Here is a 57,671-nt window from a genome sequence, read left to right on the forward strand (position 1 = left end):
TCACTCGCTTCTATCTGCAAGACCATAAGGTAACATGATACTACTTTTCTCTATTTTTTAATTGTTTATATATAATTGCTATGATTGCCATCGATAAACCACAAAAATGTAATCACAACTAAGAAAAACAGAACGCGATCTGTTGGAAGGGATATCAAAAGTACAGCAATTAATTTTATATCCCCAGCACCAACTAAGCGGCAATAAAAAAGAAACAGACCACAGATTAGAAATATAGCTGATGCACCACAATTGACTGCTCTCTATCAAAAACAAACTTTAACATAGTCAAAACGAATATTATTATGGCGATCTTATTTTAGATAGTTTTAGGATCTTAAATCCGTATAACATGAAAATAACAAAACATATCTAAATAGCTAACATAATAATATTATTCACTAATTCTTAACTAATCACTATTTTCCTTGCCCCGGAATATAATCTGGACCATAAACCCTTTTCATTGCATTAACAACAAAATCAAGCTCTTTTCCCGGCCAATTTACATTTTCGTTGCTTTGTTGTGAAAATTTATGCCCAGCTCCATATCCAACACCAAAGGCTTGCCCCTCATCATTCCAATATATTATATCTTCTTTAGCACCATCAATTTTAGTCAAATTTCCATGATAGGTTCTTCTCGTTGGAATATTTCCATATATTTGTTTAAAAGCAGATCCTTCTGTTGCCCCCCATGTCCATAAGCCTTTATCTTTATCAATAGCAACACACCCTACATATCGACAATAAAGCGTATCTATGTTTCCTTTGATGTGGGTAGGTGTTGTCACATTTCTTCCAGGCATCATACCAATCCCTATATAACTTCCAGCCCCCATACCATAAACATCACCTGACGAGGTTAAAAACGCGGTGTAACGATCACCCCCAGCAATATACACTATATCCTTACCACTAACACCTGAGGGGAGATTTGTAATTTGTATTGGTCTGGTTCGATATACATGATCAGTTGGATTTTCAAAACCAAATGCATTTCTTTCGTCATCACCCCATCCAAAAACTTCACCAGCATCATTAATGGCATATCCACTTTCGTAAGCTGCGCCAAGTAATACCACTGGCCTATTGTTAAAATATTCTCGAGGGACCTTATAAAGATCATTAATCGAGTTTATTTCTCCGTTCGCCATTTGACCATATATACCATGCCCCCAAGTATAAACATCACCGCTTTTGGTTAAAGCATAAGATGTATATTCTCCTGTACCTATCATAACAACATTTTCATTTTCTAAAACTAATACAGGCACACTTGGATAAGATGTTGCATTACCATTACCAGATGCCTCATGATATCCATTTTGTCCCCAGCCCCAGACATTACCTTTTTCATCCAATGCAATAATATGATATATTCCTGCAGCTAATTGTGTAATAGTGATCCCGTTATTAGCAAAAAACTCTATTCTAGCAGGTGGATGATATTCGCCATCATGCGATATTCCATTACCCTGCTGCGCTGAATTTCTAAACCCCCAAACCCAAACATCACCGTTTTCTATTGTTATACCCGTATCAACTAAGTGAGTTTTTGAAGTAATACTTATTGCTGACTTTGATTTGGATGTTAAAATCACAGCATCTGTATCTGCTTTCACTAATAATGAAAAAAACATACAGGATATGAATAACACTACTTTTTTTAATTTCATTAAGTGTACCTCCCCTTCCTAGTTGTTTATTTTTTATACTTTCTTTTATTAATAAATTCACTCGCTTCTATCTGCAAGACCATAAGGTAACGTGATACTACTTTTCTCTATTTTTTAATTGGTTATATATAATTGCTATGATTGCCATCGGTAAACCACAAAAATGTAATCACAACCAAGAAAAACAGAACGCGATCTGTTGGAAGGGATATCAAAAGTACAGCAATTAATTTTATATACCCAACCCAAATAATCGCCAATAAAAGAGAAACAGCCCACAGATTAGAAATATAGCTGATGCACCATAATTTGGCTGCTCTCTATCGTAAATAAAATTTAATATAGTCAAAACGAATATTATTATGGCGATCTTATTTTAGATAGTTTTAGGATCTTAAATCCGTATAACATGAAAATAACAAAACATATCTAAATAGCTAACATAATAATATTATTCACTAATTCTTAACTAATCATTACTGTCCTTGCCCTGGAATATGTTTATTACCATAAACCCCTTTCATTGCATCAACAACAAATTTAAGCTCTTTCCCTGGCCAATTTACATTTTCATTGGTTCGTTGTGAAAATTTATGCCCAGATCCGTATCCAACACCATAGGCTTTCCCCTTATCATTCCAATATATTATATGCTCTTTACCTATATCAATTTTAGTCAAATTACCATAGTAATTTCTTTTCGTTGGAGTACGTCCATATAGTTGTCTAAAAGCAGATCCTTCTGTTGCCCCCCATGTCCATAATCCATTCTTTTTATCAATAGCAACACACCCTACATATCGACAAGAAAGCATCTTTATATTTCGTATGATAAGCATAGGTGTTGTCACCTTTATTTGAGGCCCCATATTAAGCCCTAAATAATTTCCTGCCCCCATACCATAAACATCACCTGACGAGGTTAAAAACGCGGTGAAACGATCGCCCCCAGTGATATGCACTATTTTCTTGCCATTAACGTCAGGGGGTAGATTTGTAATTTTTTTTGGTGTGGTTCGATATACATGAGCAGCTGGATTGTAAAAACCAAATGCATTATCTTCATCATCACCCCATCCAAAAACTTCACCAGCATTATTAATGGCATATCCACTTTCGTAACCACCGCCAATAGATACCACCGGTCTATTATTAAAATATTGTCGAGGGATCTTATAAACATCATTAACCACCTTCCTTTTTCCGTTCCCCATTTGACCATATACACCATGCCCCCAAGTATAAACATCGCCGCTTTTGGTTAAAGCATAAGATGAATATAGTCCTGCACTAATCATAACAACATTTTTTTTCTTTAAAGTTAAAAAAGGCCAGCATTGATAGCCCGCCGCATTACCATTACCAGATGCCTCATGATATCCATTTTGTCCCCAGCCCCAGACATTACCTTTTTCATCTAATGCAATAATGTGATATAACCCTGCAGCTAATTGTGTAACATTTAGATCTCTATCAGCAAAAAACTCCACCCTAGCAGGTCTGCTAAATCCGCTACTAGCATGGCATATTCCATTACCTTGCAGCCCTGTATTTCTAAACCCCCAAACCCAAACATCACCGTTTTCTAACGTTAAACCCGTATCAACTAAGTTGCTAGTTAAGGAAATACCTATTGCTGACTTTGATTTTAAATTTGCTGACTTTGTTGTTGGTAAATTTACCGAATCTGTACCTGCTTTCACTAATAATGGGAAAAATAAACAGGATATGAATAATGTGGCTTTTTTTAATTTCATTAAGTGTACCCCCCTAGTTGTTTATTCCTTATACTTTCTTTTATTAATAAATTCACCCGCTTCTATCTGAGTGATTCCTATCAAAGCATCATATAATGTTTGATAATCTTGAACCTTAGGTAAATTACCTTTCATTTTCGCGATAAACCACTTTCCATACGCTGTTCTATATTCAGCTGTCGTTACTCTTGGACAAATTTTACATATCCGTTAGCTATTACAATACAACGCTAAAATAGTGTGATAGACGTTAAAAAATAGCTACCACTAATTGCAAGACCATAAGGTAACGTGATACCACTTTCGATCTTTTTTAAGTATTTATATATAATTGCTATGATTGCCATCGGTAAACCACAAAATGTAATAACAATCAAGAAAGACAGAACGCGATCTGTTGGGAGGGATATCAAAAGTACAACAATTAATTTTATATCCCCAGCACCAACTAATCGGCAATAAAAAAGAAACAGACCACAGATTAGAAATATAGCTGATGCGCCATAATTTAGCTGTCCTTTACCAAAAATAAAATTTAACATAATCAAAACGAATATTATTATGACGATTTTATTTGAGATAGTTCGAGATCTTAAATCCGTATAACATGAAAATAACAAACATATCCAAATAGCCAACATAATAATATCATTCACTAATTCTTGACTAATCATTATTGTCCTTGCCCCGGAATATAATCTAGACCATAAACCCTTTTCATTGCATTAATAACAAAATCAAGCTCTTTTCCCGGCCAATTTACATTTTCGTTGCTTTGTTGTGAAAATTTATGCCCAGCTCCATATCCAACACCATAGGCTTTTCCCTCATCATTCCAATATATTATATGTTCTTTACCACCATCAATTTTAGTCAAAATTCCATTATGAGTTCTTCTCGTTGGAGTATTTCCATATATTTGTTTAAAAGCAGATCCTTCTGTTGCCCCCCATGTCCATAAGCCTTTATCTTTATCAACAGCAACACATCCTACATATCGACAATAAAGCATATCTATGTTTCCTATGATGCGCCTAGGTGTTGTCACATTTCTTCCAGGCATCATACCAATCCCTATATAACTTCCAGCCCCCATACCATAAACATCACCTGACGAGGTTAAAAACGCGGTGTAACGATCACCCCCAGCAATATACACTATATCCTTACCACTAACACCTGAGGGGAGATTTGTAATTTGTATTGGTCTGGTTCGATATACATGATCAGTTGGATTTTCAAAACCAAATGCATTACTTTCGTCATCACCCCATCCAAAAACTTCACCAGCATCATTAATGGCATATCCACTTTCGTAAGCTGCGCCAAGTAATACCACTGGCCTATTGTTAAAATATTCTCGAGGGATCTTATAAATATCATTAGCTGTGTTTCTTCCTCCGTTCGCCGTTTGACCATATATACCATGCCCCCAAGTATAAACATCACCGCTTTTGGTTAAAGCATAAGATATATACTCTCCCGTACCTATCATAACAACATTTTCATTTTCTAAAACTAATACAGGCACACTTGGATAAGATGTTGCATTACCATTACCAGATGCCTCATGATATCCATTTTGTCCCCAGCCCCAGACATTACCTTTTTCATCTAATGCAATAATATGATATATTCCTGCAGCTAATTGTGTAATATCGATCCCTTTATTAGCAAAAAACGCTACTCTAGCAGGTGTTTTATATTCGCCATCATGCGATACTCCATTACCCTGCTGCCCTGAATTTCTAAACCCCCAAACCCAAACATCACCGTTTTCTATTGTTATACCCGTATCAACTAAGTGAGTTTTTGAAGCAATACTTATTGCTGACTTTGATGTTAAAATAATAGCATCTGTATCTGCTTTCACTAATAATGAAAAAAATGAGCAAGATATGAATAATACTACTTTTTTTAATTTCATTTATTATAACTCCTAATAGCTATTATTCAGACTCACTTTTATTAATAAATTTGCCTGTTTCTGTCTGGATAATTCTTGTCAAAGCATCATATAATGTTTGATAATCTTGAGCCTCATGTAAATATTGTTTGTTACCTTTCATACAATTGGTAAACCATTTTCCATATACTGTTTTATATTCATCATCTGTTTTCAAATTAGCTGCTTTTGGAGAAAGTTTTACATAGTGGATAGCCGCATTACTAGCTACCTCATCAATATAACCTTTTTCTTTATTGTCAGATGACGTTAATCCACTAGTTATTGCTTGACAAACACCGTTTTCCAAAAATTGATCTCTAAGGAGATCTGCTCCAGTATCATCTTTGCCATCTGTAATAATAATCATTATTTTATTACGAGCCGCATTACTTTTTGCTATTACTGGAACAGTCCTTAACAAAGCTGTAATAGTATCTGTTCCACCGCCCGGTCGCCAATTTGCTTTTTTAATATAATCTAAAATTTTAGAATTATGCTCTCTATCATCACTAAACGGAATTAAACGAGGCGATAATTTAAAGCTTTTTAGATTCTTTGCAGCTTCAGCAAATCTTTCAAAACTGCTTTGCATATTTATTATTTCTTCGCTCATAATTCCATTATTATATAATGGAGATTGGCACATTCCTTGAAATGGTGAAAAATCAGCGACAGTTGGCGAAATAGGTCGATTAAATGTTATAATATTAGTTTTCATTTCACTAAATAATGTATTAATAGTTCCTTTGACATCGACTGTTTCGGTATTAGCAAATGAATAATGCACATTGGGATGAGCGTCAGAAAACATATGATCATACTGTTCAACTATTTTGGCGTATTGACTTTTAATAATACTTTTATTCTTCTTATTTAATGGATAATCATCAGGATCTTTTAGATCACAAGCATATTTTGCTGTTCCATTATTAAGACTTTCAGTACTATTTTGAAGACGACATAGCCCTTTATCGACCAAGGCTTCATTAGTATGTAGCCCTAAAGCAGGACCAAGTATTTGTGAATAATAAAGATAATAAAAATAATCTAAATTGTAATAAACCGTGTTTTCAAAATTCCCAAGATAGTCATACTTTAAATAATCTTTAATAATCCCATTTTTTTCTAATTTACTCCATTTTTGATATGCAATATTTTTATTTGCCCAAAAATTATAATCAACAACATTGTAAGGGGATTTCAATTTGTACATTATCGAGCAAGAATAACTCTCTCCACCAGCTAGATTTTTAGTTTTGTTCTGGACAGGAACACCAATATCATAGGGAACTAATGCAAACTTATATTCTGGATATTGTTTAAACTTATTGATAATATTAGCAATTGCTGTTTTCATATAATGAAGACGTTCCTTGTCGGCATTTCCATTTTGCTGAGAGTAACGATTACAGTTATAGTCGTTATATAGGCATGTTGCTGAACCCGAAAAATCACTAATAAAAGCTATATCAACTGTTTCAATACGATCAAACTTTTTTGTATTTCCATAGCTTTCTGTTTTATTACTTACAAGGATAGATTGATTTGACTCATCGGGTTTTCCGTCTTCTTTCCCACTTATTAGAGAATCAAATTTTTGCTTATAGACAATACTATAGACTCTTTTATTTTTTTCATATTCTACGTCAATAGTGGCATCGATACCTTCTATAAAATCGTCACTAATTTTATGATTTATAAAATAATTAATATAGTTCAATGCCATTTTACGATTTTGTTCAATTGCAGATTGATCAACATTTTTATTGTTTAAAGCTACAATAGCTAACGAAGCTTCGTTAGTTGCTTCAGAGACTCGAGCTCGATTACGCATTGTTTGGGTATGATCTATTGAAACTACCATACAAAGAAACATAGCAGGTAACATAATCGCAAGACTTAAAACAATACTTCCTGAAGTACACTTAAAAAAAGATTTTTTATTGTTCTGGTTAGCTTTAATATTGCACATATAATCCTCGCAAAAGTGTGTTGATTAGAGATGATAAATTGGACAACTTGTTCTATTAGAACTCAAAATATCACCACAACGCGACAGCACAACAATATTACTACATAAATTTGGTAAGGTGTCCGTAGCCTTTCTGCTTGAGTTAATCCATTTTAAATAAAGGCTTTCTTCGTTAACAATACACATGCTAACGCGATATAAGGGAATCCAACGCCCCGCTAACCCCGAGGTAGGATCGGTAATTCGTGGAACATACGGAACAAGCTTGGAATAATTACTAAGTGAACTATTTGAATGATCGGTTATACTAGGTAATGAAGTAAAATAGTTTTCAATTTCATTATTACACGTACCAGAGGTGCAAGATTTAGCGCTTAATGTCGCAAATTTTGCGTCTTTTATACTTGCTGGATGATTAGTATCTTGGAAAATAAATAAACCATCTATTTTTAGAGCAACATCACGCCCATTTAATAATGAGCTTGCTAGTCGGCGGAGTTCTTCCACTTGGGTATTATCAAACAGCTCATGAGATTGAGAGCAAGAATTAGAATTACTGCATAATGAAGATATACTACTTTGAATACTCGAGCCATCTATAACTGGGTAGATGGATGATCTTTCACGAAAAATAGAGGCTACAGTATAGTTTGCTCGTTCTAATTTATTTTGTAGCATGACACTACAGTAAACATCGTAGATAATAAATACTAAGACTGAAAATAAACAGAAACACGCTGCAAACTCAATTGACATAATACCGTCTTTATTGCGAAAAAAATTACCATAATATTTCATTTGCTATTTCATTCCTTTAATTATCAATTATTTTAATAAAATTCACGGTAAACAACAGTCTTTTTTTCCAAAGAGGTATCTAATATACGGCTAAACAAATTGGAGAATATGGCACGATAATCATATTTCAATTTAAACAATAGTATTCGAGTATCGTCGCTAGGAGAACCTTGACAATTATTCTTAATTGTCTCGTCGATTGTTTTACAATATGCCACGGCTATTTCAAATTTTTTTGGATCAGCTATATAAGGCCATAAAGGCACTTCAGTTCTGATCAACTGCTGTAATTTCTGATTATAATCATTCTTTTGCGAAATAGCCGTTTGTCTAGTTATTTCTGTAGTCACTAAATCCAAAGCAGAACCAATAAACATAATCCGGCTAAATTCAATTATAAACAAAAATAAAATAATTATATAAGGAAAAACAATTGCAAATTCTATCGGAACATTCGCATTTTTTTGACGAAAAAATAATTTCCAACATTTCAACATAATTTTTACTCTACATTCTATTAAGGGTTAATCTTCTTTTTCTTTAATATTGAAAAAGATGTTTTCTGTTGTTTATTTTTTTTTATTTCCTTACTACCAATAATAGCTGTAGCTATTTCTTTTATTTCATTACTATGATGCGCATTTTTAAATTTATCCATTTTAGGGATAAATTTACGCGTAAAATCAATACTTCTACCTAAAAAATCTTCAATATCCTCATCTCGTAAAGCATTTTTTTTATCATAAGGAAGATTTTCATTTAGACAGACCAAAAAACGCTTATTTAGTAAATTCGGATTTTGTGTAGTAGTACGCGAAATTTCATCCAGCAATTTCTTAGCAACTTTGACTGAGAATGGATCCCGATTTATTACGATAAAAACAATACTAGAAAACGTAATAATTTCTTCAAAATGCCTAATGGAGGAGGATAATCCCATATTTTGATCAATAACAGTGATATTGAATTGTCCTGAATTCAAATCATCATATTTCCAAGCCCGTTCACTGGATTCAATTTTTACTTGTAAAGACAGTCCAACATCAACTAATGAATCATCTTGGGGTATTGGCATTTCAAATAAAAAATCTGCATTAGGACTTGTAGTTGCGCCTTGAATATAAAAAAGAGGATAATTAGTTAGTGAACTGATATTTTTTAGTGTATGGATAGCCAATGATGAAGTACCAATTCCCCCTTTACAACCTAAAAATGTAATAATGCTACCTGTTCTTTGGCTTGATCCAGTGGTAATACTTCTTGAGTGTAATATGGTTGGAATCTTCTCTAATTGGCTATTTTCTAATAAAAAATGAATTCCTCTTTTTAATAAATATTCAGAAAACTGAATTGAATCATGCATACCAATGAGTATTGTCGTTGCCTTAATTGGAATATAACGATTAATAGTTTCAGATAATAACTCAGCATCATCTTCTTCTTTGATATCTATAATAATAGCATCATATTGGTTCCAATGCGGCTCTTCTTTTAATTCAGATAAATCTAATGAGATGGTTTCTATACTTAATACATTGTAAAGGAAAAGTATAGAACGTATATTTTCGATCAATTCACTTCTTTTACTTAAAATAGCAATGTGAAAACCAGTGATACGCCCAGCCACAAATTCTTGTGAAGTCCCTTTTGATATATCTATATCTTTTTTATTACCAAATAATTGCATAAGAATCCCATTAACCTTTTATTCAATAAAACCCATGTCATTAATAAATTTTTCACTTTCATTAGAAATTGGTACTGTTTTACGTCGTTGCTTATCCACATTATTCTTAATGTTAAAGAAGCTATTAATTACATCTGTTCGTTCTAACATCGGTAATTCTACACCATTAAAACTACTATTAGGTGTAACTAAATTAACTGTTGCAAATACAACCATTTCACTCTTTTCACGAGCTGATGTTGCGCTACGTGCTAATGCTCCTAAAATTGGAATTTCACTAACAAAAGGAATACGAGATAATGTTTCTGAATCTTGTTCATTAATTAGGCCTGCAATAACAAAGCTGTCTCCATCAGATAAATCAATGGTAGAACTCGTTTTCCGAGTTTGTAAGGTGGGAATATTATAGTCATTGAAAGCATATGATCCTGCAACCGAACTCACTTCATTATTAATAAATAATCTAATACGTTTATCATTATTCACTTTGGTACTAATGTTTAATTTGATACCATACTCTTTATAAGTAACATCTGATTCACCATCTTTGTTTTTAGTCACAATGGGAATCTCACCACCAACTAAAAATGATGCACTTTCACCAGATAAAACAGATAAATTAGGTTGTGCTAAAATTTTGGCCAAATTATCATTTTTTATTGCTCGAATCATTGTTGTAATATTATGAATATTAAACCCTTTTTTCAAACCTAACAGCGTAAATTCACCAACATTATTCATCGTACTACCACCACTTTCAGACATACTATCCAAAGTTAAACTTTGCCATTCAATACCCAATGAATCAGTGAATTTTTTGCTAACTTCAACAAAGGTCAATTTTACATTAACTTGATACTCCTCAATCACTCTAATATTATCTATTATATTGTTATATACATAATAATCTTGAAATGCAAGATCTGCATCTGATGATGATGATGTATGGCTTCGTCGTTCAGCATTTTGACCTACAAGTGAACCTACAACCGTCATAATTTTACTTTTTGTTGTAGTATCTGGAGTAGTGCCGTTTAGTACATAAACAAATTTACCATTTGGATCCCCATTATCATAACGATCAATTGTCACGCTACTATTCGGAAAATTTTGCGCTAATCTGTGTGTAATTTGAGATAAAAGCGGATCAACATTAATTGTATCATTAAGAATAATATTATTTGCATCATCATATACTAGTAAGCTAGCTCTACCATTTGATTTACCATATATAATTAATGATTTACCACCTACAACTTCATAATTTGCTACGCTGTCTTGGCTAATGAAAACAGTACCAACATTCTCAGGTAAAACAATTGATTTGCTTTGCCCGATCTGCAAATTATGGACATTAGCAAAAACTAACGGGGAAAAGCTAATTGATAATAAGCAAACTAGCTTTCTGATTGCGTTCATAATTGGTTTAACTTTTATTAGCATTCTTAGTTACCTTTTAACAAATTAATCTGTCTATTCTTTGAAAATATAGCCTTATCAGTTAATGGCCAGTCCTTTTCTTTATCATCCAACAAATGTAATCCATCTTCAACATTGTTTTTAAAAGTGCTTGGGTAAATCATAATTGTTGAATTTGTCATTAATGTTCTTAACAATTTAATTTCTTGATTTGAAAGCTCTAGTTGAATTTGATTTACACTTCTTTTCTGAAAGCTTGAACCATCTTCATCATCTTGATCAATATAAAGAATTTTTTTACCGACAATAATCGGTTTTATACTATTCTTAACAAAATCATCACTAGGTGAAACTAACTTATTAGAATTTGATCCACCATCGCTATAAAATATATAAAGATCAACAAGATCACCAACCTTTAGATTTCTTACCAAATAAGAATCAATTTGTTCTAATTTGAACGGAAACATGTAATTGCCTTCTTTTACAGCTAGCAGTCTATAGTCATCTGAATTGGGTGAAGCGACAAAACTATTTTCTATAAATGTATCTTTCGCTATATGATTTTTAGCAACATAAGAATCAATTGCTATCGCATCACTTATATATTTGGATTTTTCATTAGCTAAGGTATCAACCTCTATTGATTTAAAATAGTAATCATCCTTAGTCAATATTTTCGTTTTACTAATATCATGTTTTGCAACAGCTATTGTTATGCTCTCTCTTTTGGGTTCTTCTCTTACTTGTACTTGCATATAATCCCCTGGTTCAGCAACAGGCACCGGCGTAGGTTCGGGTGTCGATTTTGTAAACAATAATGCTAGTCCCACAACTAACATTAATATATATAAAATAATTATTTTTTTCTCTTTCATGCAAACTCCATATGATTTATATTTATTATTACATTTATTTATTTTCTAAATAAAAATCAAATGCAAAACAGTGATCTTTACCGTTAGAACTAGGACCGGCATCAAAATCCTTCACTGTTGAGTCCTGCTTTGTTTTTATTTGTAGAACTAATGATTTTTCTGCAGTTAAAGTTCCTGTTACCTTGGCAAAATCACGATCACTACGGGAAATTAGATTAATAATATGATTAATTCCCTTTTCAGGAAGCGTTACATCATAAAACGATAATTTAAATTCTTTTGGCGAGATTTTTTCAATCAAATATTGATTTTTATTCAATGGATTAAATGTTTCTAAAGTAATCCGACTAAATTTTTTGTGTTCGCCTGATCGAATAGCTACAATAGCCAATTGGGTTCTCGCCCGACTAACTTGACTATTTTGTTTAGAAGAAGTTAAATTAGTAACTGCTTCAGAATTAGTTGCAGTAGCTTGTTGAGAAGTAATATTTGACCTATTTCCTGTTTCTAATTTACTTACATTTGCTAATTTAGCACCAATTTCTGACTTAGAATTAATTTTTGAATTGGTTCCTTTTTTAGGATTAATAATGTAATTAGTTTTGGATACTTTCTGAGATGCTATTTTTTCAATTGTATATTGCTTTTGGTTATTACTTTGTGTTGGTTTAACATCATTAAATTTAATTGCATCAATTGGTTCGATCTGTTTTAATTCTTGAATTAAGATTTCTGGATCATTAGATAACCGATGCCCTAAGCAAAATTTCTTAGCTAATTGCATTTTATTCAATTTTACCAGTGAATACAGCAAATTGTGAAGAATGGTTTGATCCCGAAATCCCTTTGTATATAAAATATTTAGATGCTTATAAGCTTCATTATAATCTTTATTCAAAATAGATAACATTGCTAGATTATTTGTTACTTTATTCTCATCGTAAAAGTTTTCTCTAGCTAAGTTGAATGAATATCGCGCAGCGTCATATTGTTTCTTTTTCAACAAAACAATACCTTTTACATTATATGCTTCACCATTTTTACGATTAATTGCGATGGCTTTGTCTAAATATTCTAATGCAGTATCATTATTTCCCATTTTAGACTCAACATGACCATACAAAACAAAAATATTATCGTTTTTACTCTTACTTAAAACAGGCGTTAATGTTCTTTTCGCCGCCTCATAATCATTAGACAAGTAATAGACTTGAGCAAGTTTATATCTTGTATCTTCAGTATTAGAATGTTGTAAACGTTGTTTATAAAGCTCAATTAAACCACCGTAATTTTTGGTTGTTTCATGGATATAAATTTTTTGTTGCTCATTTAAATCATTTCTTACGGTACTGTTTTGACATCCAGTAGCAACAAACAACATCGAACATACCACAATAAATTTTGGATTTATTAACTTTCTTGGTTTACAGCAGATTGAAAAATCGTTCATTATTTCTAGATCCCTAATTATTCTAATTATTACTACTTAAAACTGATACAATATTCATGAAAACAGGCCCTGCAACAATAGCAAGAACAGGCGCTAAGAAAAATATCATCATCGGTACTGTCATTTTAGCTGCAATAGCAGCAATTTTTTCTTCTATGGTTAACTTTTGTATATCCCTAATTTCAGCTGATAAATCTAATAAAGCATCATAAATTGAGTTACCATAATTAATACTCCTTCTTAAGGTAATACAAAACATTCTGACTTCTTTACATGGTACTTCTTTCAAAATTAAATCAATAGCTAGTTCAATACCATTAACATCCATCATTAAACAAGCCCTATCTAATATAGCTGCCACATCCCTATTAATCGGTTTTACTCTTGTACTTAGATACCTAAAACCATTTTCAATGGTCATACCTGATTTAACCATAATTGCCATCATATCAATGATCAGCGGTAAGTCTTGCGAAATCTTTTTAATTCTTTTTGCAGTTTGTCTTTTTAACAGCTTATCAGGCACAAAAATAACCACCACAATAAAAATAAATAAAGTTATCAATAACATACCTGAATCAATTTCAACAAATGAAAAAATTTGATTTACAAGATAAAAAAATGAGAATCCAATAATAACAGCATAGATTTTCCAACTATTTTTTTCTTGAAAGCGACGTAAAAAACCTAAGCTTAAACTATTTTTCGCAACAATCTTTTCAAAAGCCACATCCCTTTTGTTAATATCTCTTTTAGATATTTTCGTCTCTTGGCCTTCACTATTTATTAACAAACTAAGTTTTTCTTTTCTTTGATATAGCAAATAGGAACATATCAACTCTCTACTACTGATACCAATTAAAATAATTGGGATTATTATATTTAGTAAACTTGTCATAATTTAAATGATCTTACTAATCATTCCTTTTATAATTAAAAAACCGATAACCACACTACCGACAACATAATACAAAAGATAGTGACCGGGTGTTGTATTAACCAAATACTGAAAGTGTGTCTCTGAAAGGAATTTAAGTGCCAACATAAAAACAAAAGGCATGCAAGCTAATATTATCATTGTCATCCTTAATTCTGCAGTTTTACCATCTCTAGTTTTGCTTAAGATTCTATTGCTTGTTAACATTTTTGCTAATCGACTCATGATTTCTTTCAATTCCCCACCACTATCTAGATTAACCATTACTGTTAAAATAAAAAAGTAGTACTCTGGAAAAGGAAGCTGTAAATAAGATTTCATTAAAACATCTTCAACATTTTCACCAATTTCTATCCTGTTATCCATTTCCTTCATTGCTTTACCGACTACTCCATCAATAGAGTCACCACACAACCTAAAGCTTGTAATTATCGCACCGCCAGATGACACGACACCTGTAATGGTATTTAATGCTTCAGGGAATGTATCGTAAAACTCTTTTTTCAACTTTCTTTTTTTTATAACAATGGTTATAACAATTGTGGCAATAACACTAACTAGTGCTGCAGTATAGTTATCATAATGAGTATAATTTGCATTTAATATGATACCTATAAACATACCTGCAAAAATGTAAACAAATAACCGTGCTTTAGATTGCCCTACTACTAATACATTATAATTAGCTTTAATCATCAGGTTAGTATCAAATATCATTTGATCCCAAAACGCTCGAGCCCAGGACGATTGTCGCTTTCGTGATAGTTGGTTTTCAACCAAACTAGTCAATGAAGCGTTTTTAACTTCAGTTTCATAAAAAATTTGCAACCGCCCTTTACGACGGCGCAAATTCCAAATATTTACAATAGCTACAATGATAAGTACAATTGAAAGAATTAAAATCATGTTTTTAAACCTGCTGCGTTTATCATTAATTTTTCTAATATGTCCGACATTTCATAATATTGGGCACTATCATAAAGTGCAGATCTTCTAATTAATCCATTACAAACAAATTCACCTCGAATCATACCTTTTTCACTTCTTTCTTCATGAATTTTAAATTGAAACACATCATGAGTAATAATATTTCCAGATTCTAATCCCATTATTTCAGTAATAGTCATCACTTTACGTTGTCCATCTGGCAGACGAGAAACTTGAATAATAAAATTAACGGAAGAAGCTATATAATGCCTAATTGCAACAATAGGTAATTCTGGTTGAGCCATAATGATCATGCTTTCTAATCGGGACAAGGCATCTTTAGCTGTATTGGCATGTAACGTCGACATTGAACCACTGTGACCAGTATTCATGGCTTGAAGCATTTCAAAAGCTTCTTCACCACGGCATTCCCCTAAAATAATCCGGTCTGGACGCATGCGTAAAGCGTTAACTAATAGGTTTTGCATAGTTACTCTTCCACGTCCATCCTCTCCACCTGATTTGGTCTCCATTCTAACAACATGATCTTGTTGCAGTTTTAATTCTGCAGCATCTTCAAGTGTAATGGTACGTTCATTGTCACCTATAAATCCAGACAATGCATTTAACATCGTTGTTTTACCTGAACCTGTCCCACCAGAAACAATAATATTCATTCGACAACGTGCCGCAATAACTAAAAAATTAGCCATATCGTCATTTAGTGACTCATATTGTATTAAATCATGGAATGTACGACGACCATTACCAAATTTACGAATTGACATTGAGGTACCATCAATGGCAATAGGTGGAATAACAACATTAAGTCGGCTACCATCGGGCATTCTAGAATCAACTAAAGGATGAGCCTCATCAATATTTTTGCCTACTTTATTTACTAAACGCCTTGCGATATCAATTAGTTGGCGTTCACTAATAAAAAATTTATTCGTTTTGCTAAGAACACCACCCCGTTCAACATAAATACTATGAGGACCGTTTACTAAAATATCATTAACTGTTTCATCTTTCATCAAAGAATCAATTGGACCATAACCAACGATTTCATCACAAATCATACTTGCTAGCATACCAGATTCATCAGCCGTGATATAAGCACTGCCAGAATTAACAATATCTCTGATTATAGTTTGAATTTCGCGCAAAACTCGGTTCGGTTCATCCTTTAATTGCTCTATTAAATCAAGATCAATTACTTGAAAAACCAAATCGCGAATCTTATTCCATTCATTAGAAAATTGAAATTGCTCATTAGCCATGTTTTTTAACAACACCTTATCAAAACAAAAGCTACCGACTTTTCTTTTTATCAGTAACTTTTATTTTATAAAATAAGAATAATAAATTATCCTTGCATAACAATTTCAAGGAAGCACATAGCCATTAACTAAGCATAACTAAAATACCTCCTTGATATAATTATTAAGGAGCACTAGTACCACCAATACCACCAATAATGTCGGCCATTTTGGATTTTAATGTTTTAAATGTTTGACTTAACATATCAGCAACTGGACCATTTGAATTGAAAATAACCATAACAACTACGGCTACACCTGCAGCTACAATTGCATATTCAATTGCAGTTACACCACGTTCACTTTTAACAAATTTACCTAAAAAATTTCTTGTTTTTGCGCGAACTGTTGATAAATACATCATTATTTTCTCCTTTTTATATATTTCATAAATATTTTGTAAATATTTACTTGTTTTTTAATGTTTTACTTACCTTCTTTTCAGAAAGTTTTCATATATTACACTGTTTAATGTAAAAAGGCTAGCAATTAATCAAAAAAATTTCAAATAATTTACTTTTAATATGTTTACTGATCAAAAAACGATCTATTTTATTAAAAAATTAAGGATATAGTAAAAAAAAAGAAAATATTTAATTGTCGGTATTGATGATTTTACATGTAAGGTTTATGTGTGAATTTAATCAAATAATTCTCAATTTAGCTTGACACTGTTTTGATTAATGATGTGTTTTATATTATTGAATGTATTTATTCCAATAAAAGACGTGAATATCAAGGAACAAGCTAACACTTATTTGTAAAATATATATAATAACTATCGTATCAGTCAAAAATTCACATAATCATCCTGTCTACAATCTTTTTTTATTTTTATATCAATAAATGCTCTATACGATAACCAATTAATGGAATTGTTTTGGAGGTCGATAAGTTATTCAACTGTGCTTATAAATAATTTTTATCTAATTTTTTGGGGAAAGTATAAAACAAAACAGGCTATCCTTAACAAAACTTTTATACCAGTCAGTACCTGCATATCTTTTCAGAAGAGTTTAATAAGCAGTAGGATGAATATAGTAACTATCCAAGCCTATCACTCATACTTTAACAAATCTATAATCAATTTAAAAACATTTGAATGTCCTTTGCGGCTTGGATAGTAAAGGTAAAAAGAGTCATAAGTGATAGCAAACTCGGTTAACAACTCAACTAATGACCCCGATGTTAATTCCTTTTCAACATCGGCTTTAGCCGTCCAAGTGATGCCTAAACCATCTAAAACCGCTTGCTTACGCAAATGATTATTAATCATAAATTGTGAATGAGGGTGATATTTAATCATCTTTCCTGCTTGCATAAACTCCCATGGCAATTCAGTTCCGTGCTGTGAGGATATTCTCATACCAATTAAGCGATGTTCATCTAACTCTTTAATTTGTTTCGGTATCACTTTTCCGATTAAATATTCAGGGCTAGCGACTAAGGCCATTTTTAAGGGCGGTGATATTTTTACAGCAATCATCTCTTTGGCTAAATCACTTCCTAAACGACATCCCATATCAAAACCTTGTTTAACAATGTCAGCCCAACTATTATCGGCTTGAATTTCGACCTTAATCAGCGGATAACGGGGTAAAAAATCGCGTAATTTTGGATAAATAATATGTTCTACAGCGATACTTGGCGCGTTTATCCTGATCGTTCCTGAAGGTATATTAATAAAATTGTTTAGTGCGTTCACCTCTTGATTAATCGAGTCAAATAAAGGGGATAGCTTTCGGTATAGTTGTTCTCCTGCTTCAGTCAGTGATACATTACGAGTATTACGATTAAATAAACGCAAATTTAATCGGGTCTCTAGATTTCGCATACTATGACTTAACGCTGATGAGGAAATTCCCAATCGTTGCCCTGCTTTAACAAAACTGCTGGTTTGTGCTACGGTAATAAAGTAATTTAACTCATTAAGGTTGTACATAATTGCATTTTATTAGTGAATTTAATTCACTACACTATAAAACAACCACCCATTTATCTCAATAAAAGCTCTCGTTAAAATGACGTTATTCTTGAATTAATAAATTAATCAAAAATCCAAGATATGCTATGCGTGAAAGTTTAGGTATAGCCAAAGTTTAATTATTTGCGATATAACTAATTAAAAGGGAGATCTACAATGTCAAAAGAAGTTATTGTTTTAAGTGGATCTGGGGCAATAGGTATAGCAATAGTCAGGCGTATAGCGGTGGGTAAAGTACTGTTATTGGCCGATTTAAAAATTGAAAATGCTGAAAAACAAGCTCAAGAACTGCGTAATGCAGGATACAATACCCATACTATCGCTTGCGATGTATCAAACCCACAATCGGTCAATAAACTGGTAGAGGCGGCCACTGAATTAGGCAAAATAATGGGCTTAGTCAACACGGCTGGTGTATCGCCCTCCCAAGCTTCTGCACAGCGAATATTTGAAGTCGATTTATATGGTAACGCTCTGTTATTTGATGCATTTAGTGGGGTAATGGCAAAAGGTAGTTCTGCTTTGGTCATTGGTTCACAATCATCACATCGCTTAGACCCGCTTACATTGGAACAAACTAAAGCCCTAGCCTTAACACCCACAGAAGCATTACTCGATTTACCTTTTATTAAAGAAGTAAATGATAGTTTAAAAGCTTATCAACTAGCCAAAAGAGGAAATGCCTTAAGAGTGCAGGCTGAAGCTGTCAACTGGGGGCATCGTGGTGCAAGAATAAACTGTATTAGTGCAGGTATTATCCATACACCTTTAGCCAATGAAGAACTCAATGGCGATCGTAAAGATTTTTACCGCAAAATGCTTAAAGAATTACCCGTAGGTCGTGGTGGATCGCCAGATGAAATTGCCAACCTAGCCGAACTCATTATGTCCGAAAAAGGAGCTTATATTACTGGTAGTGATATGTTAATTGATGGTGGTGCCACAGCAAAATTTTGGTGGGATCTAACCGACTAATTTTTATTAAACGTCTAGTATAAGGAATAACACGATGTATGAATTTAGTTTTCAAAATCCAACTCGTATAGAATTTGGTATCGATAAAGAAAAAAACATGGGTCGCTATATGAAGGAGTTTGGTGCCAAAAGAGTATTAATTGTCTTTGGTAGCGATCGCATCAAACAATCTGGTTTATTTGATAATGTAACAGCAAGCCTGCGTGAATACGGCATTGAATTCACCGAATGTAGTAAAATTAAAAGTAATCCCGTTTTAAGCAAAGTTCAAGAAGGAATCACTATCGCTAAAAAATTTGGCACTGATAGCGTACTTAGTATTGGTGGTGGCTCCTGCTTAGATAGTGCAAAAGCGATTGCCGCTGGTAGTTTATACGATGGAGATGTATGGGACTTCTTTACTGGCTCCCCAGTAACCAAAGCACTTAATATATTTGATATAATGACCTTAGCTGCAACCGGTAGTGAAATGAACAATGGTGGTGTTGTCACAAACGAAGAAACTAAACAAAAATATCCAATTCATGGTTTTAGTTTATTTCCGAAAGTATCGGTAATTAATCCTCAACTTCAAACCACAATCAGTCGTGATTATCTAGTCTATTCTGCCGCTGACATTATTGCTCATTCTATTGAGGGCTACTTTACTGCAACTGTGCAACCCGAACTGATTAATTTACAAATCGAAGCCAATATAAAAACCGTAATGCGAACAACTGAACGGCTACTGCAAAATCCCAATGATTTAGATGCACGTGGTGAATTTGCTTGGGCGGCAACGCTAGCTTTAAATGGTTTAACGTATGTAGGCACCGCTGGATTTAGTTACCCAAATCATATGATTGAGCACGCCATGAGTGCTATTTGTGATGTTCCTCATGGTGCGGGGTTATCGGTAGTTATGCCCGCTTGGATGACATGGTATCACGATCGTAATCCAAAACAGTTCCAACGTTTTGCTAAAGAGATTTTTGGTTTATCAACGGCTGAACAAGGTATTGAAGCATTAAGAGCCTGGTTTAACAAAATAGGCACACCAACCACACTTGAGCAACTCAATATTAACCAACAGGATCTAAAACTGATCGTAGACAATGCGGCACAAAATGCGATTGATTGGCAAATGAGCGACATTTATAGCAAGCAGGTCATTGCTAATATTTTAAATTTGGCTAAATAATGAATGTTAGATGGATTTACCGTCCATCTAAAACAGGTCTTAATTTTTAAAATACGTCAGGTTGGCAATGCCATACAAAATGTGGCATTCCCCGCCAAGAACTATTATTACCACAAAAATATGGATCACCAACGCTAACTACAAAGCCAAGCAATCAATAGAAGAATCATTACGCAAATTAAAAACAGATTATATTGATTTATTATTAATTCACCAGCCATTTAATGACTACTATTATGCTTACCGATTAATGGAAGAAGCTTACGAAAAAGGCAAGGCTAAAGCCATCGGCGTTAGCAATTTTACCCAGATCGCCTTTTGAACTTTGCCCTTTCAGAACAAGAGATAAAGCTCATTACTACTTTAGATACTGGCATAGTTTTTTCTTCTCGCATCAAAATCCAAAAATGGAGGAGTTGTATTGTTTATCAACACTAAACAGAGTGAATCAAAATATACACCAAAATCAACCCTCACTATCCCCTCCCCACTAAAAACTGGGGCAGTTTGGAGGGTCGTTATGGCTGCGGGTTTTCTAACGGTACCTCAAATGGCAGTACTCACATTTGGCAGTATCTATATGCGTGATAACCTACATATTGATTTAGCATCAATTGCTATTATTCTTATTGGTGTTCAGATTGGCGGTGGGGTGCTCAGGATCTGGTCAGGTTACTATACAGACAAAGAAAAGAATCGTATTGCCTTATTAAAATATTACGCCATACTTGGTGGAATGGCATCTTTAATGCTTTGTTTAACGGTGAATAATACATATATGGGGATTATATTTATTGTGTTAACAGGTTTATTTGGCCATGCGTGGCACGGTATTGCTTATACCGAGGTAGCAGTGAAAGCGGGCATTGAACGTACGGGAACAGCCTTGGGTATGATTGGCACTACTGTATTTATCACTTCGTTTCTAACTCCTATTATTATTGCTGATATCGCCCATATCTACGGATGGCGAGCAGTATGGGGCACTGTAACCATTCTAACATTTGCTTCGCTATTGTGTTTTATTTCATTGGCAAAAAAGGAAATTAAACTTTAGTTTCTATTATTAGTTTAAATGTAGGAAAACGCAGAGTTGTTTACACTTCATGGTTAAAATAATCCTCTAAAAACTCATAAGGCGTTTTCCCTGAAATCGCTTTATGTGGTTTAACGGTATTATAAAAATTAATAAAGCGTTTAAGCTTTTGTTTTCCCTCTTTTGAATTGCTAAATATATGCTGATTATGCCACATCGCAATTCAAAGTTCGTATCACTCTTTCTGCTTTCCCATTCGTTTGCAGGCAGACGGGCTTGGTGAATTTTTGATTAATACGATGGCTATAGAACGATTTTACAAATAGGTGTTCACTGGTGCCTTGATATTCACGTCAATTACCGGAATAAATACATGTAGTGGAATAAGAACATTGGGCTAACACATCGTTTTGTAAAAACTGTGCCGAGCTAAATTGGGATTTATCAGGGTAAATACCACGTGAAAAATCATCAATGCCGACAAATAAATATTCTCTAGTTTGCTGTTTTGTTTAATTTTTAAGTAAAGGTAAACGTTTGGTATTAACGTGTAGCATTTCACCCGGATAGATTTTGTTATAGCGTTTAGCTTGCCGCCTTAATTTATTTTCAATAGAATTTTCGACTTTAACCAGACGTTTAATACCATAACTGATAGTTTTATAACATTCATTTTTACTGGTTAAAGACACAAAAGCTTCATTTGGGCTTTCTTTAGTACGTTATAAATGGTCGGACGACTGACCATAAAACGTTTTGCCAAGTATCAATGCAACAAAGCAAAAACAAACAAGCATTATTGAGCTGGCTATGTAACCCAATATTGTTGGGTATCGCCCATGGCTACGGGCGGCGTGCTGTATGGGGCACTGTAGCTTTTCTAACATTTGCTTCGCTATTGTGTTTTATTTCATTGGCAAAAAAGGGAAAAGCGGCGCTTTCAAATTGAAAACTAATTTAAAACAAAAAGGCAAAGTATTTGTTCAGTTAAATATGATGATTGCCGCTCACGCTTTAGCTATAAAAGCAAACTTAGTTACTAATGTTTACGCTTTAGCCTAATATCAGTATTACATTTAGTAGACTGAACAATAAATATTTAAGCATAATTTTAAGCTTAAAACATTTATATTATTCGCCATAAAATCGCTCCTGTAGAGCATTGATTTTATTTAATTTTTTGTTTTTTACGCACAACTAATCACTTTCGTTAGTTAACACCGTATGGGATATAAATTTACTTTTATACTAAATAGATATTTTATTGGAGCGGGAAACGAGGTTCGAACTCGCGACCCCGACCTTGGCAAGGTCGTGCTCTACCAACTGAGCTATTCCCGCTTATTGAGGTGCTTCGTAAGAAGTGGTGAGCATTATACAAAAATTTTTGTATCTCGCAACCTCTTTTTATTATTATTTTTTGTCTTTCCAACTAAGTGATTCAAAAACACCAAATAAAAATAACCGTAACACTTTAAATTTGTCTTGTTGTTTTTCTTGTTTGGTCATGGTTGAGTTTAACATCCAAGCTTGTAAGCCATGAGTAACAGTAAAGGCGATTAGGCCAATATTGGCAACAACATTTGCCGGTTTTGGATATGGGTAGATTAAGTTAAATAATAAAAATAACCACATTAATGAATATAAGGTTTTACCAATAAAGATGAACATTAATTATTTTTCTCGTATAAATAGATAGCTGTGAACTTGCCCTGCAGTCTTTTCACGATGTAGGCGCCAGTTAGTTGGAATATAAGTTGTTAGATCATGCTGTATTTCTATTTCAATATAAATATAAGCTGACGGCTTTAGCCAGTTATTATTCTCAAGCTCGCTAACCGTTTTTTCGACTAATGATTGATGAAATGGCGGATCGATAAATACAATATCAAACTGTTTTACAGCAGGTCTGTTTAGCCACTGTAAAGTGTCGGTATGATAAATATCGAGTGCGTCGCTAGCAATAATCTGTTTATTTTTGATAAGTAGTTGCGCTACTTGTTTATCTTTTTCAAGCAAAGTAACTCTTTGGGCACCTCTTGATGCGGCTTCAAAGCCTAATGAGCCACTACCCGAAAAGCAGTCCAAACAATCACTATCATGTATAACTGGCATTAACCAGTTGTATAGGGTTTCTTTGATTCGATCGGTAGTTGGGCGTAATCCTTGTTTGTCTAGTACCGACAATTTACGCCCGCGCCATTTTCCGCCAATAATTCTTATTGAACCATTCATGTTAAATCCTTTATCAGAATAGTTCAGAAGTATTACCTTCTGAATCTGTTACTTCCGTGCCCACCTCTTGGATCGCATAAGTTGTCGGTTCGGTACCTTTTATAAAGTACTCTGACATTTTTTTAGAGCCTGATTGAGGTAATAAACCCGTTTTTTGATCGATAGTGACAGAAATTACATTTTGTGGTTTTACATCTTCTATTACTGGTACATCTTTTAGAGCTACTTTCATATAATCAACCCATATTGGATTTGCAGTTACTGCGCCTGCTTCTGCTCGAAAAGTTCGACCCAACTCACGGCGGTGATCATCAAATCCCATCCAAACAGTGGTCACAATATTACCACCAAATCCAGAAAACCAAACGTCCTTAGATGAGTTAGTTGTTCCCGTTTTACCACCTACATCTTTTCTACCCAATTCTTTTGCACGCCATGCAGTACCTTGCCAATCTGAACCACCAAATACGATAGAGCGAAGACCATCTTTCATAATAAACGCAATACCACTATTTACTGTGTGTGGTGCATATTTTGGCATTACATCAGTGTTTCTATTATCAGTGTTAATATTAGGTAAGACTAAATTATCATCTGCTTTTAAGTTTTCTTTGTCTGGCTCTTCATTAATATTTGATTCACTTTTAACATTAGCAAGTGATGCTGGTGTTGATTCAGCAATGATCTCATCATCAGCACAATTGTGACAAGCAATCAAAGGTTGATGCTGATAAATTACACCATTACCATCATTTTCCTCAATTTTTTCAATTAAATATGGTGTTATTAAATAACCTCCGTTAGTGATAACCGAGTAAGCTCTTGCCACTTGCAATGGCGTAAATGAAGCCGAGCCTAAAGCCAACGATTCATTATGAGAAATGTTTTCTTTAGGAAATCCAAAACGCTCTAAATAAGTTGCGGCATAATCTATACCAACTGCACGCAATGCTCTTACCATCATTACATTTTTAGACATTCCTAGCCCAATTCTTAAACGTAGAGGCCCTGCATAGGTAGGTGGTGAGTTTTTTGGACGCCATATTGCACTACCTGCAGAACGGACAATAGGTGCGTCATTAAGAAGTGTCGCCATTGTTAAACCTTGCTCTAATGTTGAGGTATAAATAAATGGTTTAATATTCGAGCCTAATTGTCGAATTGCTTGCGTTGCTCGATTAAATTTACTCAAATTAAAATCATAACCACCAACAATTGCTTTGATCGCACCATTGTCTGAATCAAGTGATACTAGTGCAGCATTAACAGCTGGGATTTGTGATAATTCCCAATTATCACCAGTTTTTTTGACCCAAATTAACTGTCCTACCTTTATGGTGTCAGAGACTTTTCTTGGGTAAGCGCCTTGTCTTGTATCGCTAATAAATGGGCGAGCCCATTTCATATTTTCATATGCTATAGTAATATTACTTTTATCAGATAATACCGCTGTTGCTTCTTTATCTGAAGATGTCATCACTACAGCTGGACATATGCCAGCATAGCATATGTATTTATTAAGGGTCTGATAGATCTGTTCAAAATCCCATGGAGTTTCGTTCGGTTGCCATAATACTTTTTCAGCACCACGATACCCGTGCCTGATATCATAATCAATAATATGCTTTTGCACCGTTTCTGTTGCGGCTATTTGATCAGTTTTTGATATAGTCGTATAGACCTTATAGCCATCTGTGTAAGCATTTTCGCCAAATTTGTCATACATGAATTGACGTGCCATTTCGGCAACATAAGGCGCCGAAAACTCAATTTGTGGTGAATGGTAGTTAGCACCTAGCGGTTTTCTAATCGCTGCGTAATATTCTGCTTGAGTAATATAGGATTGATCTAGCATTCGTCCTAGTACCCAATTGCGCCTTGTTAATGCGCGTTCTGGATGTGAAATTGGGTTGTAAGCTGATGGCGCATTTGGTAAACCGGCTAATAAAGCCGCTTCATCAACAGTTAACTGATCAGGTGTTTTACCAAAAAAAGTATAAGATGCTGCTGCAACACCATATGCTCTAGAACCAAAGTTAATCATGTTAAGGTATAGTGCCATGATTTCTTCTTTTGATAACTCTTTTTCCATACGGATAGCTAAAATCATTTCTTTGACTTTACGCGTTATGCTTTTTTCAGGTGTTAAGAAAAAGTTCTTAGCGACTTGTTGCGTAATTGTACTTCCACCTTGAGAAAATCCTTTCTGCTTTAAACCAACATACATCGCTCGAACAATACCAATTGGATCGATACCAAAATGCTCATGGAAACGGGCATCTTCGGTTGCAATAACAGCATTAATAACTATTGGGGGAATTTTATCATATCTCAAAGGAGTCCTGCGCCGTTCTCCAAAAATGGCAATTATTTCTCCATCCTTACTTAATACTTGCATTGGTGTTTGCAATTTAACATTTTTTAATGTTGCAACATCGGGAAGATCCTTCGAATAATGAGCATAACCTGCAATGCCAATAATCAAGCCGCAAAGAAATAAGCCAATGAATAATTTTAGAAGAAAATTTAACACTCTAATTAATATCACAAATCTTTCCTTTCTAAATTTTAAGGCAAAAATAATGGCACGAGAATTCTCTCTGCGCTAAATTTAGTAAAACTGCTTTCAGGTCAAGATCATCACATTGACATTAAAAGAAATGCTAATGGCCGATGTCTTGTTTATTAAAACACGCTAAAATTATGAGCATTATCTCCCATCTTTATCTTTATTTTAAGTGATTTTTTACCAAATAATGAAATAATTCTAATTTAACCAGTAAAGACGGAATTATGTGGAGCATAAAACTTAGCATATCAAAGATACAATTACTGATCTCAACTCTTTTTTACTCAGTGTTAATCGCACTTTGTTTAGTTATGTTTGCTAACACATCCTTAAATTGTTATACCTTTGTTATTATTCTATTATTAATAATAGAATACTGGCACTGCCTATGTTATTTCAAAACTATTAAAGGTGAATTTGCGTTATTTCACTGTATCAATCAAATATACTGGCACAAACAACGTTGGTACTTAATACATAAACCGTTGATATTTCGTTATATCATTATTTTGAATTTAAAATCCCGACATAATGGCAAACGCTGTACGCTGTTATTAATGGTTGATAATCTTCAACCTAACTATTGGCGTACATTACGTTTTTACTTAAAGCAAATCGAATTAACTTGACACAAACACCTACTTTCCTGAAACTTTTTGTCATAAAAATCGTTACACTAATGAGATTTTTTGATCCAATACTGATAAGGTTGAGATTCTATTTGCAATGACAGTAATTGATGATCCATATGGCGGCAAAAGCTAGGTACATCACGAGTAGTTGCAAAATCATCAGCGATCACATAAAGAACTTGTCCTATAGATAGTTCTCGGATCGCTTTTCTAATCAACATAATAGGTTCAGGACAACGCAATCCAAGCGTATTGAGTTCTTTGTCAATAGTTATATTCATCTTTAAATGATATTTGATAATTATAAAAAAATATTACTTAGATAATGGGTCACAGCATCTTGAGCATTTGAGCCAATAACCTCTAATTCAGGCAATAATGCTTTTAATTCCGAGCTTCCGTTTCGCATTATACAGCCTTTACCCGCGACTTTTAACATTTCGTAGTCATTCATACCATCACCAAAAGCAATGCTATTTTTTAAACTATAACCTAATTTTTCTACCACTTTTTTTAGTGCGCTGCCCTTAGACACATTTTCGGCCATTACTTCAAGGCAATTTAAAGTTGAAAAAGCAACGCTAAGCCTACCACCAAATTTTCCATCAAGTCGATTTTTTAATTGAACCAAATGTGGGTAAAGTGCATTATCTGTAGTAGTAAAATAAATTTTAGCAACATCGCTGGTATCAAAATTAAGTGGATTAAATAATTGATAAGTAAAATTTGTCTCTCGATAAAATTCTAATGAATATGAATCTTCTCTATTAATTAGCCAATGATCACCTCGATATAAATGAGTATAAACTAAAGGATCATTCATGCTCATTTTAGCTACCTCACTGGCAAGCGATGGTTCAATACTTTGACTAAAAATTAGATTGCCTTCGCTATCATGCACCCTAGCACCATTTGCTGTTATCATGAATGCATCAATTTCCATATTTTCTCGCATTTGAGCGACATCAATGTGGTGCCTACCAGTAGCAAAAACAAAATGAATACCTTTTTTACGTAGCGCTTGAAGAACTTGTTTGGTATAAGGCGATAAGCTATGTTCAGGAGTTAATAAAGTGCCGTCTAAATCAGAAGCAACAACATGCATAATATTCTCTACTTTTATAATAATCGTAATAATAATGACTGAAATAAGATACTTTAAAATACAAATCACTTATTAAAGCAAACGCTAAAATAAGTTAAAGTATGATACAACTCTGTTGACATTTACTCAACCAATTGCGGTGTAATAAAAATAACTAGCTCTCGTTTTTGTTGTTTATTACTGTTATGTCTAAATAAATTTCCAATAATTAACATGTTACCTACACTAGGTACTTTTTCTTTACTTTTGGTATTAAATTGTTGAAATATTCCCCCTAATACTACTGTTTCGCCATTTTTTATTTGAACTTGTGTTTTGATCTCTTGCGTATCAATAGCTAGCGCTTCGCCGCCATCACTACGCTTTATTGAGCGACCGGCTGTATTTTGCGTAATATATAAATCTAAAATTATCCGATTATCTGATAGTATTTTAGGAGTAACTTCTAACCCCAAAACCGCAGACTTAAATTCAATAGATGTAGCACCATTACTACCACTAGAAACCTCGTAAGGAATTTCAGTGCCTTGTTTTATCGATGCCATATTTTGATTAGCTGTTAACAAATTAGGACTGGCTATAATTTCAAGTTGATTTTCAGATTCAAGTGCTGACAATTCTAAATTAAGTAAATGACCAGATATTTTAGCTAAATTAAAACCTACAGTTGTAGTGGGGTAACTAGCGCCAAGCCCCACATCAAACTTATCTAATAGTTGCGATGATTTTCCTGAATATCCCCATTTTATACCCAGCTCTGACATACTCTCTTCATTCATGGTAACAATATGCGCTGAAATATGAACTTGAGGCATTGGTTTATCCATCGTTTTAACTAATTTTTGGATATTAGCAAATTGTTTAGCTAAATCGGTAATAATAAGTGAATTTGTCCGCTTATCGATCGCAACCTTACCCCGTTCTGATAATAATCCTTGTTGTTGAATTGTTTCAATTAAGGTGGTTGGGTCTGCATGATTAACTGCTATAGGCAAAGAACTAAGTGGTTGGTTTAATTCTTTCTCTTTTTGTTCGGATTGTTGTTTTTTTAATGAAAATTCTGGTTCTATCGCTTTAGAAACGAACAAAATATTATCATCAACTTCGGCTTGTAAATTTGCCGAATCCAATATGATCTTTAGCGCTTTGTGCCAATCAACATCGTTGAGTTTAATAGTTTGCTTAATTGGTATATCTTCGGACATGACTAAATTCATCTGCTGACTATCGGCTAAAGCTTGTAAGATAATTGCAATGTCGGTTTGGTAAAATGTCATTGAGATATTTTTTTGCGAATCGACATTTACTGATTTCTTCATATTAGCATGAGTTGCATTTATAACCATTGTTAAAAATATAAAAATTATTATAGTTAACAAACTTATTTTTGCTTTAGTCAATCTGCAAATACATTGATCTAACCATTGATACGTTTGATTTTTACTATTGTTATTATTCATTTAGCGACATTGTCCATGATACAGTACTATGGCAATAATCAGGTAAATCGGCTTGCCACGTTATTTTATTGTTTAATAAAGATTGCAAACGCCAAGGAAACAAAACGTTAGGCACCACATCATCGGTTATAGCTAACCATTGATTTTCAGATATTAACCAAATTTGCTGATAATTCTGATCAATTTGATTCATGCTTCCCCTAAAATGCCAAACTTGAATTTGTTCAAGCAGTAACGCCGTTTGCTCACTACAAGAAACAGAGTTATTTTGTTGAAAAGGATCTCGTTCTAAAGACATATCAGCCTTTAGTTCAAAACAGATAGCAATTAATAAGTTAATAAATTGATAGAGATAACGTTTCACTTTATGCCTTTTTTAAATAATAGCGTAAACATGATCTGTAACTGCTGTTCTTGCTTGCTGATTTTTAGATTCTGAAAATCAAGATAATAAAAATCATCCGTTAATGATGAAATTAAAGCCATAAAATCAAAAAATTGCCCTTCTAATTCAATATCCCAATTAACCGTATTGTCAGTTTGATAATGTTTAAAGGAACTTAATGCTAAATGATTTTGTTCGATAACCTGTGCTAGTTCTTTTTCAGATATCAAACTATATAAACTATTTTTACTTGACTGATAACGCCTTACTTTTGCCTGTAACGATTCAATTTCAGTAATCTTTTGCTGATATAGCTTGGCCTTTAGCGCAGCTTGTTGCTGGTTTTCTTTAATGAAAAGTTGATAAACAATAACAAAAAATATCAAACAGCATAAAATACACAAGGCATATTGTTGCCAAACTGGGCGATAGAAAAAATCACGGTTCATTAAGTTCCATTTCCATTTCAAAAAATAAATTATTTTTATTGGTCGATACTGTCTTTATTTGACTTTTAGCGATACTTTTTAGCATTAACAAATTTTGATTAAAATGAGTAAGTTCGACATAACTAAAGCTTTGCCCTTCTATCACTAATTTTTTAGGTTCATAATAGAAAGAATCAAGCCAAATTACTGAAGGTAACTGCGCTGAAAGCAATAATAGGGATTGCTGAATTTGTTTTTGGCTTAATGACGGATTAGGCAAATAATTAGCTAATTCTTCAGTTAATTTTTGTACTACCTTTTGCTGGTGTAGTAATTTTTCATCATAAGTTTGTAAATCATTTTGAGCTTGTATCCACAAATAACAGAGCAAACAACTTATCATGCCCATAAATCCAATAACCACTCCTATCAATTGTCGTTGATGCTTTGCATGTTTTTCTTGCCGCCAAGGTAAAAAATTAACTTTATTATTTTCAAATCGACAACCTACAAAGGTTAATTGTCGTTGATGCTTTTTAAAAAGATTGACCCAATTTTCAATATAATGACGTTCAACTATCATCACTGTAATTTGTTTTTTATGTTCAGTTGAATAAACAAAATCAAAAAACACACTTTTAGTCGGTACTTGGAATAATTTATAGATGTTAGCTTCAACATATAAAATCAATTCATTTAAATTTAGCTTTACATCAGGTAAGGTTAATTGTTGTATTTGAATTAAATTAATATCCAAATTAAGTTCAAATATTGTACGCACAGAATTTTTTTTTCGTAACTCATCAATAAAAACATCTATATCAGTTTCATTTTGATAATTAAATACAATAAAACCTTTGCTAGTGGCTGTTGTAGCATTTTTCTTGACTGAATTTTCAATCCTATAGCGTAAAATAGTAGGTTCTATATAAATAATGACGCTACTTTTATTAAAAATCATGATGGATTATCTTCTAGTTTCTGGTAACAGAATCGCTTAATCATAACCATCTTTTCCTAAATAAAAACCGACAAAAGCGATTTTTGCGAACCATCACCCAAAAAACGTCTAAAATTAAATCGAACGAAGCGAATTTTAGAGAATTTTAAAAAAAAAGGTTGACTGAAATAAGACGTGCCTTATAATGCACATCCACACGGTAAGGGTGATTAGCTCAGTTGGGAGAGCACCTCCCTTACAAGGAGGGGGTCACTGGTTCGAACCCGGTATCACCCACCAACCTTTACCGTGACGTTTCAGTAATGAAACCTTGGGGTGATTAGCTCAGTTGGGAGAGCACCTCCCTTACAAGGAGGGGGTCACTGGTTCGAACCCGGTATCACCCACCATCTTTTTAGATGGGTCGTTAGCTCAGTCGGTAGAGCAGCGGACTTTTAATCCGTTGGTCGAGCGTTCGAATCGCTCACGACCCACCATTTTATTGAATAGTTCCTAAATAAATCCAATCAATCTAATTAAGAAATACCAACATGTCGTTTCGAATGAGTGAGAAACATAACATGTCAAATAACCAAGCTTACGACCATCTATTTTCTTTTAGCTATACTTATTATAATTAATCAATTAAACCATAACCAAACTGATATAGTGTTTTCATATCGTTTGGTAAATCTGAGTATTGTTGTTTCACACTATCCATAGAATCAGGTAATGAAAATGGCATTTTAGCTACATAAGGTTTATTATCAAATAATCTATCAAATAGTACCACATCATTTACCCCAAAATTGGCAATTATTGCGCTAGAATATTGTTTTAAAGGAGTAAGAATTGCTGGTCTATCTAAATAAATAGTAACAATGACAGGATGCGTTTTACTTGCATACTCAATAAATTCAATATTTTTATCGTTAGGCTGGAATGCTAATGAGCCCTCATGATGCTCTAAACCAAAAAAGTAACCTTTATGATTTTGTTCGTAAGGTGCGTTTATTCTAACTACTATGACATCAGCTTGTTCTAACTTATCTACTATATTAACTTTATTTTTTAAAAGATTTCTAGTATCGGGTAAAAAACCATGTAAATAGATTTTATTATTGAAATTTAACGGTAGGATTTTTTGTTTATTTTCAAGTAATACAAGTGAATTATATTGAGCTTGATTAGCAACTTTTTGAAAATGCCTGTTACCAACAAAACTTGTTTTGCTCGGATCAACATAAGAGTTTTCAAATTGACCTAAAGAAAATTTTTGAATCAAAATAGCTAAAACTGCTTTATCTATATATTCTTCATCAATTTTTTTATTATTAACAGCAGTTACAATAATTGAACTATCACTAACTCCACCAAATTGTTGAACGCCGGCTTGAATAGCTTTAATAAAACGCTGCTCTTTGGTTAAATTTTCCACACCCCACGGCATCCCTTCTACTTTAGGTTTAACTCCTTGAGGAGTACCATTAATACAAACTTCATTACAATCATTTGTAATATTCCAATCACTCATAATAACACCTTTAAATTTATAGGTATCGCGTAACAAGTCTTTTAATAAAAAAGAATTAAATCCGCCGCCAACAGCATCAAGTTTATGATTATTTAATTCGGCATTTTTTAATATAGAATAAGTTGGCATAACACCAGCAACGTTTGCTTCAAAGGCGCCAGTAAATGGGATGATATGATCCTTTAAACTATCTTTTTGTGTAAAAAGTGCATATTTACCATAAGCACTATGACTGTCAAAACCATTTTCGGCAGCGCCATACCCCACCCAATGTTTAACAACAGCGGCTACACTTCGTGAATTTAAACCATCTACACCTTGTATTCCTGATATATAACCTCTAACCATCTTTTTACTTAGTTCAGGATTTTCACCAAACGTACCTTCAAAACGAGCCCAACGAGGTTCGGTAGCTAAATCCGCCATTGGCGATAATGCTTGCGTTACTCCTAATGCTCTATATTCTTGCCGAATAATATCACCATATTTATTGATATCTTTTTCACGACCAATAGCCGCCATTCCTAATGTACCAGGCCATTGGCTAAAACCACTTTTTATACCTAATTCATTCCCATAATAAAACGTATTTCTAGGATCAACACTTATAGTCAATGGGATGGCTAAACGAGAGGATTCAGCTATTTTTTGTAACTGATTATTTTGCTCTGCTAAATCTTTAGGGTTAACCTCTAATCGGGTAATAAAGCTGTTAACCTTATCATTCAAAATTAATACGGTAAGTTTTTCGAAATCGTACTTATCACCACGCCCGATTTCATTATTTAAACTTGGCGCATTACCATGCATCATTACCCCTGCTTTTTCTTCTAATGACATTCTTGAAAGAAGATCCTGCGCACGTTGTTGTGGTGATAAACGCCAATCCTCATATGGCGTTAGTTTTCCATCTTTATCCATATCCTTAAACTCAAGATTATCCACAATGATTTTTTTTAATTGATAACTCTCAAGTTTGACTTGATCAATCGCAAATAATGGACTTGTTGTTAGAATAGCACTAATTAATAGCGCTGGTTTTGAAATATTTCTTTTCATCTTATTTCCTTAAGTGACGTATTACACACATTTATTATTAATATTAAATTTTTAAAATAGCTGATTTGAATAAACAATAACAAATGATCTGATAATCTATACTATGATGAATTATGTTGCTTATTTTTACCTGTATAACTAACTGAATATACAGTAATAGTCTAAATTCATACTATGTAAACTATCACTAATAAGTTAAAGAAGATATCCTATAATTTAACAATTGAATGTAATTGTGATAATCGTCACATTCTTAATTTGTAGAAATTAATCGCATTATTTGTTGTAATTAGAGAAAATACTGTAATGAATATATAAAAACAAAACTAACAACTTATCACGGGCAAACGATATAATTAGTTTTTATAAATCAAATCGATTAATAATTTACAAGCGATATACATCATTACAGCACCAATTATCCTGTCCAATATTACCCACATTCTTTTCTTTCTAAATAGCGGTATGAGTAATTTTGCACCATAACCAAGACTAAAAAAACCAGATGAATGAAACACTAACTGCACCAATCAAAAAATGCAAATTTTTGTTCATTAGTTAATGTGCCAGCAATTCCACCCACAATAACAACAGTATCCAAATAGACATGAGGATTAAGTAGTGTAACAGCCAAAGTTGCCAGTACAACTTTTAATAAGTTGTTATTGTTTAGTAAGTTAGATTCTATTTGCATGCTACTTGTGCCTTTAATTGCATTTTTAAACGCACAAAAACCATACCAAACTAAAAAAATCGCCCCAGAGATTGCTAAAATATTAGTAATTAAAGAATTGCTACGAATAAAAGTACCTACCCCAAAAATCACAATTGACATTAAGGCAAAATCACAAACAAAACAAATTGCCGACACATAAAAGATATGATTTTTTAATAATCCTTGCTTGAGTACAAATAAATTTTGAGCACCAATAGCAATAATTAGACTAGCTGAAATAAAAGCACCACGTAATATTTCTAATAGCATTTAGTTATAACACCAGAATAAAGATGGGATAATTTATTATATAATCTAAATGCTATAAGTTTATAACAAACGTATTGAATTTGTTATTTGTTATTTGTTATTTGTTATTTTTCTCTAACCACAATAGCTTGGTTTTATTTTTGTTTAAATAGAGAATGATCATTCCAATAACTAACCAAATAATACCGACCATTTTTGCGTCATTATCAATATGTAATAATACAGGTAATAGCACTAAAATACCTATAATAGGCATAAAGACATCTAAAAACCACGAAAACCATCCTTTTGAGCCTTTTTTAAACTTAAAATAGCCAATTACAGATAAATGTAACATGATAAATGCAGTTAATGCTCCAATATCAACAAATGAGACTAAAGTTGGCAACCCTTTAGCATTATTAGCAGCAATAACAACTAAACATAAATTAAATAGCGCTGCAAATATAATAGCCATTGTAGGTACACCACTTTTTTTTCCCACTTTTGCAAAAAATGAAGGTAAACGTTTGTCACGCCCCATACTGAATAAAAGACGACTTGCTGCGGCTTGTCCAACCATTGCTGCAAATGATGCACCAATAGCTTTCATTAAACCTAGCGCCCATCCTAACCATAAATTAATTTCTTGATTAACAATATGATAGTAAACTTTACCTTGTAGTTCTGGATGACTACGCAAATATTCAGGGTTATAAGGGTTTAGTAAGCTACCGACATAAATTTGTAGCACAAATAAACAACCAGCTAAAATTAAACAACATATAATCGCTTTACTAACTAAATTATGAGGTCCGCCATTTTCTTCTGAAAAAGTAGCAATAGCGTCAAATCCCAAATAAGATAGTACAGCAATAGACACAGCATTAAATAAATTACTCCAACTGAATAAATCACCGCCAATAAAAGGTAGTAACCAATCTCTGTTACTACCATTAGTGGCTATTATCCAAATACCAACAGATAACACAGCAAGTAATATAATAATTTCAAATATCAAGATGATTAACGTAATTTTAGTCGATTTTCTAACACCAACTAAATTCAGCGTAGTAGTTAACATAACAGCTAAACATGTCCATACCCATATTGGTACTTCGGGAATCAATGCATTGAACGATATACCGCTAAATAAGTACGCAACCGCAGGGATAAACATATAATCAAGTAACAGCAACCAGCCTACTAAAAATCCAGCACTAGGATGAATGCCAATAGAACAATAAGCATAAACAGCTCCCGCATGCGGTAAAGCGTTTGCCATTCTGGCGTAAGAAAGCGCGGTAAATGCCATTACAAAAGTTGCTATGATATAAACCAAAGCAACTGCACCATCACTTATCGCATCTAAAACACCAAATAATCCTACAGGTGCTGCTGGACCAATAAAAAGCAATCCCAGAATGACTAAATCCCGGAATCGCATATTTTTATTTAACTGTTGCATAATCATTCTCTAGCGCAATTATCAGTAATTGATGAAATATTAAATGATTAATTCACAACGTGCTAAGATCAGCTTGTTATTAGATTATAATTATTTGTTATAAAAAAATACTTTAGTGATATTCTTTAACCTCATAGGTATAAGACATTTTTGCTGTTTTACCAAGCATGATAGAGGCACTGCAATATTTTTCTGATGCAAGTTTTACGGCTGTTTCGACTGTTTCGTTATCGATATTAATACCCGTAATGACAATATGAAAATTAATTGACGTATACACTTTAGGAGAGGATCCTGCTTGAGTTTTATCAATATCTATCCAAAGATCACGAACATCTTTTTTTTTATTTTTTAAAATCGCAATAATATCATAAGCCATACAACCAGCTACACCATGCAATAAAAGCTCCATAGGGCGAGATCCACGATTACGACCGCCATGTTCAATACCGCCATCCATCACTAGCGAATGCCCACTTGCTGTCTCACCTAAAAAACCAAATTCATCAATCCACTTTAAACGATCTTTCATAATTATCTCCTTTAAATTTATCTTTAAACTTCTTACTAGTTACAAATTTATTAAATAACATAATCGTTTTTAACCAGGCTGTCATTATTTTGATTATTACTTTATTGATCAAATATGACAATGTTAGTGAACTTTTTACTAAGAGAATCATTAAGATCTTTTAAATTATTCAGGTAAAATCACTGTATTATTTGCAACAAATAATATTAGTAATGTGTAATTAAAATCTATGTTCTAATCTTAATCTTTGCTTAATAAATAATTATATAGATTGGGTTACCCTACTCTAAGGATTGAATATGATTTTTAAGTTTATTATCTTCCTTTTGATAGGATCCTTGGCTGGATTATTAGCTAGTATTTTGGTGGTGATGTATTAGTTATTATGCTAGCAAGCATCTCGATGGCTAAAGTAGGTGTACAACTTGCACAAAAATTATCGATTAAAAAATTAATTAAATTTTTTGGTATATTTTATTATTGCTTGCAACGAAATTAATCATTTCTTAAACATCATTAACAAATAAAAAGGCCGCAAAAGCGACCTTATCAGTTTTGATGCAATACCATTAAATGACTATCTTGCTTCTTTAACTGCAAGTCCTAATTGCCAAACAGCCATTGCATAATGGGTGCTATGGTTATAACGAGTAATAGTATAAAAGTTCGGTAATCCATACCAGTATTGATAACGATCGCCCATATCAAGACGCAATAAACTAACTTTTGTATGCCCATCTAATGAACTTTGGGGTTTTAATCCAGCTTTTGCCAATGTTTTAATTGAGTACTTAGTACTAAACCCAGTATCAAGTGATAGTGCTTGACCATCGGCCATCACAGCCACTTTTTTACCTCGTTGCCAACCATGTGACTTAAAATAGTTTGCCACACTACCAATGGCATCAACGGGATCCCATAGATCAATATATCCATCATGATTAAAATCAACAGCGTGGCTTCTAAATGCTGATGGCATAAATTGACCATATCCCATAGCGCCAGCAAATGATCCACTCAAATCAAAGGGATCAACACCCTCATCTCGGCACATAACTAAAAAATCTTCTAATTCGTTAGAAAAATATTGCGCACGTCTTGGATAGTAAAAGGCAAGAGTTGACAAGGCATCAATGATTTTAGTTTTTCCCATCACTCTACCCCAACCTGTTTCAACGCCAATAATGCCAACAATAATTTCAGGTGGCACTCCATATTCATTATAAGCACGCTGTAATTCTTTTTGGTATTGGTTCCAAAATTCAACACCACGAGGAAGGTTGCTTGGTGTAATAAATTTATTTTTATATCGAATCCAAGCACCATTTGGTGCCGTTGGCGAGCTTACTTTTGGAGCTTGTTTATCCATTAAATTAATTACCCAATCAAGTTTATTAGCTTGAGCAAGCACATTACGGAGTTGTTGACGATTAAAACCATGCTTACTGGCCATTCTATCAATAAATTTTTCTTTATCTAAGTCTAATGAAGCACTAGCGATTTTAGATTGATTATGATCTTTTTCCAGATAAACACCGCCTTTAACATTTGCATGTCCACGGTGTTCTTTCATGGGAGATGTTGAAGATCTATTACTACTACAAGCTGCTAGCAATAAAATTGTAATAATAAAGATGGCAATACGCTGCATAAAAAACCCATATATTAAATAATTAAAAATCGAAAACATCATAAGATATTAGTTGTTATTTAACAATGTTTGGGCATGGTTTCCCATCCACAACTTGTTTGATATTATTTAAAGTCGTATCAGAAATATTTAATAATGCTTCTTGTGTTAAAAAAGCCTGGTGACCAGTAAAAATAACATTATGACAAGAAGATAAGCGACGGAACACATCATCTAAAATAACATCATTAGATTTATCCTCAAAAAAGAGATCACGTTCGTTTTCATAAACATCCATGCCTAAAGCACCAATTTTTGTTTTCTTTAATGCATCAATAGCTGCAGTTGCATCAAGTAATGCGCCACGACTTGTATTGATAATCATCACGCCGTCTTTCATCTTTTGGAAAGAATCTTTATTCAATAAATGATAATTTTCAGGGGTCATAGGGCAATGTAAAGTGATAACATCAGATTTTGCATATAACTCATCTAACTCAACATATTGCGCTCCTAATTCAACTGCAACATCATTAGGATAAGGATCATAGGCAAGGATATGCATACCAAAACCTTTCAAAATGCGGATAACCGCTTGACCAATTTTGCCCGTACCAATGACACCAGCAGTACGATTGTGCATATTAAATCCAGTTAATCCATCTAACGAAAAGTTAGCATCACGAGTACGCTGATAGGCTTTATGTGTTCTTCTATTTAACGTCATCATTAAAGCCACTGCATGTTCTGCAACCGCTTCAGGGGAATAAGCGGGCACACGCACTACTGTAATACCTAACTTTTCAGCCTCAGCTAAATCAACATTATCAAACCCAGCACAACGAAGCGCTAAAATCTTAATGCCATAACTTGCTAATTTTTTTAATACTTTTTTATCTACTTCGTCATTTACAAATGCACAAACTGCGTCATAACCTTGGGATGTAACCACAGTTTTACAGCTAAGTTTATGTTCATAATATTCGATATCAAAGCCATATTTTTTATTAGCGATTTCTAAATGTTCTTTATCGTAATGCTTACTACTAAAGACAGCCACTCTAATTGAACTTTTCATATTACTACACCCCTTTTAAATGGTAGTTTGTTAATCTCTTAATTAATTATTAATATTAATTTTATACTGAAACACATGGTTACCGGAAACTTTTTAACAAAGAACAACTAAAATAATGAATCTCTAGCTTTAAAAAAGTTATTGCGCATAACTTTCTTATATTGAAAACATGACTTTGGATAAAACGGTCAATCTTGGCTTGCTGAATTATTTTTTATATGTTGTGTGCTATGATAACACTTTGCCAAAAACTAACAATAAAGTTAAATAATGAATGATTCGCAAAATTCACTTTTAAAAACCATTTTTACTACCAAGATGCTGATCTGCATTTTTACGGGTTTTGCTTCTGGGCTTCCTTTTTATTTATTATTACAGCTATTACCGGCTTGGTTGGAAAGTGAAAGTATAAATATCAAAACGATAGGTATTTTTTCATTAACACAAATTCCCTATATTTTAAAATTTATCTGGTCACCATTTATGGATGGCTTTTCATTGTTTAATTTAGGCAGGCGACGAGGTTGGATGCTTGGTTCTCAAATAGTGCTTATCTTTTCAATTGCAATATTGGGATTTTTTTCACCTTCATTAAATATTTGGTTAATAGCAACCATTTGCTTTATTATTGCACTATTTTCAGCTACACAAGATATTGCACTTGATGCCTTTAGACGAGAGTTATTACTTGATAAAGAATTAGGACTTGGTAATAGTATTCATACCAATGCTTATCGCATTGCAGGTTTAGTACCAGGTTCATTATCACTAATATTATCAAATATCTTACCTTGGAATAGTGTTTTCATCATTACCGCACTATTTATGCTACCCGCTATCATAATGACACTACTAGTAAAAGAGCCGATTAGTCAAACATCCAAAAAACATGATTTCGAAGATGTTATCATTAAACCATTTAGTGAATTTATTACTCGAAATGGACCTAAAACAGCAATATTGATTTTAACATTTATCTTTTTATATAAATTAGGCGATAGCATGGCTACATCCTTAGCCACGCCTTTCTACTTACAAATGGGCTATAGTCGCCCCGACATTGGTTGGATTGCCAAAAATGCCTCTTTATGGCCAAGTGTGTTTGGGGCATTGATGGGGGGCATTTTGATGATCAAAATAGGCATAAACCGAGCATTATGGTCTTTTGGTGTTGTCCAAGTTATATCAATTTTAGGATTTATTTGGCTTTCTATAGAAGGACCTTTTAATACAATAGGAATATTTCAAAAAACGTTATTAGCAATAGTGATAGGGATTGAATCACTTGGTGTCGGTCTTGGTTCGGCTGCTTTTGTAGCGTTTATTGCTAAAACAACTAATCCACTTTATACCGCTACACAATTTGCTTTATTTACCAGCATTGCTTCAGTGCCAAGAACTCTAATTAATGCATCTACCGGTTTTATGGTTGAACACTTAGGATGGACAAACTTTTTTTGGTTATGTTTTATTCTTGCCTTTCCCGGTATGTTATTATTGTTAAAAGTTGCCCCGTGGAATAGCCAATCTTAGGAGAAAATATGGACAAACTAACCCAAGCATTCGACTTTAGACATGCATGTAAAAAATTTGATAATACCAAAAAAATTAGTAATGATGATATTAAATATATTTTAGAAGCGGGTCGTCAATCTCCTTCATCATTTGGCATGGAGCCATGGCATTTTGTGGTTGTTGATAGTCACAAGATAAAAGTTGAATTACGTAATGTTTGCTATAACCAAGAACAAGTTACCAGCTGTTCACATTTTGTAATTGTACTTTACCGCAAAGCCAATAATTTTACGTTACAGAGCGATTATTTACGACAAACAATTGCACGCACCTTACCTGATCCCAATAACCAAACCGATATTGATATTGCCTGTCAAGGATTTATCAATTTTTGCGAACAAGGCTTAGCCGACGGTTTAACCATCAACCACTGGTCAGAAATGCAAGACTATATCGCTAGTGCCAATATGATGACTGCAGCGGCATTTTGTGGTATTGATTCATGTGCTATTGGTGGATTCGATCATGATAAAGTCATAAAGATCCTAGAAAAATATATTCCACAATTTGGTGGCGACTCATTCGGGATAGGACTTTGCTTAGCTTTTGGTTATCGAATTAATGAACCAACAGCGCATATCCGTTGGCCACTTTCAGACTTAACAACGTATCTATCTGATAACAGCGAAACGAATTAAACAATGAACACCTTCAAGCAAGCAACGGCGAATGAAGGTGTAGATAAATAGAAAAAGATTAATATTATTCTATTGTTTGATAAAGCGCTTCGGCTTCAGATGAAGCTGAATCCATAATAAAGGAAATTCCAGATAAAATATTACCAATCTGAGGATCAGTAATATTTTGTTGTACTGAGTTTAAAATCTCTTGAGCCCAATTAATTTTTGTAAGTACAGCTTCGACACTTTTTTTTGAAGGATTACTCATCTTCTCTCCTACTGTTAGGATGTTAACTAAACCAATAATCAAAAATATCTTATTAAATAATAAAAAAATTTCAGATAAAGGATATCCGGATAAGAAAATCGCATATTCTAAACAGTAAAAACAAAAACAAAAATTAATGTAGTTTAAATAAAGAATAAATGTATTTAAAATAATTGAAAATAAAAAGATAAAATTTTAGTTTAATTATAATTAACGCAATACAAAAAAGCCTATTATGATTACCTATTGCTACAATAAACAATTCTTTTACATTATAACGATTGATAATGTTAGACTTATTGGCAATAAATTGCGTTAATTTTGCCCAAAATTGTCAAAATTTTAAAATAAGTAAGGATTTAAAATGAAAACCAAACATGCTCGTTTATTAATACTTGGCTCTGGTCCTGCCGGTTACACTGCTGCTGTTTATGCCGCACGAGCTAACCTTTCACCCGTGTTAATTACCGGAATGCAAGAAGGTGGGCAACTAACTACCACAACCGATCTTGAAAACTGGCCAGCCGGTGCTCCTGATTTAACAGGACCAGAATTAATGGTTAAGATGAAAGAACATGCAGAAAGATTTAATACTGAAATTATTTTAGATCAAATTGATCGCGTTGATTTTAGCACAAAGCCATTTAAGCTTTATGGTAGCGAAACGCAATACAGTTGTGATGCGCTTATTATTGCAACTGGCGCATCAGCGCAATACCTTGGTTTACCGTCAGAAGAAGCATTCAAAAGTAAAGGTGTGTCGGCTTGTGCTACCTGTGATGGATTTTTCTATCGCAATCAAAAAGTTGCCGTAGTGGGTGGTGGCAATACCGCGGTTGAAGAAACGCTTTATTTAGCCAATATCGCGAGTGAAGTACATTTAATTCACCGTCGAGATACCTTTAGAGCAGAAAAAATCTTAATAGATCGCTTAGAGCAAAAAATTAAAGAAGGTAAAGTTATCCTACATACTCATCGTGTAGTTGATGAAGTTTTAGGGGATAACATGGGAGTAACTGGAGTTAGAATCCGTAGCTCACAAGATCCTAATATTACCGAAGAGTTATCGGTTTTAGGCGTGTTTATCGCTATTGGCCACAAACCAAACACCGCTATATTTGAAGGTCAACTTGAACTAAATGGCGGTTATATCAAAGTACAATCAGGCACGCAAGGCAACGCTACTCAAACCAGTATCGAAGGGATTTTTGCTGCTGGTGATGTAATGGATCATGTCTATCGTCAAGCAATCACTTCAGCAGGTACAGGCTGTATGGCTGCTTTAGATGCAGAACATTATTTGGATAATTTAAAATAAGCAGTAAAGATCTTTATGTCATTAGATAAAAAACGCCAGACCTATCTACTTGGCTGGTTAAAACAGCAAGCAAAAATGCATAAAACTAATTTGCGTGCTTCAATTTTAACCGGCTTGGTTTTAACTATATTAGTTATTATTCAATCTGCATTACTTGCTGTAATTTTGCAAAAAATTATTATTGAACAACACTATTTTGTGGATATTCTGCCTTTTTTTGGCGCACTAATTGCAGTGTTACTTGGTCGAGCAGGCTTAATTTATCTACGCGAAAAGATCAACTTTGCCATAGGCAAAAAAGTTCGTCAGCAAATTCGACAGCAATTAATTGATCAACTTGAGTTGCATGGGCCTGCTTATTTAAATCAAAGCACGATCGGCGCATGGAGTACGTTGCTTATTGAACAAGTTGATAAATTGCATGACTTTTTTGCCCGTTATCTTCCCCAAATGCGATTGGCAGGCATGGCACCGATTTTAATCTGTATTGCTATCTTCCCATTTAACTGGGCTGCTGCTACAATTTTGCTTTGCACCGCCCCCCTGATTCCTATTTTTATGATTTTAGTGGGAATGGGAGCCGCTGATATTAATCGTCGTCATTTTAAAGCGCTCGCATATTTAAGCGGTCATTTTTTAGATCGTTTAAAAGGACTCAATACCATTCGATTATTCAACCAAGGCGAAAAACAAACTAACGAAATAGCCATTGCCTCTGAAGATTTTCGTATTAAAACTATGCAAGTGCTCAAAATAGCCTTTTTATCTTCAGCCGTATTGGAGTTTTTTACTTCTATTTCAATCGCCATTGTGGCGGTTTATTTTGGATTTTCGTATTTAGGCGAATTCGATTTTGGTGCATATAATGGAACTGTTACTTTATTTGCTGGTTTTTTTGCGCTAATGTTAGCCCCTGAATACTTTCAACCTTTACGTGATTTGGGCACTTACTATCATGCCAAAGCTGAAGCAATCGCAGCAGCAGATAATATCGAAAGTTTTTTAAGTAAAAAAATCGCACCAAAACAAGCCAATAATAATATAACAAACATAAAATTGACTGAACCATTAAAAACAATTGAAGCAGATAATTTAATTGTATTATCTAACGAACAACAACCTATCGTTGGTCCATTATCGTTTAGCTTGCAAGCACCATTTAAATTAGCTCTAATAGGAACTAGTGGCGAGGGTAAAACTTCGTTAATGCAAGTACTACTCGGTTTTTTACCTTATCAAGGCTCACTAAAGATTAATGGTATTGAATTTAATCAATTAGATATTAATGATTGGCAACTGCAAGTAAGCTGGATTGGTCAAAATCCTTACTTGATTAATGGTACTATCCGTGAAAATATTTTATTGGGTAAACAAAATGCAACTAACCATGAACTGGATAACGTGATAGCCAAAACCCAATTGACCGAAGTTATTGCTAAATTACCACAAGGCATTAAAACCCAAGTTGGCGAAGATGCGGTACGTTTATCAGTTGGACAAGCACAGCGGATCGCCTTAGCCAGAGCAATGCTAAAATCTTGTCAATTATTGATTCTTGATGAACCAACTGCTAGTTTAGATAAACAAACCATCCAAAATTTGGATCAGCAACACATTGCCCCGAATAGCATTACAATTACTCATCAAACAGATGACATGCAAGATTTTAAACAAATCTGGCAATTGGCTAATGGTAAGCTACACTGTGATATCAAGGGGGATTTATGCTAGCTATATTACGCCCTTATATCGCACTATATAAACACTATTTTGGGCAAATTTTATTGGGATTATTTTTGTCAATTCTTACCCTACTTGCCAGCGTATTTTTGCTATCATTATCAGGGTGGTTTTTGGCTTCTACCGCTTTTGTTGGCGTTGCAGGTTTGTATACTTTCAATTATATGTTGCCTGCTGCTGGTGTTCGTGCTGCGGCAATTATTCGAACCGCCGCTCGCTATATGGAGCGTTTAGTTGATCATAATACTACATTTAAAATCTTAGCTTATTTAAGAACGTTAGCTTTCCGTAAGATTTTGCCCTTAAGTGCCAATCAATTAGCCCACTACCAACGGGCTGACTTGCTTAATCGCTTTATTGTCGATATTGACGCACTTGATCACTTATACCTAAAACTTTTTTCACCTATTGTAACCGCACTTGTTACCATTGTTGTTTTGTTTATTGGGTTAGCAAATATAAACTTACCTATTGCGTTAATTATTACTATTATCCTTACAACCACCTTACTTGTGGTTCCGGTCATTTTTTATCAAGCAGGAAAACAACTCGGCAAAACACTAGCCAAACAACAAAGTGAATATCGTTTATTATTAATTAATTATCTACAAGGACAAGCTGAACTTATCCTATTTAATGCACAACCACGCTATCGTGCTAAACTTGATAAGCTTGAATCAAACTGGCTTTATAACCAGCAACGTCAATCAACATTAATGGCACTATCAAGCGCATTGATTGTGCTGATTGCTGGATTTTTAACGTTGCTTGTTCTATGGCTAATTACCCAATACACCCTATCCCCTTTAGTAGCACTATTTGTATTTGTTAGTCTTGCAAGTGCTGAAATACTCATGCCAATTCCTAGCGCATTTATCTTTTTAGGGCAAGTACTGACTTCCGCAACACGCACAACGGGTATTTTTAATCAAACACCCGACATTCAATTTGTTTCTAAAGGTAAAGCGATAGATTTAACTACGGCAAAATTAAAATTTGAACAAATTAATTTCAGCTACCCAAATCAACCTTTTGCGATATTAACTGATTTTTCCTTAACGGTTGAACAAGGTGAACATATTGGAATAATTGGTAAAACAGGTTGTGGTAAATCAACATTATTAAGCCTAGTAAATCGGACTTGGGAGGCAAGCTCCGGCAATATTTATTTTAATGATACCCCAATAAATCAACTGGATGAAAAAACTTTGCGACAAGCCATTGCAATGGTTCCGCAAGTTATTACTATTTTTAGTGAGACTTTACGGAAAAATTTACTCATTGGTAATCCTAATGCAACTGATCAACAGCTTATTGAGGTTCTATATCAAGTTGAATTGGACAAATTACTAACTACAGAACAAGGTTTAGATATGCTAATTGGACAAGGCGGACGTACTTTATCTGGCGGTGAAATTCGCCGTATAGGCATTGCAAGAGCATTACTGCATAATTCCCCTTTAATTTTAATGGATGAACCAACAGAAAGCCTTGATCAACGAACAGAACAACAAATTATCCAATTGATAAAACAAACATGCAAAGATAAAACACTAATCATGGTTACGCATCGTTTGACTGATAATCCGCTGTTTGATCGAATTATTTCGCTTTAATAAATGGTTTAATTTATATGTCATTCATTGCTGATAAAGGGCAATATTAACTTTCGGAAATTGTAAAAAACTAAAAGTTTTCCTTATAAATATGTTCAGGTAAATAATTAATTTTTAATTAAATCAGAATATTATAATAAAACAACTTAAATGTAGCCTCTTTTTTTGGGGGGTAAGTTGTGATATTTAAAATAGTTACACGAAACCTTTCCAAAATCCGATTAATATTTTGAAAAGAAAATCAAATTTTTCTTTTTTTGTTTAAAACTTATATTGCGGAAGCTGCATCCTTTAGGATGCTTCCACCTATGTGTCACAATTACAACCCATATATCTATGTTTATTAGCTATAATTTCAGCAGTTTTCTTCTATGCGGTTTTATTGCCGTTAACAAAGGTGCTAACTGAATTTAGAATAAATAGAGAAAAAAGAAAACAGATAATTAAAAATCGCCTTTTCGGGTAGATTTAAATAATACTATTTTGCAATTTAGCAAACAAATATTAATAAAGGAGTATGAATTATATTGCTCAATATCGATATATTTGTCACCTCCAAATAAATATATACACAAATTATTCATCACCGTTATTTTTAAAATATATGCTATAATGGCGCTTTATTTTTAATAAAAAGAGAGATTATTTTGCAGCAGTCGTTACAAGATTTTATTATTGATAAGATTGATGATCTAAAAGGAAAAGACATTGTTACCCTTGATGTTCGTGGCAAATCAAGTATTACCGATTATATGATTATTTGTACTGGCACTTCAAACCGTCATGTTTCCTCTATTGCTAACCATTTACTTGATGAAGCAAAAAAACAAGGCCATTTGGTGTTAGGTAGCGAAGGTAAAAGTGATGCCGATTGGGTCGTAGTTGATATGGATGCGGTCATTGTACATATAATGCAAGAAGAAAGCCGCCAGCTTTACGAACTTGAGAAGCTTTGGAGTTAATCACGTGAAGATACAGCTTATTGCTGTTGGCAATAAAATGCCAAACTGGGTTACCACTGCTTTTAATGATTATCAATCACGATTTCCTAAAGATATGCCTTTAGAGTTTATTGAAATCCCCGCTGGAAAACGTACCAAAAATGCAGATATTGTACGGATTTTAGATAAAGAAGGCGAAGCAATGTTAAGTGCCTGTGGTAAAGGCAATCGCATTGTGACTCTTGATATTCCAGGTAAACCTTACACAACGCATAATTTAGCTGAACAATTAGAACGTTGGAAAGTAGATGGCCGTGATGTGAGTTTATTAATTGGTGGACCTGAGGGGTTATCTCCTTCTTGCAAAGCGGCGGCGGAACAGAGTTGGTCACTGTCGCCACTTACCCTACCTCATCCTTTAGTGCGGGTTATTGTAGCTGAAAGCCTTTACCGTGCATGGAGTTTAACCACTAATCATCCTTATCATCGTGAATAATAAAGTAAGGTAAATATGATGAGCGCAATTATTTTAGATTTGCAAATTGCTACAGAAGATAACCAAAATTTACCTACCGAAGCGCAAATTATGCAATGGTTAGAGGTTATTTTACCTCAGTTTATGGATAACGCCGAGCTCACTATCCGTATTGTCGATAAACAAGAAAGTCAGCAATTAAATTGTACCTATCGTCATAAAGATAAACCAACTAACGTTTTATCTTTTCCGTTTGAATCCCCAATCGAGATCGATGTTCCTTTATTGGGTGATCTAATTATTTGTAAACAAGTGGTTGAAGCTGAAGCTGAGCAACAACATAAATCATTAACTTCGCACTGGGCACATATGATTGTGCATGGTTGTTTACATTTACTCGGTTATGATCATATTCTTGACGAAGAAGCTGAAGAAATGGAAAATATCGAAATTGATATTATGCAACAATTGGGATTTGAAGATCCTTATCAACCCGTTGATGAATAAAAATACTCAATGGGCAGTTTAGTTCGATGGCAATTTAGCTAACTAAACAAAATATATAAAATAATTTAAATTAATAACAAAGTAAGAAAGGAAAAGAGCAAATGAGTGATGATAATCACCGGAGACCTAAAAAAGGGTTTGCATTATGGTTAAGTCAGTTATTTAATTCGGAACCCAAAGATAAAGAAGAATTGATCGAAGTAATTCGCGAAGCCGAAGAAAACGAACTTATTGATCCTGATACCTTGGATATGATTGAAGGGGTAATGGATATAGCAGAACAACGCGTTCGCGATATTATGATTCCCCGCTCTCAAATTGTTACCATAAAAGACAATTATTCACTTGATGAGTGTCTAGATATTATTTCTGAACATGGGCATTCTCGTTATCCTGTTATTAGTGAAGATAGAGATCACATAGAAGGCATTTTATTGGCTAAAGATCTTTTGATTTTTATTCGCCAAGGTATTGATAATTTCGATCTTAAAAAAATTCTCAGACCAACCGTTGTTGTTCCCGAAAGTAAACGTGTCGATCATATGTTAAAAGAGTTTCGTATGCAGCGCTATCATATGGCAATGGCTATTGATGAATTTGGTGGTGTTTCGGGGCTTGTGACTATTGAAGATATTTTAGAACTCATCGTGGGCGATATTGAAGATGAGTATGATGAAGTTGAGGATCGCGATATTCGTCGCTTAACGCAATCGGTTTATACTGTGCGAGCCCTCACTCCAGTGGAAGATTTTAATGAAATATTTTCAACTGATTTTAGTGATGATGAGATGGATACCATTGGAGGACTGGTAATGCAACATTTTGGACGCTTACCCTTACGCGGTGAAATCATTACCATTGACGGCTATCAATTTAAAGTTACCATTGCAGATCGAAGACGAATCATTCAATTGCATGTGACTATTCCTGATGGGGCTACCGTGCCTAATTTAGAGTTACCTGAAAATGCTTAAAAAAATATTATTAAGCCTAATTTTTGGTGGTATAGCAGTTTTTAGTTATGCTCCATTTCATATTTGGCCTTTAGCTTTTGTATCGTTTGCCGGTCTTTTATGGCTGATTGCCGATAGCTCTAAAAAACAAGCTATGTTACTGGGATTAAGTTGGGGCATTGGCTATTTTGCCGCTGGGATCCATTGGGTTTATATCAGTATTAAGCAATATGGAGAGTTACCCACCCCCATTGCTATTATCATTTTAGGTTTTTTAATCCTATACTTGTCTCTCTATCCTATGCTATTTGCTTTTCTATTAAGGATGGCAAATCGTTTTGCTGGACAATTTTCATTTAAACAACTTATATTTCTTGCTCCTATGCTTTGGCAATTAACCGAATTCTTACGAGGGTATATTTTAACCGGATTTGCTTGGTTGCAACTCGGTTATAGCCAACTAGACAGTCCGTTAAAAGGCTATTTTCCTGTATTGGGGATTGATGGAGTCAATTTACTGCTAACAATTTTGTGTGGATTATTTGTTTATTGCATAAAAACAATAAATAACAAAATGCACAGGAAGCATATACTTGGTGCATTAATTGCACTACTTGCGATATTATTTGCACCGGTTTTATTCAATAATATTAATTGGACTAAAGTTAATGAAACACGTTCAGCTAATTTTGTTTTAATTCAAGGGAATATTTCGCAATCAATTCGTTGGACAAAAGAGCAACTTAATGACACATTACAAACCTATACAAAACTGACTAAACAAAACTTTGGTAAAGATAAAATTATCATTTGGTCAGAGGCCAGCATCACCGATTACGAAATAAATCAACAATCTTTTTTACAATATCTGGATAACGAAGCACGAGCCCATGATTCTGAAATAGCTGTTGGTATTATTGATTATCGCTTTGGTGAAGATGGTTATCAATCTAATGGATATATCTACAATACTTTATTAGTATTAGGAGAAAAGGAGCCTTACCAATATCCAACTATCAACCGTTATAAAAAACACCATCTAGTACCCTTTGGGGAGTTTACACCGTTAGAATCAGTACTTGAACCAATTGCTGAACTGCTCAACATTCCTATGTCCTCAATGAAATCTGGCGAAACAAAACAACCTCAATTACAAATAAAAGGCTTTAAATTTACCCCAGCCATTTGTTATGAAGTGATTTTATCTAATTTAATATGGCAAAATTTTTCTCCAGATACAGATTTTTTACTTACTGTTTCAAACGATGCTTGGTTTGGTGATAGTATTGGACCTAAACAACATTTACAAATGGCGCAAGCTAGAGCGCTTGAATTTGGTAGACCTTTAATTCGTAGTACTAATACGGGAATTACTGCAATTATTGATCCACATGGTAATATTGTTAAAAAATTACCGCAATTTGAAACAGGCGCATTATCTGCATCTGTATCACCAACAACTGGCCTAACGCCTTATGCTATATGGGGAAATTGGCCTTATTTAGTAGTAATGGCATTAATGTTTATTTCACTTTTTATAAAAAAACGTTCATAGTTCAAAATGTTGGCATAATTATTGCTTAAATATAACTAAGGTTTAATAAGTCTTGTTATAATCAATAATCTAATATTGCGTTAATCACTGGTTACATCTAGCTCCAATAATAGATAAATAACTAGTAAAAAGTACTTTTATGCTAAAAAATAAGTTATAATATACACCCTTTGTAAAAATATTAAAATTATTTAATATGATACAAACCAATCAGTAGGAGACCAGTATGAACAAAAAGACAAAATTAACCAAATTAGTATTATCATTTGCAATGTTAGGACTAATGACCGGTTCGGCTGTTGCAGAAGAACTGAGTGGTACATTAGCAAAAATTAAAGATAGTGGTGTTATTGTTGTTGGTCATCGAGAATCTTCTATTCCATTCTCCTATTATGGTGATAATCAAGAAGTAATTGGTTACTCACAAGATTATTCGAATTTAATCGTCGATGCGGTTAAAAAAGAATTAAACTTACCTGATCTTAAAGTAAAATACTTACCGATTACTTCTAAGACTCGCATTCAACTGCTTAACAACTATACCTATGATTTCGAATGTGGTTCGACAACTAACAATCTTGAACGCCAAAAAACAGTTGATTTTTCAAACAGTATTTTTATTGTTGGTACGCAATTCCTTGTTAAAGCGGATAGCAACATCAATAGTATTGAAGATCTAAAAGGTAAAAACGTGGTAACTACTGCAGGTACAACTTCTGAAATCCGTTTAAACCGAATCAACATGAAAAATAATTTAGGTATTCGTATCATTACACCAAAAGATCATGGTGATGCATTTAATGCATTAGAAACAGGTCGAGCTGTAGCATTATTGATGGACGACGCACTACTTGCAGGTGAACGTTCTCGTGCTATTAATCCAGCTGAATGGAAAATTGTTGGTGAACCGCTTTCTTATGAAGCTTATGGTTGTATGTTGAGAAAAGGCGATACTCAATTTAAACAATTGATGGACAAGACTATTGCTGATACGCAAAAATCAGGAAAGGCTTTAGAATCATATAATAAATGGTTTACTCAACCCGTTCCACCAAAAGGCGCAAATATGAGTCTTGAAATTTCGCCTAAAATGGTTGAGCTATTTGCCAATCCTAATGATAAAGCATTAGATTAATACTTTTCTTATCTTTCTAATCCAATGTACTAAATCAATTGCATTTAGTACATTATCTAAATTAGTGAATTAATATATTATGAGTTTTAATTGGACCCTATTTTTTGAACATACTCCTTATGGTGATGGGATTTATTTAAATTGGCTATTAGATGGCATTTTTGTGACAGTTTCATTAGCAGCCACTGCTTGGATCATTGCTTTTGTGCTAGGGTCACTTGTGGGGATATGTAGAACTTTAGAAAATCAGTTTCTAAATAACTTTGCAGCGGGTTATATTCAGCTATTTCGTAATATACCATTGCTTGTTCAAATGTTTTTGTGGTATATGATACTACCGATAATATTAAGTGGTAGTCTACGAATTTGGTTTACTTCTTACTTATCGCCAAATATAAGCGCATTTATCACTGCTGCTATTGCTTTAGGACTATTTACATCTGCGCGTATAGCAGAACAAGTACGAACAGGTATTCAAACTTTACCTAAAGGCCAACGATATGCCGCTATTGCACTTGGTTTAACTAATCGACAAGCTTATATGTACGTTTTATTACCAAATGCATATCGACGAATTATTCCACCATTAACATCAGAGATGACCAATATTATTAAAAATTCATCGGTTGCATCAACAATAGGATTAATTGATTTAATTGGTGAAATTGATCGCATTAATGAGTCAACCAATAGCATTATCGAAATATTGTGTGGTGTCACGATTGCCTTTATGCTGATTAACTATGTGGTGATTACTGTCATGCGAATCGTTGAAAAACATACTCGTTTACCTAATATGAATCATGGAGGATAAGATGCAGTTATTTCATTGGATTGCCAATATACCTTCATTAGTATTAGATAACTATCACTTATTATTAAGTGGATTATGGTTAACAACCAAAATCACCTTTACTGCTGTGGTTTTCGGTATTATTTGGGGAACAGTATTGGCATTAATGCGTTTATCAAATAATAGAGTGCTTAACATTTTTTCTAAATGCTATGTCAACTTATTCCGCTCTATTCCACTATTATTAGTGTTGTTGTGGTTCTATTTAGCACTCCCTCAAGTTATTAAATACCTATTTAACTTGCCAACTTATGCGGATGTGCGTATTGCTTCAGCGATGATTGCTTTTGCGCTGTTCGAAGCTGCGTATTATTCTGAAATCATTCGTGCGGGTATCAATGCTGTTGCCAAAGGTCAATATCATGCAGCCTATGCATTAGGTATGACTAAAAGCCAAGCAATGCGTTTAATTATTTTACCGCAAGCATTTAGATCTATGGTGCCATTGTTATTGACACAAGGTATTATCTTATTCCAAGATACCTCTCTAGTTTATGTCATGAGCTTAATTGATCTATTTGGCGCAAGTGTGTCGCAAATTGGTAATACACAAGGTGGTACCGTCAAGTATTCTATGATTATTTTTGCAGCTGCAAGTTATTTTATAATTTGTTTTACTGCTTCATGTTTGGTTAATTATTTCAAGAAAAGGATTACTCGATGATCTCCTTAGAAAATATTTCAAAATGGTATGGACAATTTCAGGTATTAAAAAACTGCACCACTCGAGTTGGTAAAGGCGAAGTTGTTGTTGTTTGTGGTCCTTCAGGTTCAGGAAAATCAACCTTGATAAAAACTGTAAATTGTTTAGAGCCTGTACAAAAAGGCAAAATTATTATTGATGGAACAGAAGTTACAAATAAAGCGACTAACTTAGCTAAATTACGATCCAAAGTAGGTATGGTATTTCAACACTTTGAACTGTTTCCACATTTAACTATTTTAAAAAATCTAACACTTGCACAAATTAAAGTGTTAGGTCGAACAGACGAAGAAGCTCGAGAAAAAGCGCTTAATCTTTTAGAGCGTGTTGGTTTACTTGCCCATGCAGATAAATACCCTGCTCAGCTTTCTGGTGGTCAACAACAACGTGTAGCGATCGCTCGTGCGTTATGTATGGATCCTATTGTTATGTTGTTTGATGAACCAACCTCAGCACTAGATCCTGAAATGGTAAACGAGGTGCTAGATGTTATGGTTGAACTGGCTTATGAAGGTATGACTATGATGGTGGTTACTCATGAAATGGGCTTTGCGCGTAAGGTAGCCCACCGAGTTATCTTTATGGATGCTGGTGAAATTATTGAAGATACCTCAAAAGAGCAGTTCTTTACTAATCCACAATCAGATCGTGCTAAAGACTTCTTAGCTAAAATTATCCATTAATTTAATTATTACAGGGCTTTTAGCCCTGTTTTATTATTTCTTCCTCGAATTACACATCATCTTTCAAAAAATAAACTCAAATATGCTTATCAAAACAGAATCAGCTATTATTTTGCAATAAACTGACTAAACCACTATGTCTTTGCGTTTGTGATTTAATTGCTTGTAACAAGATAGCTTCAGTCGCATAAATTGAAACCGTTTTTTTAGCACGGGTAATGGCAGTATAAAGTAAAGAACGATTAAGTAACGGCGAATTATCAGTTGGTAGGATAATATTTACATCATCGAACTCTGAACCTTGTGATTTATGAATCGTCATGGCATAAGCCGTTTCATGTTCGGGTAATCGAAATGGAGAAAATCCTTTAATAGATCCATCAGCAAAAGGGAAATAAACACGCAATTTTGAACTATCATGCTCGGCTTTTAATGTAATGCCAATATCACCATTATATAGCCCTAATGAAGCACTATTACGTAATATCATGATGGGTCGACCAACATACCATGCTTCTTTATTTTTCAAATAAATTAATTTGTTTTTGGCTAAAAGTAATTCAATTTGTTTATTTAAACCTTCGACACCAAAATGTCCTTCTCTGACAGCACAAAGTAAGCGATATTCAGCAAATTTAGATAAAACCAACGCTATATTATTAGTTCCATTCGGCTTAATCACATTTAAATAATGTTTATAATGATTAATACTATCGTGTAAAATATCTTCATAAGCCTGTTGTGAAGAAAGAGCATGATACTGAATATCACTCAATGATTCATCTAATAACAATTTTTTAACAGAAGTTGAGCACCCAGCTTTGACTGCATTAGCCAACAAGCCAATACCAGATGATTTGTTAAAACGATAACTTTTTTGTAATAAGCAAATGCTATCAGTAATTTTTGCTGTTTGCTGGCAAGCTGGCACATCATAACCAGTCAATTGACTTAGCTCTTTTGCCCGTGCTTCGCTATAACCATGCAAAATAAAGGTACAAAGGTCACCAAACACAGCTCCGGCTTCAACTGATGAAAGTTGATCTTTATCACCTAACAAAATTAAACGAGCAGAATTAGGTAATGCTTCAATTACTCTTGCCATCATATTTAAATCAACCATAGATGCTTCATCAATGACTAACACATCGACATGCAATGGATTATTCTTATCATGCTTAAATGAACGATTATCTGCTTTTGCACCTAATAAACGATGTAAAGTGATTGCTTCTGCTTTTATATTTAGTGATGCAAAATCGAGTTGATCGATTGTGCGTCTCAGTGATTCAGTTAACCTTGATGCCGCTTTTCCTGTAGGTGCCGATGTAATAATTTGAGCATGCGGATTGGTTAACAAAATTCCGGCTAAAATTTTGGCAACAGTAGTTGTTTTACCCGTACCTGGTCCACCAGAAATAATAGCAACTTTGCGTGTTAACGCAGCAGCAACTGCTACTTTTTGCCAATCAATTTCGGTTTGATTCTGAATAAAAAGTTGATTAAGTACAGTGGTTAAATCAGTATTGTAGCTAAGTTCTTTATCTAAATCTGTATGATTGAAATATTGAGCTACATTTTGTTCATCTAACCACATTCTTTGAAAATAAAGTTTATTTTCAATAAAAATAAGCGGAGACAAATTTGTTCCATCACTCACAACCTGACTATCATAAGCTTGTTCAAGAGCAATTTTCCAATCTTGCGCATTTGGCGAATCTAATTGTAACCAAAGCTGTGATTCAATCGTTGATTCATCTAAATAAGCAAGATCAAGGCAAACATGACCAGATCTTACCTCTTTACTAAGCGACATAACTAAAAAGCTAAATCGTTTAATAGTAATATCATCATTTAACTTTGCTTTATGTGTTAAAAACGTTGCCAAATGAATATCAAGCAAACTACTTTGGCTATTTTGTTTAAATTGGCTTAACCACTCGTTTAACATATTCTATTTCTGTTATTAACTTACTTATAAACCAATTATATCGTTAACTTTATCTTTTGGATAAGTCAGTTTAAAACTTAAGTTAAGATTTTTATTTTCGCCTTTGGTCAACAATACTTTTGATTGCCCTTGTAATTCTGCACCTTGCAAAAAAAGCTTGACTTTATTAAGTGTTACATTATTTTTTGCAAAAACACTGCTAGAAGCAAATGCAATTAAAAAAGCTAATTTCTGAATTTTCATATAGTTCCTTTAAAATAAAAACTAATTTATAACTATTTAAAAATAATTATGTTATAAGTTAAATGGCACATGATTCTCTCTAACAATGGTAATAAAGTAGTTATTCTATCTGTTTAATTGCTATTAATTTTAACATAGTTGTACAAAAAATAAATTATTTTTTGTTTAATATATTGAACAAAAACTAAAAATAGTTTATATTTCGTTTAAGATAAAAAACCAAATAAGGGATATTCTATGAGTAACTTCAATTATCTAAAAAAAGCAATCAAACGTAAGAATATATCTTTACAAACTGTCGCCGATGCTTGCCAAATGACTAAAGGTTATCTTAGTCAACTCATTAATGATAAAATTAAAAATCCGAGCGCACAAAAATTACAATCACTCCATCAATATTTACAAATTGAAGAACCAAACAAAAATAAAAAAGTAGGGGTGATTTTTGGCAAATTTTATCCTTTACATACTGGGCATATTTATCTTATTCAGCGAGCAATTAGTCAGGTTGATGAGTTATATGTTATTCTTTGCTCTGATACTCAACGCGACGAAGCGCTTTTTAAA

General features: G+C 33.6%; 56 protein-coding genes and 4 tRNA genes (1 of these 60 running past the window's edge). 23 read left to right on the forward strand and 37 right to left on the reverse strand.

Annotated features, from left to right (window positions below; genetic code table 11):
- Positions 1 to 419: 419 nt before the first annotated feature.
- The 16 genes from ACGH49_RS01400 to ACGH49_RS01475 form a co-directional block, all read right to left on the reverse strand.
- Positions 420 to 1,679 carry an RCC1 domain-containing protein gene (locus ACGH49_RS01400; RefSeq protein ID WP_411587970.1) on the reverse strand — a complete coding sequence of 420 codons (1,260 nt, stop codon included), beginning with the start codon at positions 1,677 to 1,679 and terminating at the stop codon, positions 420 to 422.
- A 476-nt stretch (positions 1,680 to 2,155) separates the two neighbouring features.
- Positions 2,156 to 3,436: an RCC1 domain-containing protein gene (locus ACGH49_RS01405; RefSeq protein ID WP_411587971.1), complete on the reverse strand. Its 1,281-nt coding sequence runs from the start codon at positions 3,434 to 3,436 to the stop codon at positions 2,156 to 2,158.
- A 230-nt stretch (positions 3,437 to 3,666) separates the two neighbouring features.
- Positions 3,667 to 4,110, reverse strand: coding sequence for a prepilin peptidase (locus ACGH49_RS01410; protein ID WP_411587972.1), 444 nt, complete (start codon positions 4,108 to 4,110; stop codon positions 3,667 to 3,669).
- Entirely contained in the window at positions 4,110 to 5,363 is a 1,254-nt protein-coding gene (locus tag ACGH49_RS01415; protein ID WP_411587973.1) for an RCC1 domain-containing protein, read from the reverse strand. Before ACGH49_RS01415 ends, ACGH49_RS01410 begins: the two co-directional genes overlap by 1 nt.
- Before the next feature lie 22 nt (positions 5,364 to 5,385).
- On the reverse strand, positions 5,386 to 7,356 hold the full coding sequence (locus tag ACGH49_RS01420) for a hypothetical protein (protein ID WP_411587974.1): 1,971 nt from the start codon (positions 7,354 to 7,356) through the stop codon (positions 5,386 to 5,388).
- A 24-nt stretch (positions 7,357 to 7,380) separates the two neighbouring features.
- A complete protein-coding gene (tadF, locus tag ACGH49_RS01425; protein WP_411587975.1) occupies positions 7,381 to 8,154 on the reverse strand; it encodes a tight adherence pilus pseudopilin TadF in 774 nt (257 codons plus the stop codon).
- Between the two features lie 32 nt (positions 8,155 to 8,186).
- Positions 8,187 to 8,651, reverse strand: coding sequence for a TadE/TadG family type IV pilus assembly protein (locus ACGH49_RS01430; RefSeq protein ID WP_411587976.1), 465 nt, complete (start codon positions 8,649 to 8,651; stop codon positions 8,187 to 8,189).
- 20 nt (positions 8,652 to 8,671) lie between these two features.
- Complete coding sequence (locus ACGH49_RS01435) at positions 8,672 to 9,841, reverse strand: hypothetical protein (protein WP_296207853.1); 1,170 nt, start codon at positions 9,839 to 9,841, stop codon at positions 8,672 to 8,674.
- An 18-nt stretch (positions 9,842 to 9,859) separates the two neighbouring features.
- Positions 9,860 to 11,284: a type II and III secretion system protein family protein gene (locus ACGH49_RS01440; protein WP_411587977.1), complete on the reverse strand. Its 1,425-nt coding sequence runs from the start codon at positions 11,282 to 11,284 to the stop codon at positions 9,860 to 9,862.
- 2 nt (positions 11,285 to 11,286) lie between these two features.
- Entirely contained in the window at positions 11,287 to 12,138 is an 852-nt protein-coding gene (locus ACGH49_RS01445; protein ID WP_411587979.1) for a hypothetical protein, read from the reverse strand.
- A gap of 34 nt (positions 12,139 to 12,172) precedes the next feature.
- Positions 12,173 to 13,588 (reverse strand): tetratricopeptide repeat protein, encoded by a 1,416-nt coding sequence (locus ACGH49_RS01450; RefSeq protein WP_411587981.1) that lies wholly within the window; start codon positions 13,586 to 13,588, stop codon positions 12,173 to 12,175.
- A 22-nt stretch (positions 13,589 to 13,610) separates the two neighbouring features.
- Positions 13,611 to 14,486 carry a type II secretion system F family protein gene (locus ACGH49_RS01455; RefSeq protein WP_411587982.1) on the reverse strand — a complete coding sequence of 292 codons (876 nt, stop codon included), beginning with the start codon at positions 14,484 to 14,486 and terminating at the stop codon, positions 13,611 to 13,613.
- A gap of 3 nt (positions 14,487 to 14,489) precedes the next feature.
- On the reverse strand, positions 14,490 to 15,431 hold the full coding sequence (locus tag ACGH49_RS01460; RefSeq protein ID WP_411587984.1) for a type II secretion system F family protein: 942 nt from the start codon (positions 15,429 to 15,431) through the stop codon (positions 14,490 to 14,492).
- Entirely contained in the window at positions 15,428 to 16,735 is a 1,308-nt protein-coding gene (locus ACGH49_RS01465) for a CpaF family protein (protein WP_411587985.1), read from the reverse strand. The genes ACGH49_RS01460 and ACGH49_RS01465 overlap by 4 nt, the downstream gene beginning before the upstream one ends.
- A gap of 163 nt (positions 16,736 to 16,898) precedes the next feature.
- Positions 16,899 to 17,138 (reverse strand): Flp family type IVb pilin, encoded by a 240-nt coding sequence (locus tag ACGH49_RS01470; protein WP_411587987.1) that lies wholly within the window; start codon positions 17,136 to 17,138, stop codon positions 16,899 to 16,901.
- Positions 17,139 to 17,831: 693 nt separating this feature from the next.
- Positions 17,832 to 18,716 (reverse strand): LysR family transcriptional regulator, encoded by an 885-nt coding sequence (locus ACGH49_RS01475; protein ID WP_411587988.1) that lies wholly within the window; start codon positions 18,714 to 18,716, stop codon positions 17,832 to 17,834.
- 198 nt (positions 18,717 to 18,914) lie between these two features.
- Here ACGH49_RS01475 and ACGH49_RS01480 point away from each other — a divergent pair, with 198 nt between their 5' ends.
- From ACGH49_RS01480 to ACGH49_RS01495, 4 genes are all read left to right on the forward strand, one after another.
- Positions 18,915 to 19,733, forward strand: a complete 819-nt coding sequence (locus ACGH49_RS01480; protein ID WP_411587990.1) for an SDR family oxidoreductase — start codon at positions 18,915 to 18,917, stop codon at positions 19,731 to 19,733.
- 34 nt (positions 19,734 to 19,767) lie between these two features.
- Positions 19,768 to 20,913, forward strand: coding sequence for an iron-containing alcohol dehydrogenase (locus tag ACGH49_RS01485; RefSeq protein WP_411587991.1), 1,146 nt, complete (start codon positions 19,768 to 19,770; stop codon positions 20,911 to 20,913).
- 67 nt (positions 20,914 to 20,980) lie between these two features.
- Entirely contained in the window at positions 20,981 to 21,235 is a 255-nt protein-coding gene (locus tag ACGH49_RS01490; RefSeq protein ID WP_218058637.1) for an aldo/keto reductase, read from the forward strand.
- Positions 21,236 to 21,334: 99 nt separating this feature from the next.
- Entirely contained in the window at positions 21,335 to 21,970 is a 636-nt protein-coding gene (locus ACGH49_RS01495) for an MFS transporter (RefSeq protein WP_411587993.1), read from the forward strand.
- Positions 21,971 to 22,010: 40 nt separating this feature from the next.
- Here the strand turns inward: ACGH49_RS01495 and ACGH49_RS01500 are convergent, their stop codons facing one another.
- From ACGH49_RS01500 to ACGH49_RS01525, 6 genes are all read right to left on the reverse strand, one after another.
- Positions 22,011 to 22,166, reverse strand: coding sequence for an integrase core domain-containing protein (locus ACGH49_RS01500; protein WP_411587994.1), 156 nt, complete (start codon positions 22,164 to 22,166; stop codon positions 22,011 to 22,013).
- Positions 22,167 to 22,461: 295 nt separating this feature from the next.
- The gene (locus tag ACGH49_RS01505; protein WP_411587995.1) at positions 22,462 to 22,641 is read right to left on the reverse strand and encodes a hypothetical protein; all 180 of its coding nucleotides are present in this window, start codon (positions 22,639 to 22,641) and stop codon (positions 22,462 to 22,464) included.
- A gap of 573 nt (positions 22,642 to 23,214) precedes the next feature.
- Positions 23,215 to 23,290 (reverse strand) — tRNA-Gly (locus tag ACGH49_RS01510).
- A 72-nt stretch (positions 23,291 to 23,362) separates the two neighbouring features.
- Positions 23,363 to 23,620, reverse strand: a complete 258-nt coding sequence (locus ACGH49_RS01515; protein ID WP_065607972.1) for a DUF1145 domain-containing protein — start codon at positions 23,618 to 23,620, stop codon at positions 23,363 to 23,365.
- A gap of 3 nt (positions 23,621 to 23,623) precedes the next feature.
- On the reverse strand, positions 23,624 to 24,184 hold the full coding sequence (rsmD, locus tag ACGH49_RS01520) for a 16S rRNA (guanine(966)-N(2))-methyltransferase RsmD (RefSeq protein ID WP_065607974.1): 561 nt from the start codon (positions 24,182 to 24,184) through the stop codon (positions 23,624 to 23,626).
- Positions 24,185 to 24,197: 13 nt separating this feature from the next.
- Positions 24,198 to 26,732 carry a PBP1A family penicillin-binding protein gene (locus ACGH49_RS01525; RefSeq protein WP_411587998.1) on the reverse strand — a complete coding sequence of 845 codons (2,535 nt, stop codon included), beginning with the start codon at positions 26,730 to 26,732 and terminating at the stop codon, positions 24,198 to 24,200.
- A gap of 245 nt (positions 26,733 to 26,977) precedes the next feature.
- Here ACGH49_RS01525 and ACGH49_RS01530 point away from each other — a divergent pair, with 245 nt between their 5' ends.
- Entirely contained in the window at positions 26,978 to 27,382 is a 405-nt protein-coding gene (locus ACGH49_RS01530; RefSeq protein WP_081298074.1) for a protein YgfX, read from the forward strand.
- Positions 27,383 to 27,429: 47 nt separating this feature from the next.
- Here the strand turns inward: ACGH49_RS01530 and tusA are convergent, their stop codons facing one another.
- The 6 genes from tusA to ACGH49_RS01560 form a co-directional block, all read right to left on the reverse strand.
- The gene (gene tusA / locus ACGH49_RS01535; RefSeq protein ID WP_065589573.1) at positions 27,430 to 27,666 is read right to left on the reverse strand and encodes a sulfurtransferase TusA; all 237 of its coding nucleotides are present in this window, start codon (positions 27,664 to 27,666) and stop codon (positions 27,430 to 27,432) included.
- A gap of 20 nt (positions 27,667 to 27,686) precedes the next feature.
- Positions 27,687 to 28,493: a Cof-type HAD-IIB family hydrolase gene (locus tag ACGH49_RS01540; RefSeq protein ID WP_411588167.1), complete on the reverse strand. Its 807-nt coding sequence runs from the start codon at positions 28,491 to 28,493 to the stop codon at positions 27,687 to 27,689.
- A 119-nt stretch (positions 28,494 to 28,612) separates the two neighbouring features.
- Positions 28,613 to 29,809 carry a secretin N-terminal domain-containing protein gene (locus ACGH49_RS01545; RefSeq protein WP_411587999.1) on the reverse strand — a complete coding sequence of 399 codons (1,197 nt, stop codon included), beginning with the start codon at positions 29,807 to 29,809 and terminating at the stop codon, positions 28,613 to 28,615.
- A gap of 133 nt (positions 29,810 to 29,942) precedes the next feature.
- Positions 29,943 to 30,314, reverse strand: a complete 372-nt coding sequence (locus tag ACGH49_RS01550; protein ID WP_065607979.1) for a hypothetical protein — start codon at positions 30,312 to 30,314, stop codon at positions 29,943 to 29,945.
- The gene (locus ACGH49_RS01555; RefSeq protein ID WP_065607981.1) at positions 30,311 to 30,784 is read right to left on the reverse strand and encodes a hypothetical protein; all 474 of its coding nucleotides are present in this window, start codon (positions 30,782 to 30,784) and stop codon (positions 30,311 to 30,313) included. The genes ACGH49_RS01550 and ACGH49_RS01555 overlap by 4 nt, the downstream gene beginning before the upstream one ends.
- Positions 30,774 to 31,724 (reverse strand): PilN domain-containing protein, encoded by a 951-nt coding sequence (locus tag ACGH49_RS01560; protein WP_411588000.1) that lies wholly within the window; start codon positions 31,722 to 31,724, stop codon positions 30,774 to 30,776. Before ACGH49_RS01560 ends, ACGH49_RS01555 begins: the two co-directional genes overlap by 11 nt.
- A gap of 203 nt (positions 31,725 to 31,927) precedes the next feature.
- On the opposite strand from ACGH49_RS01560, the gene ACGH49_RS01565 reads away from it, so the two are divergent.
- From ACGH49_RS01565 to ACGH49_RS01575, 3 genes are all read left to right on the forward strand, one after another.
- Positions 31,928 to 32,003, forward strand: a tRNA-Val gene (locus ACGH49_RS01565).
- Between the two features lie 34 nt (positions 32,004 to 32,037).
- Positions 32,038 to 32,113: transfer RNA gene (locus ACGH49_RS01570), tRNA-Val, on the forward strand.
- Positions 32,114 to 32,124: 11 nt separating this feature from the next.
- Positions 32,125 to 32,200, forward strand: a tRNA-Lys gene (locus ACGH49_RS01575).
- Between the two features lie 140 nt (positions 32,201 to 32,340).
- Here the strand turns inward: ACGH49_RS01575 and ACGH49_RS01580 are convergent.
- The 6 genes from ACGH49_RS01580 to ACGH49_RS01605 all read right to left on the reverse strand — a co-directional run bounded on the left by ACGH49_RS01580 (position 32,341) and on the right by ACGH49_RS01605 (position 39,956).
- Complete coding sequence (locus tag ACGH49_RS01580) at positions 32,341 to 34,296, reverse strand: glycoside hydrolase family 3 protein (protein WP_411588001.1); 1,956 nt, start codon at positions 34,294 to 34,296, stop codon at positions 32,341 to 32,343.
- A gap of 517 nt (positions 34,297 to 34,813) precedes the next feature.
- Complete coding sequence (locus tag ACGH49_RS01585) at positions 34,814 to 35,281, reverse strand: LysE/ArgO family amino acid transporter (protein WP_411588002.1); 468 nt, start codon at positions 35,279 to 35,281, stop codon at positions 34,814 to 34,816.
- A gap of 97 nt (positions 35,282 to 35,378) precedes the next feature.
- A complete protein-coding gene (locus ACGH49_RS01590; RefSeq protein ID WP_218058641.1) occupies positions 35,379 to 36,728 on the reverse strand; it encodes an APC family permease in 1,350 nt (449 codons plus the stop codon).
- A 112-nt stretch (positions 36,729 to 36,840) separates the two neighbouring features.
- Entirely contained in the window at positions 36,841 to 37,260 is a 420-nt protein-coding gene (locus tag ACGH49_RS01595; protein ID WP_411588003.1) for an OsmC family protein, read from the reverse strand.
- 577 nt (positions 37,261 to 37,837) lie between these two features.
- Positions 37,838 to 38,911 carry a lytic murein transglycosylase B gene (mltB, locus tag ACGH49_RS01600; protein WP_411588004.1) on the reverse strand — a complete coding sequence of 358 codons (1,074 nt, stop codon included), beginning with the start codon at positions 38,909 to 38,911 and terminating at the stop codon, positions 37,838 to 37,840.
- A 55-nt stretch (positions 38,912 to 38,966) separates the two neighbouring features.
- Positions 38,967 to 39,956 (reverse strand): 2-hydroxyacid dehydrogenase, encoded by a 990-nt coding sequence (locus ACGH49_RS01605; RefSeq protein ID WP_411588169.1) that lies wholly within the window; start codon positions 39,954 to 39,956, stop codon positions 38,967 to 38,969.
- 282 nt (positions 39,957 to 40,238) lie between these two features.
- Here ACGH49_RS01605 and ACGH49_RS01610 point away from each other — a divergent pair, with 282 nt between their 5' ends.
- Together ACGH49_RS01610 and ACGH49_RS01615 are read left to right on the forward strand one after the other, a co-directional pair.
- Positions 40,239 to 41,501 (forward strand): AmpG family muropeptide MFS transporter, encoded by a 1,263-nt coding sequence (locus ACGH49_RS01610; RefSeq protein ID WP_296207908.1) that lies wholly within the window; start codon positions 40,239 to 40,241, stop codon positions 41,499 to 41,501.
- Between the two features lie 8 nt (positions 41,502 to 41,509).
- On the forward strand, positions 41,510 to 42,181 hold the full coding sequence (locus ACGH49_RS01615; protein WP_411588005.1) for an NAD(P)H-dependent oxidoreductase: 672 nt from the start codon (positions 41,510 to 41,512) through the stop codon (positions 42,179 to 42,181).
- A 64-nt stretch (positions 42,182 to 42,245) separates the two neighbouring features.
- Here ACGH49_RS01615 and ACGH49_RS01620 read toward each other — a convergent pair whose 3' ends face one another.
- Complete coding sequence (locus tag ACGH49_RS01620; protein ID WP_065607995.1) at positions 42,246 to 42,431, reverse strand: hypothetical protein; 186 nt, start codon at positions 42,429 to 42,431, stop codon at positions 42,246 to 42,248.
- 364 nt (positions 42,432 to 42,795) lie between these two features.
- On the opposite strand from ACGH49_RS01620, the gene trxB reads away from it, so the two are divergent.
- The 12 genes from trxB to ACGH49_RS01680 all read left to right on the forward strand — a co-directional run bounded on the left by trxB (position 42,796) and on the right by ACGH49_RS01680 (position 54,910).
- A complete protein-coding gene (trxB, locus tag ACGH49_RS01625; protein ID WP_296207915.1) occupies positions 42,796 to 43,749 on the forward strand; it encodes a thioredoxin-disulfide reductase in 954 nt (317 codons plus the stop codon).
- Positions 43,750 to 43,764: 15 nt separating this feature from the next.
- The gene (cydD, locus tag ACGH49_RS01630) at positions 43,765 to 45,480 is read left to right on the forward strand and encodes a heme ABC transporter permease/ATP-binding protein CydD (RefSeq protein WP_411588006.1); all 1,716 of its coding nucleotides are present in this window, start codon (positions 43,765 to 43,767) and stop codon (positions 45,478 to 45,480) included.
- Positions 45,474 to 47,105, forward strand: a complete 1,632-nt coding sequence (gene cydC, locus ACGH49_RS01635; protein WP_411588008.1) for a heme ABC transporter ATP-binding protein/permease CydC — start codon at positions 45,474 to 45,476, stop codon at positions 47,103 to 47,105. Before cydD ends, cydC begins: the two co-directional genes overlap by 7 nt.
- Before the next feature lie 644 nt (positions 47,106 to 47,749).
- A complete protein-coding gene (rsfS, locus tag ACGH49_RS01640) occupies positions 47,750 to 48,067 on the forward strand; it encodes a ribosome silencing factor (RefSeq protein ID WP_034909992.1) in 318 nt (105 codons plus the stop codon).
- 4 nt (positions 48,068 to 48,071) lie between these two features.
- Positions 48,072 to 48,542: a 23S rRNA (pseudouridine(1915)-N(3))-methyltransferase RlmH gene (rlmH, locus tag ACGH49_RS01645; protein ID WP_411588009.1), complete on the forward strand. Its 471-nt coding sequence runs from the start codon at positions 48,072 to 48,074 to the stop codon at positions 48,540 to 48,542.
- An 18-nt stretch (positions 48,543 to 48,560) separates the two neighbouring features.
- A complete protein-coding gene (gene ybeY, locus ACGH49_RS01650) occupies positions 48,561 to 49,028 on the forward strand; it encodes an rRNA maturation RNase YbeY (protein ID WP_065608005.1) in 468 nt (155 codons plus the stop codon).
- Between the two features lie 101 nt (positions 49,029 to 49,129).
- Positions 49,130 to 50,002 carry a CNNM family magnesium/cobalt transport protein CorC gene (corC, locus tag ACGH49_RS01655; protein WP_296302358.1) on the forward strand — a complete coding sequence of 291 codons (873 nt, stop codon included), beginning with the start codon at positions 49,130 to 49,132 and terminating at the stop codon, positions 50,000 to 50,002.
- The gene (gene lnt, locus ACGH49_RS01660) at positions 49,995 to 51,536 is read left to right on the forward strand and encodes an apolipoprotein N-acyltransferase (RefSeq protein WP_411588011.1); all 1,542 of its coding nucleotides are present in this window, start codon (positions 49,995 to 49,997) and stop codon (positions 51,534 to 51,536) included. The genes corC and lnt overlap by 8 nt, the downstream gene beginning before the upstream one ends.
- 226 nt (positions 51,537 to 51,762) lie before the next feature.
- Entirely contained in the window at positions 51,763 to 52,671 is a 909-nt protein-coding gene (locus ACGH49_RS01665; protein WP_065611138.1) for a glutamate/aspartate ABC transporter substrate-binding protein, read from the forward strand.
- Between the two features lie 79 nt (positions 52,672 to 52,750).
- The gene (locus tag ACGH49_RS01670; RefSeq protein ID WP_065611140.1) at positions 52,751 to 53,485 is read left to right on the forward strand and encodes an amino acid ABC transporter permease; all 735 of its coding nucleotides are present in this window, start codon (positions 52,751 to 52,753) and stop codon (positions 53,483 to 53,485) included.
- 1 nt (position 53,486) lies between these two features.
- Positions 53,487 to 54,188: an ABC transporter permease subunit gene (locus ACGH49_RS01675; protein WP_411588012.1), complete on the forward strand. Its 702-nt coding sequence runs from the start codon at positions 53,487 to 53,489 to the stop codon at positions 54,186 to 54,188.
- Positions 54,185 to 54,910: an amino acid ABC transporter ATP-binding protein gene (locus ACGH49_RS01680; RefSeq protein ID WP_034910011.1), complete on the forward strand. Its 726-nt coding sequence runs from the start codon at positions 54,185 to 54,187 to the stop codon at positions 54,908 to 54,910. The genes ACGH49_RS01675 and ACGH49_RS01680 overlap by 4 nt, the downstream gene beginning before the upstream one ends.
- Before the next feature lie 100 nt (positions 54,911 to 55,010).
- On the opposite strand, the gene recD is transcribed toward ACGH49_RS01680, so the two are convergent.
- Positions 55,011 to 56,861 (reverse strand): exodeoxyribonuclease V subunit alpha, encoded by a 1,851-nt coding sequence (gene recD, locus ACGH49_RS01685; protein WP_411588013.1) that lies wholly within the window; start codon positions 56,859 to 56,861, stop codon positions 55,011 to 55,013.
- Positions 56,862 to 56,885: 24 nt separating this feature from the next.
- A complete protein-coding gene (locus ACGH49_RS01690) occupies positions 56,886 to 57,104 on the reverse strand; it encodes a hypothetical protein (protein ID WP_411588014.1) in 219 nt (72 codons plus the stop codon).
- A gap of 237 nt (positions 57,105 to 57,341) precedes the next feature.
- Here ACGH49_RS01690 and nadR point away from each other — a divergent pair, with 237 nt between their 5' ends.
- Positions 57,342 to 57,671, forward strand: partial view of a multifunctional transcriptional regulator/nicotinamide-nucleotide adenylyltransferase/ribosylnicotinamide kinase NadR gene (gene nadR / locus ACGH49_RS01695; protein ID WP_297225519.1) — the start only. It continues 903 nt past the right edge of the window; only the first 330 of its 1,233 coding nucleotides appear in the window; its start codon is at positions 57,342 to 57,344; its stop codon lies beyond the right edge, outside the window.

This window comes from Gilliamella sp. BG7, from assembly GCF_046635565.1.
GTDB classification, from domain to species: Bacteria; Pseudomonadota; Gammaproteobacteria; order Enterobacterales; family Orbaceae; genus Gilliamella; species Gilliamella apicola_P.

Coding starts and splice junctions, on each gene's coding strand:
- ACGH49_RS01400 (WP_411587970.1), bottom strand. CDS start 1,679: ATGAAATTAAAAAAAGTAGTGTTATTCATATCCTGTATGTTTTTTTCA.
- ACGH49_RS01405 (WP_411587971.1), bottom strand. CDS start 3,436: ATGAAATTAAAAAAAGCCACATTATTCATATCCTGTTTATTTTTCCCA.
- ACGH49_RS01410 (WP_411587972.1), bottom strand. CDS start 4,110: ATGATTAGTCAAGAATTAGTGAATGATATTATTATGTTGGCTATTTGG.
- ACGH49_RS01415 (WP_411587973.1), bottom strand. CDS start 5,363: ATGAAATTAAAAAAAGTAGTATTATTCATATCTTGCTCATTTTTTTCA.
- ACGH49_RS01420 (WP_411587974.1), bottom strand. CDS start 7,356: ATGTGCAATATTAAAGCTAACCAGAACAATAAAAAATCTTTTTTTAAG.
- tadF (WP_411587975.1), bottom strand. CDS start 8,154: ATGAAATATTATGGTAATTTTTTTCGCAATAAAGACGGTATTATGTCA.
- ACGH49_RS01430 (WP_411587976.1), bottom strand. CDS start 8,651: ATGTTGAAATGTTGGAAATTATTTTTTCGTCAAAAAAATGCGAATGTT.
- ACGH49_RS01435 (WP_296207853.1), bottom strand. CDS start 9,841: ATGCAATTATTTGGTAATAAAAAAGATATAGATATATCAAAAGGGACT.
- ACGH49_RS01440 (WP_411587977.1), bottom strand. CDS start 11,284: ATGCTAATAAAAGTTAAACCAATTATGAACGCAATCAGAAAGCTAGTT.
- ACGH49_RS01445 (WP_411587979.1), bottom strand. CDS start 12,138: ATGAAAGAGAAAAAAATAATTATTTTATATATATTAATGTTAGTTGTG.
- ACGH49_RS01450 (WP_411587981.1), bottom strand. CDS start 13,588: ATGAACGATTTTTCAATCTGCTGTAAACCAAGAAAGTTAATAAATCCA.
- ACGH49_RS01455 (WP_411587982.1), bottom strand. CDS start 14,486: ATGACAAGTTTACTAAATATAATAATCCCAATTATTTTAATTGGTATC.
- ACGH49_RS01460 (WP_411587984.1), bottom strand. CDS start 15,431: ATGATTTTAATTCTTTCAATTGTACTTATCATTGTAGCTATTGTAAAT.
- ACGH49_RS01465 (WP_411587985.1), bottom strand. CDS start 16,735: ATGGCTAATGAGCAATTTCAATTTTCTAATGAATGGAATAAGATTCGC.
- ACGH49_RS01470 (WP_411587987.1), bottom strand. CDS start 17,138: ATGATGTATTTATCAACAGTTCGCGCAAAAACAAGAAATTTTTTAGGT.
- ACGH49_RS01475 (WP_411587988.1), bottom strand. CDS start 18,716: ATGTACAACCTTAATGAGTTAAATTACTTTATTACCGTAGCACAAACC.
- ACGH49_RS01480 (WP_411587990.1), top strand. CDS start 18,915: ATGTCAAAAGAAGTTATTGTTTTAAGTGGATCTGGGGCAATAGGTATA.
- ACGH49_RS01485 (WP_411587991.1), top strand. CDS start 19,768: ATGTATGAATTTAGTTTTCAAAATCCAACTCGTATAGAATTTGGTATC.
- ACGH49_RS01490 (WP_218058637.1), top strand. CDS start 20,981: ATGCCATACAAAATGTGGCATTCCCCGCCAAGAACTATTATTACCACA.
- ACGH49_RS01500 (WP_411587994.1), bottom strand. CDS start 22,166: ATGTGGCATAATCAGCATATATTTAGCAATTCAAAAGAGGGAAAACAA.
- ACGH49_RS01515 (WP_065607972.1), bottom strand. CDS start 23,620: ATGTTCATCTTTATTGGTAAAACCTTATATTCATTAATGTGGTTATTT.
- rsmD (WP_065607974.1), bottom strand. CDS start 24,184: ATGAATGGTTCAATAAGAATTATTGGCGGAAAATGGCGCGGGCGTAAA.
- ACGH49_RS01530 (WP_081298074.1), top strand. CDS start 26,978: ATGTGGAGCATAAAACTTAGCATATCAAAGATACAATTACTGATCTCA.
- tusA (WP_065589573.1), bottom strand. CDS start 27,666: ATGAATATAACTATTGACAAAGAACTCAATACGCTTGGATTGCGTTGT.
- ACGH49_RS01545 (WP_411587999.1), bottom strand. CDS start 29,809: ATGAAGAAATCAGTAAATGTCGATTCGCAAAAAAATATCTCAATGACA.
- ACGH49_RS01555 (WP_065607981.1), bottom strand. CDS start 30,784: ATGAACCGTGATTTTTTCTATCGCCCAGTTTGGCAACAATATGCCTTG.
- ACGH49_RS01560 (WP_411588000.1), bottom strand. CDS start 31,724: ATGATTTTTAATAAAAGTAGCGTCATTATTTATATAGAACCTACTATT.
- ACGH49_RS01580 (WP_411588001.1), bottom strand. CDS start 34,296: ATGAAAAGAAATATTTCAAAACCAGCGCTATTAATTAGTGCTATTCTA.
- ACGH49_RS01585 (WP_411588002.1), bottom strand. CDS start 35,281: ATGCTATTAGAAATATTACGTGGTGCTTTTATTTCAGCTAGTCTAATT.
- ACGH49_RS01590 (WP_218058641.1), bottom strand. CDS start 36,728: ATGCAACAGTTAAATAAAAATATGCGATTCCGGGATTTAGTCATTCTG.
- ACGH49_RS01595 (WP_411588003.1), bottom strand. CDS start 37,260: ATGAAAGATCGTTTAAAGTGGATTGATGAATTTGGTTTTTTAGGTGAG.
- mltB (WP_411588004.1), bottom strand. CDS start 38,911: ATGCAGCGTATTGCCATCTTTATTATTACAATTTTATTGCTAGCAGCT.
- ACGH49_RS01610 (WP_296207908.1), top strand. CDS start 40,239: ATGAATGATTCGCAAAATTCACTTTTAAAAACCATTTTTACTACCAAG.
- ACGH49_RS01615 (WP_411588005.1), top strand. CDS start 41,510: ATGGACAAACTAACCCAAGCATTCGACTTTAGACATGCATGTAAAAAA.
- ACGH49_RS01620 (WP_065607995.1), bottom strand. CDS start 42,431: ATGAGTAATCCTTCAAAAAAAAGTGTCGAAGCTGTACTTACAAAAATT.
- trxB (WP_296207915.1), top strand. CDS start 42,796: ATGAAAACCAAACATGCTCGTTTATTAATACTTGGCTCTGGTCCTGCC.
- cydD (WP_411588006.1), top strand. CDS start 43,765: ATGTCATTAGATAAAAAACGCCAGACCTATCTACTTGGCTGGTTAAAA.
- cydC (WP_411588008.1), top strand. CDS start 45,474: ATGCTAGCTATATTACGCCCTTATATCGCACTATATAAACACTATTTT.
- ybeY (WP_065608005.1), top strand. CDS start 48,561: ATGAGCGCAATTATTTTAGATTTGCAAATTGCTACAGAAGATAACCAA.
- corC (WP_296302358.1), top strand. CDS start 49,130: ATGAGTGATGATAATCACCGGAGACCTAAAAAAGGGTTTGCATTATGG.
- lnt (WP_411588011.1), top strand. CDS start 49,995: ATGCTTAAAAAAATATTATTAAGCCTAATTTTTGGTGGTATAGCAGTT.
- ACGH49_RS01665 (WP_065611138.1), top strand. CDS start 51,763: ATGAACAAAAAGACAAAATTAACCAAATTAGTATTATCATTTGCAATG.
- ACGH49_RS01670 (WP_065611140.1), top strand. CDS start 52,751: ATGAGTTTTAATTGGACCCTATTTTTTGAACATACTCCTTATGGTGAT.
- ACGH49_RS01675 (WP_411588012.1), top strand. CDS start 53,487: ATGCAGTTATTTCATTGGATTGCCAATATACCTTCATTAGTATTAGAT.
- ACGH49_RS01680 (WP_034910011.1), top strand. CDS start 54,185: ATGATCTCCTTAGAAAATATTTCAAAATGGTATGGACAATTTCAGGTA.
- recD (WP_411588013.1), bottom strand. CDS start 56,861: ATGTTAAACGAGTGGTTAAGCCAATTTAAACAAAATAGCCAAAGTAGT.
- ACGH49_RS01690 (WP_411588014.1), bottom strand. CDS start 57,104: ATGAAAATTCAGAAATTAGCTTTTTTAATTGCATTTGCTTCTAGCAGT.